Source organism: Pedobacter miscanthi (assembly GCF_003315595.1).
Classification (GTDB): Bacteria; Bacteroidota; Bacteroidia; order Sphingobacteriales; family Sphingobacteriaceae; genus Pedobacter; species Pedobacter miscanthi.
Window position 1 is genome coordinate 1 of sequence record NZ_QNQU01000004.1, and the last position, 57,671, is coordinate 57,671.

The 57,671-nt window shown below is 39.6% G+C and carries 40 protein-coding genes and 1 tRNA gene (1 of these 41 running past the window's edge); 32 read left to right on the plus strand and 9 right to left on the minus strand.

Annotated elements, in window-relative coordinates:
• Positions 1 to 261 precede the first annotated feature (261 nt).
• From DRW42_RS05385 to DRW42_RS05400, 4 genes are all read right to left on the minus strand, one after another.
• Entirely contained in the window at positions 262 to 888 is a 627-nt protein-coding gene (locus tag DRW42_RS05385) for a carbonic anhydrase (protein ID WP_113947813.1), read from the minus strand.
• 53 nt (positions 889 to 941) lie between these two features.
• Positions 942 to 1,451 (minus strand): flavodoxin family protein, encoded by a 510-nt coding sequence (locus tag DRW42_RS05390; protein WP_113947814.1) that lies wholly within the window; start codon positions 1,449 to 1,451, stop codon positions 942 to 944.
• A 258-nt stretch (positions 1,452 to 1,709) separates the two neighbouring features.
• Complete coding sequence (locus tag DRW42_RS05395; protein ID WP_113947815.1) at positions 1,710 to 2,318, minus strand: hypothetical protein; 609 nt, start codon at positions 2,316 to 2,318, stop codon at positions 1,710 to 1,712.
• A gap of 315 nt (positions 2,319 to 2,633) precedes the next feature.
• A complete protein-coding gene (locus DRW42_RS05400) occupies positions 2,634 to 3,278 on the minus strand; it encodes a Crp/Fnr family transcriptional regulator (RefSeq protein ID WP_113947816.1) in 645 nt (214 codons plus the stop codon).
• A gap of 79 nt (positions 3,279 to 3,357) precedes the next feature.
• On the opposite strand from DRW42_RS05400, the gene DRW42_RS05405 reads away from it, so the two are divergent.
• From DRW42_RS05405 to DRW42_RS05420, 4 genes are all read left to right on the plus strand, one after another.
• Positions 3,358 to 4,053 carry an HAD family hydrolase gene (locus DRW42_RS05405; protein ID WP_113947817.1) on the plus strand — a complete coding sequence of 232 codons (696 nt, stop codon included), beginning with the start codon at positions 3,358 to 3,360 and terminating at the stop codon, positions 4,051 to 4,053.
• The gene (locus tag DRW42_RS05410; protein WP_113947818.1) at positions 4,050 to 4,694 is read left to right on the plus strand and encodes a chloramphenicol acetyltransferase; all 645 of its coding nucleotides are present in this window, start codon (positions 4,050 to 4,052) and stop codon (positions 4,692 to 4,694) included. The genes DRW42_RS05405 and DRW42_RS05410 overlap by 4 nt, the downstream gene beginning before the upstream one ends.
• A gap of 69 nt (positions 4,695 to 4,763) precedes the next feature.
• On the plus strand, positions 4,764 to 4,970 hold the full coding sequence (locus tag DRW42_RS05415) for a hypothetical protein (RefSeq protein WP_113947819.1): 207 nt from the start codon (positions 4,764 to 4,766) through the stop codon (positions 4,968 to 4,970).
• Positions 4,971 to 5,094: 124 nt separating this feature from the next.
• Positions 5,095 to 5,171, plus strand: a tRNA-Ala gene (locus tag DRW42_RS05420).
• Between the two features lie 202 nt (positions 5,172 to 5,373).
• On the opposite strand, the gene DRW42_RS05425 is transcribed toward DRW42_RS05420, so the two are convergent.
• Positions 5,374 to 6,000, minus strand: a complete 627-nt coding sequence (locus tag DRW42_RS05425) for a DUF4240 domain-containing protein (RefSeq protein WP_113947820.1) — start codon at positions 5,998 to 6,000, stop codon at positions 5,374 to 5,376.
• 455 nt (positions 6,001 to 6,455) lie between these two features.
• On the opposite strand from DRW42_RS05425, the gene DRW42_RS05430 reads away from it, so the two are divergent.
• The 9 genes from DRW42_RS05430 (at position 6,456) to DRW42_RS05470 (ending at position 20,897) form a co-directional block, all read left to right on the plus strand.
• Entirely contained in the window at positions 6,456 to 7,220 is a 765-nt protein-coding gene (locus DRW42_RS05430) for a hypothetical protein (protein ID WP_158544281.1), read from the plus strand.
• Between the two features lie 350 nt (positions 7,221 to 7,570).
• A complete protein-coding gene (kaiC, locus tag DRW42_RS05435; protein WP_113947822.1) occupies positions 7,571 to 9,322 on the plus strand; it encodes a circadian clock protein KaiC in 1,752 nt (583 codons plus the stop codon).
• Positions 9,322 to 9,609: a circadian clock protein KaiB gene (gene kaiB / locus DRW42_RS05440; RefSeq protein WP_208643508.1), complete on the plus strand. Its 288-nt coding sequence runs from the start codon at positions 9,322 to 9,324 to the stop codon at positions 9,607 to 9,609. Before kaiC ends, kaiB begins: the two co-directional genes overlap by 1 nt.
• Positions 9,610 to 9,611: 2 nt before the next feature.
• The gene (locus DRW42_RS05445; RefSeq protein ID WP_113947824.1) at positions 9,612 to 9,923 is read left to right on the plus strand and encodes a circadian clock KaiB family protein; all 312 of its coding nucleotides are present in this window, start codon (positions 9,612 to 9,614) and stop codon (positions 9,921 to 9,923) included.
• Positions 9,924 to 11,636 (plus strand): ATP-binding protein, encoded by a 1,713-nt coding sequence (locus DRW42_RS05450; RefSeq protein WP_113947825.1) that lies wholly within the window; start codon positions 9,924 to 9,926, stop codon positions 11,634 to 11,636.
• Between the two features lie 184 nt (positions 11,637 to 11,820).
• On the plus strand, positions 11,821 to 14,088 hold the full coding sequence (katG, locus tag DRW42_RS05455) for a catalase/peroxidase HPI (RefSeq protein ID WP_113947826.1): 2,268 nt from the start codon (positions 11,821 to 11,823) through the stop codon (positions 14,086 to 14,088).
• 249 nt (positions 14,089 to 14,337) lie between these two features.
• Positions 14,338 to 15,261 carry a ketopantoate reductase family protein gene (locus DRW42_RS05460; protein WP_113947827.1) on the plus strand — a complete coding sequence of 308 codons (924 nt, stop codon included), beginning with the start codon at positions 14,338 to 14,340 and terminating at the stop codon, positions 15,259 to 15,261.
• Between the two features lie 853 nt (positions 15,262 to 16,114).
• On the plus strand, positions 16,115 to 19,315 hold the full coding sequence (locus DRW42_RS05465) for a SusC/RagA family TonB-linked outer membrane protein (RefSeq protein ID WP_113947828.1): 3,201 nt from the start codon (positions 16,115 to 16,117) through the stop codon (positions 19,313 to 19,315).
• 25 nt (positions 19,316 to 19,340) lie between these two features.
• A complete protein-coding gene (locus DRW42_RS05470) occupies positions 19,341 to 20,897 on the plus strand; it encodes a RagB/SusD family nutrient uptake outer membrane protein (RefSeq protein WP_113947829.1) in 1,557 nt (518 codons plus the stop codon).
• A gap of 293 nt (positions 20,898 to 21,190) precedes the next feature.
• On the opposite strand, the gene DRW42_RS05475 is transcribed toward DRW42_RS05470, so the two are convergent.
• Positions 21,191 to 22,174 carry an aldo/keto reductase gene (locus DRW42_RS05475; protein WP_113947830.1) on the minus strand — a complete coding sequence of 328 codons (984 nt, stop codon included), beginning with the start codon at positions 22,172 to 22,174 and terminating at the stop codon, positions 21,191 to 21,193.
• A gap of 511 nt (positions 22,175 to 22,685) precedes the next feature.
• Here DRW42_RS05475 and DRW42_RS05480 point away from each other — a divergent pair.
• The 4 genes from DRW42_RS05480 (at position 22,686) to DRW42_RS05495 (ending at position 30,044) form a co-directional block, all read left to right on the plus strand.
• A complete protein-coding gene (locus DRW42_RS05480; RefSeq protein WP_244215198.1) occupies positions 22,686 to 25,829 on the plus strand; it encodes a SusC/RagA family TonB-linked outer membrane protein in 3,144 nt (1,047 codons plus the stop codon).
• Positions 25,830 to 25,841: 12 nt separating this feature from the next.
• The gene (locus DRW42_RS05485) at positions 25,842 to 27,722 is read left to right on the plus strand and encodes a RagB/SusD family nutrient uptake outer membrane protein (protein WP_244215199.1); all 1,881 of its coding nucleotides are present in this window, start codon (positions 25,842 to 25,844) and stop codon (positions 27,720 to 27,722) included.
• Positions 27,723 to 27,879: 157 nt separating this feature from the next.
• Positions 27,880 to 28,893 carry a LacI family DNA-binding transcriptional regulator gene (locus DRW42_RS05490; protein WP_113947833.1) on the plus strand — a complete coding sequence of 338 codons (1,014 nt, stop codon included), beginning with the start codon at positions 27,880 to 27,882 and terminating at the stop codon, positions 28,891 to 28,893.
• Between the two features lie 278 nt (positions 28,894 to 29,171).
• Entirely contained in the window at positions 29,172 to 30,044 is an 873-nt protein-coding gene (locus DRW42_RS05495) for a polysaccharide lyase (RefSeq protein WP_113947834.1), read from the plus strand.
• Between the two features lie 226 nt (positions 30,045 to 30,270).
• Here DRW42_RS05495 and DRW42_RS05500 read toward each other — a convergent pair whose 3' ends face one another.
• On the minus strand, positions 30,271 to 31,437 hold the full coding sequence (locus tag DRW42_RS05500; RefSeq protein WP_113947835.1) for a chondroitinase-B domain-containing protein: 1,167 nt from the start codon (positions 31,435 to 31,437) through the stop codon (positions 30,271 to 30,273).
• Between the two features lie 269 nt (positions 31,438 to 31,706).
• Here DRW42_RS05500 and DRW42_RS05505 point away from each other — a divergent pair, with 269 nt between their 5' ends.
• The 13 genes from DRW42_RS05505 (at position 31,707) to DRW42_RS05565 (ending at position 50,392) form a co-directional block, all read left to right on the plus strand.
• Positions 31,707 to 32,204, plus strand: a complete 498-nt coding sequence (locus DRW42_RS05505; RefSeq protein WP_113947836.1) for a cupin domain-containing protein — start codon at positions 31,707 to 31,709, stop codon at positions 32,202 to 32,204.
• 138 nt (positions 32,205 to 32,342) lie between these two features.
• Positions 32,343 to 33,071 carry an acyl-CoA desaturase gene (locus DRW42_RS05510; RefSeq protein ID WP_113947837.1) on the plus strand — a complete coding sequence of 243 codons (729 nt, stop codon included), beginning with the start codon at positions 32,343 to 32,345 and terminating at the stop codon, positions 33,069 to 33,071.
• A 562-nt stretch (positions 33,072 to 33,633) separates the two neighbouring features.
• A complete protein-coding gene (locus DRW42_RS05515; protein WP_113947838.1) occupies positions 33,634 to 33,966 on the plus strand; it encodes a DUF1475 family protein in 333 nt (110 codons plus the stop codon).
• A 68-nt stretch (positions 33,967 to 34,034) separates the two neighbouring features.
• Entirely contained in the window at positions 34,035 to 34,829 is a 795-nt protein-coding gene (locus tag DRW42_RS05520; RefSeq protein WP_113947839.1) for a DUF1295 domain-containing protein, read from the plus strand.
• Positions 34,830 to 34,948: 119 nt separating this feature from the next.
• Complete coding sequence (locus DRW42_RS05525; protein ID WP_113947840.1) at positions 34,949 to 35,980, plus strand: SAM-dependent methyltransferase; 1,032 nt, start codon at positions 34,949 to 34,951, stop codon at positions 35,978 to 35,980.
• Positions 35,981 to 36,087: 107 nt separating this feature from the next.
• Entirely contained in the window at positions 36,088 to 37,332 is a 1,245-nt protein-coding gene (locus DRW42_RS05530; RefSeq protein ID WP_113947841.1) for an NAD(P)/FAD-dependent oxidoreductase, read from the plus strand.
• Between the two features lie 283 nt (positions 37,333 to 37,615).
• The gene (locus DRW42_RS05535; RefSeq protein WP_113948062.1) at positions 37,616 to 37,975 is read left to right on the plus strand and encodes a four helix bundle protein; all 360 of its coding nucleotides are present in this window, start codon (positions 37,616 to 37,618) and stop codon (positions 37,973 to 37,975) included.
• 53 nt (positions 37,976 to 38,028) lie between these two features.
• The gene (locus DRW42_RS05540) at positions 38,029 to 38,862 is read left to right on the plus strand and encodes a DUF1365 domain-containing protein (protein ID WP_113947842.1); all 834 of its coding nucleotides are present in this window, start codon (positions 38,029 to 38,031) and stop codon (positions 38,860 to 38,862) included.
• A 10-nt stretch (positions 38,863 to 38,872) separates the two neighbouring features.
• The gene (locus tag DRW42_RS05545) at positions 38,873 to 40,111 is read left to right on the plus strand and encodes an SAM-dependent methyltransferase (protein ID WP_113947843.1); all 1,239 of its coding nucleotides are present in this window, start codon (positions 38,873 to 38,875) and stop codon (positions 40,109 to 40,111) included.
• Between the two features lie 200 nt (positions 40,112 to 40,311).
• A complete protein-coding gene (locus tag DRW42_RS05550; protein WP_113947844.1) occupies positions 40,312 to 42,741 on the plus strand; it encodes an outer membrane beta-barrel family protein in 2,430 nt (809 codons plus the stop codon).
• An 863-nt stretch (positions 42,742 to 43,604) separates the two neighbouring features.
• A complete protein-coding gene (locus DRW42_RS05555) occupies positions 43,605 to 46,733 on the plus strand; it encodes a SusC/RagA family TonB-linked outer membrane protein (protein WP_113947845.1) in 3,129 nt (1,042 codons plus the stop codon).
• Positions 46,734 to 46,745: 12 nt separating this feature from the next.
• Positions 46,746 to 48,179, plus strand: a complete 1,434-nt coding sequence (locus tag DRW42_RS05560) for a SusD/RagB family nutrient-binding outer membrane lipoprotein (protein WP_113947846.1) — start codon at positions 46,746 to 46,748, stop codon at positions 48,177 to 48,179.
• A gap of 131 nt (positions 48,180 to 48,310) precedes the next feature.
• Positions 48,311 to 50,392 (plus strand): S9 family peptidase, encoded by a 2,082-nt coding sequence (locus DRW42_RS05565; protein WP_113947847.1) that lies wholly within the window; start codon positions 48,311 to 48,313, stop codon positions 50,390 to 50,392.
• A 540-nt stretch (positions 50,393 to 50,932) separates the two neighbouring features.
• Here DRW42_RS05565 and DRW42_RS05570 read toward each other — a convergent pair.
• Complete coding sequence (locus DRW42_RS05570) at positions 50,933 to 52,519, minus strand: ABC transporter substrate-binding protein (protein WP_341866226.1); 1,587 nt, start codon at positions 52,517 to 52,519, stop codon at positions 50,933 to 50,935.
• Positions 52,520 to 52,612: 93 nt separating this feature from the next.
• Here DRW42_RS05570 and DRW42_RS05575 point away from each other — a divergent pair, with 93 nt between their 5' ends.
• Complete coding sequence (locus DRW42_RS05575; protein ID WP_147243670.1) at positions 52,613 to 53,065, plus strand: substrate-binding domain-containing protein; 453 nt, start codon at positions 52,613 to 52,615, stop codon at positions 53,063 to 53,065.
• A gap of 830 nt (positions 53,066 to 53,895) precedes the next feature.
• On the opposite strand, the gene DRW42_RS05580 is transcribed toward DRW42_RS05575, so the two are convergent.
• A complete protein-coding gene (locus DRW42_RS05580) occupies positions 53,896 to 55,233 on the minus strand; it encodes a sigma-54-dependent transcriptional regulator (protein ID WP_113947850.1) in 1,338 nt (445 codons plus the stop codon).
• A 440-nt stretch (positions 55,234 to 55,673) separates the two neighbouring features.
• On the opposite strand from DRW42_RS05580, the gene DRW42_RS05585 reads away from it, so the two are divergent.
• A protein-coding gene (locus DRW42_RS05585; RefSeq protein ID WP_113947851.1) for a PIG-L family deacetylase crosses the window boundary here: on the plus strand, positions 55,674 to 57,671 show its 5' portion. The gene runs 471 nt beyond the window's last position; 1,998 of the gene's 2,469 nt are visible here — the first part of the coding sequence; its start codon is at positions 55,674 to 55,676; its stop codon lies beyond the right edge, outside the window.

Sequence of the window (57,671 nt, forward strand, 5' to 3'; positions counted from 1 at the left end):
GAGGCTGACCAAATTAGTAATCTACCTTTTTGGTCAGCCCCGAATAATTTTTCGTTTGTAAACGATAGAATCGTTCAGCTATTTATGCACTCGTTTGGAAACGAGCGCAAGCGTTTTTCTATTTTAAATCCATATAGTCTTCGTTTGTAACGAGGATTTTCGAGAGGTGCATTTATAATGCACAAATAGAGAAATATATGTAGCGATAAAATCGCTTTTCTCATTCATCCCCGTTACAAACGAGGACGATGATAGCCGGCCCTAATAAAGATTATAAATCTCCTTAATGTCTTTCAAAATCTTTTCGAAATCGATTTTAAGGTCAATTAATCTACCGGTGTGGATATCGAAAACCCAGCCATGTACTGTTATTCCACGGTTGGTAATGGCTTCCTGTACTGCTGCGGTTTTTAACAGGTTTACACATTGTTCCTGAACATTCAATTCTACCAGGCGGTTATAACGGGCACCTTCATCCTCAATGGCGTTTAACTCATCTTTATGAATGCGGTAAACATCACGGATGTTACGCAACCATGGATTCAGTATGCCCATGTCGGCCGGTTGCATCGCCGCTTTAACACCTCCGCAGTTGTAATGACCACAAACTACAATATGGTTCACTTTTAAGTGACGAACAGCGTAATTTAAAACCGTCATTACGTTTAAATCTACGTTGTTTACCAGGTTGGCCACGTTTCGATGCACAAAAGCCTGTCCGGGTTGTATGCCCATTAAATCTTCTGCCGTAACACGGCTATCCGAACATCCGATATACAAAAACTCCGGACTTTGTCCTTTTGATAATTCGGTAAAATAATCAGGATCGATGGCCAGTTTTTCGGCAATCCATTTTTCATTGTTCTTAAAAACGTCTTCTACATTCATATTTGGCTCTAAATAGCGTTTTTGGGTATATAAATTATAATTGGTATTGTTTGTTATGCAGGTATAAAACTAAAAAAAGATTTCCTGATTCCGGTAAGTTCTTCATCAGTTAGTGTTTCATCCGAATTAAAATAAACATGTCCTTTGTAATCCATTTCCATGTAATTTGCTGTCATATAAAAGGGTGTGGTAAAACCATCCGGCAGGTCGGCATCTGTACCTACGGCAATTAAATGTACCGTTTTGCCTTTCAGGTTTCTGCCCACTTCTTTATTCAGGGTTACCCAATCTGTTAAGCGGTCGAAAAGGTTTTTCATCCTTCCGCTCATGGCATACCAGTAAACAGGTGTGGCAAAAATAATGTGCTTGTGGTAGAGGATTTCCTTAGCAAAAAAATCAAAGCGATCTTCTCCAGGATATTGATTTTCGTAGTTGTAGGGAAGAAAATAATGCTCCAGTAAATTCAATTGATCGTGCGGTATTTCTTCGGTTAGCTTACCGATAAACTTTTGGGTATTTCCATTTAACCTTGCGCTTCCATTTATGATCAATATATCGGGCATGCCTGTATTTATTTGCTTAAATAACAAGTTACGCTCTTAAATGTTTAATCGTTTTACAGGTATTGGGGGAAAATATACGTAAGGCTCCGTGAGCTCAGACTGCACTCAGGTCTTATTTATGGATAGACAAAAAAAACGTCATTGCTAGGAACGAAACAATCTTACAACTATTGCTATAACCCATAGCAGTAAGATTGCTTCTTCGGCAGAAAAGCCTCATCGAAATGAGGACTTCTCACGAGAATATTCCAGTATTTTTTAGCTGGCAACAGCTACTGCATTTTTGTTGATGTGGTTAGGCAGTTCTTCTAAGGTGTATAGGTTAACCAATGTTTCCCTCAATACGTTTTTGGCATTATACCAGGTGTTTTCCTGAGTGAAATGACAAACACCATTGCTCAGTTCGGTAACAATTGCACCGATAAGTGTAGCGAAATGGTTTTCGAAAACGTCGCCCGAATGGTACTTTATAGAAAAAACTTTATTATAGTTTTGCAATTGTGCTTCAACTTCAGCGCTTAGTTTAACAGGTTTTGCAACCTTTCTTTTTTTCTTTTTAAATAAACCAAATATCTTCTGAACGAAGCTTTGTTTGATGATTTTATCTTTAAAAAGTTTTTTCTTGTATTCTTTAAGGTCGAATGATTTAAGCGAGACACTAAAATTAAGTTTTAGGTTATTCTCGTTAAATATTTCCAGGCTGGGTTTTTCCCATTTAAAAACAATCGGCAGGTTGCCATTAGGGTTTCTGAATGAAAATGATGAGTTTAAGTCCAGAACATTTTCGTGTTCGTTCAACCTTTTTAAAATGGTTGGAATAAGATCGTCTGTTAAGGAATTGGTGTAGATGTTAATGTAAGCACTCATGTTAAGGTTAAGATTAGAAATCAATGTAAATGGCTTATCGGCTATCGCCTTCGCCTTATTTAAATGATAATTAAGGATATCATTGTATAGCGGAGCTTTCAGTTTATGTTTGAATGTGCTCTCTATACCGATTAACTTGGAAATCTTAATTTGAATTGGCGGTTGTAGTTTTTCATTTGTATAATTATGGTTATTTGTGTGTCTGATTTTTAAAAGGCTGCAGATTAAATTTATTACCTAAACGTGTTAAAATGCCGAAACGTTACAGCCCTTTTTAGAAAATGTTGTAAGCAAAAATTATACCATAATACTATTTTATGGTTTTAACCGTTCAAGCAGTTTTTTCATGTTACCCAGCTGTAAAATATTTTTAAATTCGGGGGTATCAAAACCGCCCTTATCAATCAGCTGTTTTAAGCTTCTGTTAAAGCTTCTTACCGATATGCCCAGGTAGGCAGCCATGTCTTCTTTCGAGATAGAAATATGCTCATCGGCCTGGAGTTTTAGCAATTTTAAAAGTGCATATTCCAAAGTATATAGCTGCTGAAACGAGGCTCGTGTACTGGTTTGTATAATTCGGGTAGACAGTTCCTGGAGTAAGATTGTAGTAAATTCGCTACTCTTGCTGATCAGCGAATGAAAAAGATGATCCGGGATTACGTAGGCGGTAACTTCGCTTATCGCTTCTACACTACACAGGCAATCCATCTTTTTTATGGCCTCGAGCTCGCCCGCTACTTCGCCTTTGCCCAAAAATTCGATAATAAAATCCTTGCCGTTTTCTTCGGAGATAAAACACTTACTAATCCCGTCTTTTATGATGTAGATATTGCTGATTTTTTCGCCTTGCTCAATAAACCGGTATCCTGATTTAAAACTTTTCAGTATAATGTTGGCTTCCCTGTTTTCTGCAGAAAACCGTTCGATAAAGGATAAAAAGGTGAGATTGGTGCGTAGCATAATTTTATCAGTCGAGACAAATGTCCTTTTTTAGCCCTGCGGCTTGTGTTACTTTTGTGGCACTAAAGTAAGCATAACCATGAAAAATAAGATTACCGTAATTGCTTTTGATGCTGACGATACCCTTTGGATAAACGAACCTTACTTCCGCGAAACAGAGGAGCAGTTTGCAAATCTCTTAGAAGATTTTATGCCCCGCCACAGCATCATGGCCGAACTATATAAAACAGAAATGGCCAATTTGCCGCTATATGGTTATGGTATAAAAGGTTTTATGCTCAGTATGATCGAAACTTCACTAAAAATCACATTGGGGAAAATTGACCCCATAATTGTAGAAAAAGTACTCGACTTGGGGAAAGAAATGCTCAATAAGCCGGTTGAATTGCTCGAAGGCGTAGAGGAAGTACTGAAAGCCCTGCACGGAAAATACCGTTTAGTAGTGGCTACCAAAGGCGATCTACTGGATCAGCAGCGTAAACTTACCAAGTCAGGACTTGATCAGTATTTCCATCACATCGAAATCATGAGCGATAAACAGGAAAAGGATTACCAGAAACTGATCAGGCACCTGGATTGCAAACCGGAAGAATTTTTAATGCTGGGCAATTCCTTAAAGTCGGATGTGCTGCCTGTGCTCAACATTGGTGGACATGCGGTCCATATCCCTTTTCATACCACCTGGGTGCACGAAAGCATCGATCATACCATCGAACATGCCAACTTTTATGAAATGGAAAGTCTGGCGGAAGTTTTACCAAAATTAATAGAATGAAAGAAAAAATAGATATAAACACCTGGATCAGAAAAGATCATTTTAAATTTTTTAGCGCTTTCGAAGAACCTTTCTTCGGCGTAACGGTAGATGTAGACTGCACGGCTACCTACCAGGAAGCAAAAGAGAATAACGTTTCGTTCTTCCTGCTTTACCTCCACAAATCACTTGCTGCAGCCAACCAGATAGACGCTTTTAGTTACCGCATTATTGATGGCGAAGTTTGGAAATACGATGTTGTACATGCAGCGGCCACTATTAACCGCCCTAACGGTACCTTCGGCTTTGGTTATATGGATTATCATGAAGATTTTGAAGAATTTAAAATCGAAGCCAATAAGGAAATAGAAAAGGTACAGGCCACTACAGGTTTAATCCCTTCAGCATCGGGCGAAAATGTGATCCATTATTCGGCGCTGCCCTGGTTAAATTTTACTTCTATGTCACACGCCCGGAAGTTCTCTTTTGCCGATAGCTGTCCGAAAATATCTTTTGGTAAAGTACGCGATGAGAATGGTAAAAAAATAATGCCGGTGTCCATCCACGTAAACCATGCCCTGATGGACGGCTACCATGTTGCACAGTTTGTTGATGCTTATCAGGAATTATTGAACAGAAAAGAAGTTAACCATTACGTTTAACTAAAGCTTAAGGAATAAAACCTAAAAAATATTTAATACCCGGTTAATATTAGGAATTTACTTTCGGCGATGTTTATAGCTGCCGTTATTATTCCTTTTTATATTTTGGCCATAATAGCCATGTGTTACATGGATACTGTGTTTAAGGCCATTATGTTTTTTGTAATGCTGCTCATCACTACATTTGTGCTCTTTTTGTTTATTAATTATCCTCTGCAATCGGCCATTGCAGTGATCTGTTTTATGGCAATGTTTGCTTTTAAACTGAAAGATTGATTAAAAAGATAAATTATCATTTGCAATCGAGAAAGTATTTGCTATTTTTGCAGCACAGGCAGGAAGCTTGTTTTCAATAATCGGTTTGATTATTCTTAATTGATTTATTGAACATTCAAAAATTGGGGGATTAGCTCATTTGGCTAGAGCGCTTCGCTGGCAGTGAAGAGGTGATCGGTTCGAATCCGATATTCTCCACCATTAAAAGCCGATTTATTAATTTAGATCGGCTTTTTTGTTTCTAAAGATCCAAGCCTTTCAAAATGAGCTAGGGAAAAGTCTCATTAATACTATCTTTAATATCTTACGGTAAATTTATTCAATCCATATCAACCGATTGCTTCTGTAAAATCCTGGCTAGTTAAAAAATTAACCCGGAAAAGCTTGTCGCAGATGTGCTGTGTTATTCAAAATTGCCCAAAAACCTTTCAAATAATTTGGGGCAGATCTTCTGTAGGCTTTCAGGATCTTCCTCAGTCCAAGTAAAATCAAATTGTGGATAATTTCCCTCTTTGGTTTCGAAGTTTTCATTATCAATATGATTGTATAAATTCTCGCCTGTTTTATTCTTAAAAGCTTCAAGAGCGACGTACCAGAAAGTTTCGAATTCAAATTCATCGGTTTCATCATCAGCCTCGGTAATCAGGCTATCCGGATTTTCCTTAGCGGCGTAATATACATCCCTTCCCCTTGAAATTACCCAGTTCCTAAAATACTCAAACATATCATCTGAGCAGCCTCCGTTCATAATATATGCCGCACACCACATTTCGGAATTGTAGGTGTCATATAATAATTTGTCGGTTCTTAAGCGGAAGCCGATCATCTGTTGCTGGTTGAGCTTCTCGATTTCTCTGATCAAAACCTGTTCCTGGTCGTACTGGTTATCGGCTTGTTGCAGCGAGAATTCAATAATTTTCCAGTAAAGGTCTTCATCCAGCATTTCTGCTGTCGGGCTAATCGCTTCTTGAGTTGTTTCAAGCTGTGGTATGTTTTCTTTCTTTCCAAAAATTTTGTCAAATAATCCCATGTGGTTTGAGCGTTGTGTGGTTAATTTTTTATTGTCTAATCCGGTTATATCGTATTATCAAAATTGCATGCCTAATATCGTATTCCTTTTTGTAAAAATAGAATGCTATCAGGCGATTAAATATAAATTCTCTTTAAGTTCGTAGATGAGCTTCGAAAAGAAAGGTTAATTTTTGCAACAATTTTCAACTTGGATATATTTGTTAACCCAGAAAATGAGTGTAGTAAAAGGGAAAACATATAAAATAAACGTAAAACTTAATAGCGAGCCAGGTGATTCAGGAAGTCTGCATAATGCGTGGATTGGGCCTGAAATGAAGTTCAGTAGATCAGAATAATGAAAATTTCTTATCTTAGTTTTCTCACGCCCTCTCCGTTATGATCAGGATAACATTCCTTACTCTATTCATTTTCATTGCAATAAAATCTTACAGTCAAAAACAGCCTGTTTTGCCAGTGTTAAAATCAGCAAATGATACACTCGATATCCGGTTTGATAACTATCTGAGCGAAAAGTCTTGGATTTTATCTTCGAAGAAAAAAATCGATATTTTGCCCATTGAAATTGACGACCAGCCAACGAAAGTAACATTCATTTCTGCAGTTGATTCGATCTCATTTACCGTAAAACTTGGCGATAGGTATGATTTTATTATTTCAAGAGGTAAAAAAAATTACCATACCAGAGTTGAGGGCAGGCAGGCATTGATGACCAAAAAAGACGATTCTTTGGCCACGGTAAATTTACAGTGCCTGAAAACTAACCTGCTCTCAACAGAACAAAGGAATAAACAATATCCCTTCAACAAGGCAAAAAGAATCGAGCTGATTTCATTTACCGATACTGCCTCAGATTTCACAATTGCGCTCCCGGTTAAACATTACCGGCTGGAGCGTTCGAAGATCCGAGATCAAAAGGTACTGGACACTGCACAGGTTAATGCACTCACCGATATCTGGTTTAATATCGGCAGAACGCCCATTAATAATCTAAAATACATTTCTATAAGTAGATCCGGTTGTTACGAACCAAGAAACGGGATTGTTTTTATTGATGAAAAAAACAGGGTTTTTGAATATGTAGAAATCTGCTTTGCCTGCAAGGGAAATCGTTATAGTTCAAAACGAATCAAACCTTGGGACGATTGCGAACAAAAGTATATGATATTACGTGATTACTTTGCAAAACAGGGTGTTAAGTTTGGGGTAGAAGAACATTAACCCCAAGTAAATCAATGTTTTTAGCACTTTTATGAAATAATGTAAACATTATGTATACCAATAAAGAGTGATTAGGTTTCATAAAATTCCGGTTAGTTCAAGGAAAGAAGGTTCCCTTACATTGGGAGCAAATGCATGAATGAGAAGTAGTGCACCGGAAAGGGCTATGCAGAAATGTATAGCCTTTTTTATATCGGTACACTTTCTGAATTGCTAAGGCCTGATTTTCACTTTTCGCTATACCTGGTCAAAAATAACTTAAAAACCTTTTAAAGCATTCCGTGTTTGTTTAAAGTGCCGCTTGGAAACCAACAGAATTTTGATAGCTTTATTTTTTTAATATATTGTAAATGGCTAAAACAAAAAAACAGCCAGAGGTTCCAGCAATTGGGGCAATCTCTAAAACACTTACCGGAATTTCTGGGCTTGATGAAATTACGCTTGGCGGGTTACCGGCAGGCCGTCCTACATTAATTTGTGGCGAGGCAGGATCAGGAAAAACGCTTTTCTCAATAGAATTTATTGTTAAAGGTGCGCTCGACTATAACGAACCGGGTATATTTATGGCTTTTGAAGAAAAAGCCGAAGAACTTAAAACCAATGTGGCTTCTTTGGGTTTTGATCTTGATAAACTCGAAAGAGAAAAAAAAATACGCATTGATTATGTACACATAGATCGGGCAGAAATAGAAGAAACCGGCGAATATGATCTCGAAGGTCTTTTTATCCGTTTAGGCTACGCCATTGATAGTATCGGGGCAAAACGTGTGGTATTGGATACCATCGAAAATTTGTTTTCGGGCTTAAAAAATGAAGGTATTCTCCGGGCCGAAATCCGCAGGTTATTCCAGTTCCTGAAATCAAAAGGTGTTACAGCCGTTATAACAGGAGAGCGTGGCGAAAACAGCCTTACCCGGCAGGGTTTAGAAGAATATGTATCTGATTGTGTGATTTTATTAGACCATAGGATCATCAATCAAATCTCTACCCGCAGGTTAAGGATTGTAAAATACAGGGGCTCGGTTCATGGTACAAACGAATATCCTTTTTTAATTGACGACGAAGGTATTTCCGTTTTACCGGTAACCTCACTGGAGCTTAATAAAGATGTTTCTTCTCAAAGCATTTCTTCTGGAGTACCAGCTTTGGATAAAATGCTGGGTAACGCAGGTTTTTATAAAGGAAGCAGCATTCTTACATCCGGTACAGCCGGAACCGGCAAAACCAGTATTGCAGCCAGTTTTGCCAATGCAACCTGTTTAAGAAAAGAAAGGTGTTTGTTTTTTGCTTTCGAAGAATCTCCTAAACAGATTATCCGTAACATGCGCTCTATTGGTATGGACCTGCAAAAACATGTTGATAAAGGAAACCTCGAATTTTATGCTTCCCGGCCAACATTGTTTGGTCTCGAAATGCACCTGGTTGCCATCCACAAGGCCATACGCAAATTTAAACCCGATGTGGTAATTCTTGATCCCATTACCAATCTGATTACCATCGGATCGGTAAGTGAAGTAAAGACAATGCTGGTACGACTGATTGATTTTTTACAAACCGAGCAGATTACCGTGATGTTTACCGCATTAACCCTTAACAATATTGTTAATGAGCAAACTGATGAGGGCGTATCTTCGTTGGTTGATGCATGGCTTTTGATCCGCGATATCGAAAACAACGGCGAACGCAACAGGGGTTTGTATATCATGAAATCGAGGGGAATGAAACATTCGAACCAGATCAGGGAATTTATCATTACCGATAAAGGATTAGATCTTGTTGATGTATTCCTTACCGAAGAGGGCGTATTAACCGGATCCGCAAGAGAGGCAAGGTTATTGCTTGAGCAAACCGGCGAAATAATCCACGAGCAGGCCATCAGTAGAAAAGACAGGGAACTTTCCCGCAAACGTAAAGTGCTCGAATCAAAAATAGATAGTCTACGGTCAGAATATGAATCTGCAGAAGAAGAATTAAATAAAGTTTACGTGGAAGAAGCATTGAAAAAACAGATTATGGGTGATACGTTATCAAAAATAACCGATCTCCGTCGTGGCACTTTGTCAATGCAGGAAAAATCTACATCAAAAAAAGGGAAAAAATAGTGGGTAAGTTATACGAATTGCGGCTGTATGTTGCAGGAAGAACATCGAAATCCATAGTTGCTTTAGAAAACCTGAAAAAAATCTGCGAAGAACATTTAAAGGGTAAATACAGCATCGAGGTAATCGATCTTTTGGAAAAACCACAACTTGCCGAGGGCGATCAGATCCTGGCCATTCCTACATTGGTTAAAAAAGTGCCCGAGCCTGTGCGGAAAATAATCGGCGATCTTTCCAACGTGGAAAAGGTATTGGTAGGACTTGATATCCGCCCAAGAATTACGGACTAAACATGGAAGATAATGGTAGTTTAAATCCTGACAACGGTACAGCAGGTGAGCATTTTAATCTCCGGCTTTTTATAGCCGGCTCTTCGCCTGTTTCTGCAAGGGCAATTAAAAATATACGGGATATCTGTGAAGAATTTCTTAAAAACAGGTATACCTTAGAAATTATTGATGCACACCAGCAGCCATTATTGGTAAGGGATGAAAACGTTACTGCAATTCCGATGTTGATCAAAAAAACACCTTCGCCCAAAAAACGGTTAATTGGCGATTTTTCAAATCTGGAAAAGGTATTAATAGGGCTGGGAATAAGATAAATGGAGAAATCTATTGAACATATAGCACTCGAAGATGCCTATCGCAGCCTTAAAATTCAATTGGAGGAGGCTAACGATATCATCAATGCCATCCGGTCAGGAGAAGTGGATGCGCTCGTGGTTAATGGCAAGGACGGGCATCAGCTTTTTACACTTAAAAGTGCAGATCAATCTTACCGGATTTTTATTGAACAGATGACAGAGAGTGCCATCACCCTCGATATTGATAACAATATTTCCTATTGCAACTCTCAGTTCGCCGCGCTCTGCCAAACTCCGCTGGAGAAAGTTATGGGTTCAAATTTTCTGAATTTTGTTGATTTCGAATACCAGAATTTTGCAAAGGAAGTTATTGATGGTGCCTGGGAAGTAGAAACCAAGGCCGAACTCTATATTAAAAATGTTTCCGGCCAACGTATCGCAGTGCAGCTTTCGCTCAAAGTACTTAATCTTGATGAAGGATTGGCGTTAAGTATTATTGTTACTGATCTGAGCGGGATCAAAAAAACCGAAAAACTCCTGCAGGTTAAAAATGCCGAACTGGAAGAAGCGCGGATGCTTGCAGATGAGCTGAATCAAAACCTCGAAAAAATTGTTCATTCCAGAACACTCGAACTTGAGGCCAAAAATAATGAATTGATTATTGCTTTAAATAATCTTAAAGAAAGCGAAGATAACCTCCATTCGGCTTTCAATGCCGGCGAATTGGGCAGTTGCAGTCTTGATCTGAAAACAGGCAGGGCAGAAATGTCGCCTAAATTCCGTGAGCTGTATGGTCTGCCCATTTTTGGAGAGATTAACTGGGATATGGTGCTTAGTGCTGTAGACCCGGAATATATCCCCGAACTCAATGTTGTACTCGAAAAGTGCATTACAAAAGGTACGCCGGTTGACAGTACTTATCCAATCAAACACCTCATTACCGGTGAAAAAAGATGGATGCGGGTAGTGGGTAAATGTAAAACCGATCAGAACAACCAGGCCGTAGGTGTTTATGCAGTACTGATGGATGTAACCGACCAAAAGCAGGATGAGCAGCGTAAAAATGATTTCATCGCCATGGTAAGTCACGAACTTAAAACCCCATTAACCTCAATAAAGGGTTACGTTCAGGTACTTCAGTTAAAAGCCCGCAAAGAAAATCTCACCTTCTCAAATAAAGCACTTGAAGGGGCCGAGCGCCAGATCAGTAAAATGACCAACATGATTAATGGTTTTTTAAATGTTTCCCGTTTAGAATCAGGAAAAATTGCGATAGATTTCAAAAACATCGAACTAACCGATCTGGTAAAAGAAGTAATCGAAGAATATGCAACAACCATCACCAGTCATCATTTTAGTCACCAGTTTAGCGATAAACTGTTCATCAGGGCCGATTGGGATAAACTCGGGCAGGTGATCAATAACCTCATCAGCAATGCCATAAAATATTCGCCGGTAAACAGCGAGATATTTATCGATTGTTATCGCGATGGAGATGCAGCAGTATTTAAGATTAGCGATCAGGGAATGGGCATTAGTCCGGGCAACCTGCCGAGGTTATTCGAACGGTTTTACCGGGTAGAAAATGCAAATACTGCTACGGTAGCCGGTTTTGGGATCGGGCTATACCTTTCTGCAGAAATCATTAAGCGGCATGGCGGAAAAATCTGGGCCGAAAGTGAACTGGGCGAAAGTTCAACTTTTTACTTTAGTGTACCTCTTGCCGGTTAAAGTTTTTTTTTTGGTTCATCACCTATCAAATCTTCCCGAAAGTGCTGATCTATAACCCTCATAGATTCTAACTATTCTTATATAGAATTAAATGATTGTGATTAGTTAATCCGATTCTCTAAATTTATATTATTCCTGATTAGCAACAGGATAATTAGCTTGTTATTAACAAAACATTATTAATATGGAAAAAGAATCGAACGATATCAGTAAATGCCCGTTCCACAACGGCAGTATGAAGAGTAACATAGGTGGCAGTGGCACCAGAAATAACGATTGGTGGCCAAACCAGTTAAAATTGAATATTTTAAGGCAGCACTCTACTTTATCCAACCCAATGGATGGGGAATTTAACTATGCAGAAGCATTTAAAAGCCTTGATCTGGATGCATTAAAAGCAGACCTTCATGCACTGATGACCGATTCGCAGGATTGGTGGCCGGCAGATTTTGGTCACTATGGTGGTTTATTTATCCGTATGGCCTGGCACAGTGCCGGTACCTACCGCGTAGGCGATGGCCGCGGTGGGGCAGGTGCAGGCTTACAGCGTTTTGCTCCATTAAACAGCTGGCCTGATAACGTGAGTTTAGATAAAGCACGCCGTTTGCTCTGGCCGATTAAACAAAAATACGGGCGCAAAATTTCATGGGCTGATTTATTGATTCTGACCGGAAATATTGCTTTAGAATCAATGGGTTTTAAAACCTTTGGTTTTGCCGGTGGCAGGGAAGATGTATGGGAAGCAGATGAGTCGGTATACTGGGGTTCGGAAACTACCTGGTTAGGTGGCGATCTTCGTTATGCGCATGGATCAGACGGTGCACATAAAACACATGGTGTGGTAGTAACCGACGATGACGCAGATGGCGACGTGCACACGCGTAACCTCGAAAAACCACTTGCTGCGGTACAGATGGGATTAATTTATGTAAATCCTGAAGGACCGGATGGTAACCCCGATCCAATCCTGGCGGCGAAAGATATCCGCGATACCTTTGGCCGTATGGCGATGGATGATGAAGAAACTGTGGCTTTAATTGCAGGCGGACATACTTTTGGTAAAACCCATGGCGCAGCTTCGGCTGATCATGTAGGTAAAGAGCCTGAAGCAGCAGGTATCGAAAGCCAGGGATTAGGGTGGAATAACAGTTATGCTTCTGGTAAAGGTGCCGATGCCATTACCAGCGGTCTGGAGGTAATCTGGACTACCACACCAACTCAGTGGAGCAATAATTTCTTCGAAAACCTTTTCGCTTTCGAATGGGAATTAACCAAAAGTCCGGCAGGTGCACACCAATGGGTAGCTAAAAATGCTGATGCCATTATTCCGGATGCTTTTGATGGTTCGAAAAAACATTTACCAACCATGCTTACCACCGATCTTTCCTTAAGGTTCGATCCGGCTTACGAAAAAATATCACGCCGTTTCCTTGAAAATCCTGATCAGTTTGCCGATGCCTTTGCACGTGCCTGGTTTAAACTAACCCACCGCGATATGGGCCCAATTTCCCGTTATCTTGGTCCGGATGTTCCACAGGAAGAATTGCTTTGGCAAGACCCAATCCCTGCAATCAACCATGCGTTGATTAACGAGGTTGATGTAACTATATTAAAAGAAAAAGTGCTTTCGAGTGGTTTAAGCACTGCCGAACTCGTTTCTACCGCATGGGCTTCTGCTTCTACTTTCCGTGGTTCTGATAAACGCGGTGGTGCCAATGGTGCCAGAATCCGTTTAGCACCGCAAAAAGATTGGGAAGTGAATAATCCTGCGCAATTACAAAAAGTATTAACGGTGCTCGAAAAAATCCAGCAGGAATTTAACGGAACACAAGCAGATGGTAAAAAAGTATCATTAGCCGATTTAATTGTATTGGCCGGTGCTGCTGCGGTAGAAAAAGCTACAGGACATTCAGTTAATGTTCCTTTTACGCCTGGCAGGGCAGATGCTTCGCAGGCGCAAACCGACGTAGAATCTTTTAGCTATTTAGAGCCTCTTGCCGATGGTTTCCGTAATTACCGCAAATCAAAATCGAAGGTTTCTACAGAAGAATTTTTGATCGATAAAGCACAGTTACTTAATTTAACTGCTCCTGAATTAACAGTACTGGTTGGTGGTTTGCGTGCATTGGATACTAATTTTGATGGTTCAAAAAATGGTATCTTAACCGATAAACCTGGTCAGCTTACCAACGATTTCTTTGTAAACCTTTTGGATATGGAAACCCAGTGGAAAGCCATTGCCGAAGATAAAGAACTCTATATTGGAAGCAGCCGTGCAACTGGTCAGCCAAAATGGACCGCAACCCGTGCCGACCTTGTTTTTGGTTCCAATTCTGAATTAAGGGCTATTGCCGAAGTATATGCCAGTGCAGATGCGCAGCAAAAATTTGTAAAAGATTTTGTAGCTGCCTGGAATAAAATCATGAATGCAGATCGTTTTGATCTGAAGTAATAGAAAAATATAATTTGGTAAAGGCTTCCGTTTAAAATCGGGAGCCTTTTTTATTGGAAAAATTAACGTTTAAAGTACCTTTAATTAGAATACACCCCTTCAATAAGTGCGTTTTTAGACTACCAGATCAAAAAATAGGTTACGGAAGAAACTAAAATAAAGGAAATTATCTATTATTGATCTCGTATATTTGCCTAATGCGTAACTGGTTACGCAATTTATTTGTTCAACAATTAAATAAATCATATAATGGACGCAAATCAGCATATCTACATCATAGGTAATGGTGTAATTGCAAAAGGATTGGCTGTTGCACTTGCCTTAAATGGGAAAAAGGTAACCATTATCCGTGGAAGTGTGGATGGTGAAGATGATGATCAGGAAAACATTAACGTAAGCTCTGGAGATCAGGATGTTAGTGCAGCGATAACCATCAGTACTTTTGCCAATCATTCAACACTTAATGGGCTGATCCTGCTGGCCAATAAATCTTTCGGAAACGAAAAATTAGCCGAAAGCCTGATGCGCTATGGTAAAGACTTGCCAATAGTTTTCCTCCAAAACGGACTTGGCATAGAAGATGCTTTTATCAGCAAGGGTTTTACCCAACTGTACAGATGTGTGCTCATGACGACCAGTCAGGCGCTGGAGAACAAAAAAGATGTACGCTTAAAAGTAGTTGGGCCATCGCCTGTAGGAACGATAAAAGGTTCAAACGAAGAACTTAAGCAGATCATCGCGCAAATTAATACCGATCTTTTTCCCTTTAGAAGCGAAGAAAACATCCAACCTTTTGTATGGAAAAAGGTAATTACCAATTGTGTTTTCAATTCCATCTGTCCGTTGCTCGAAATAGATAATGGTGTTTTTCACCGGAATGAAGCAGCACTCGCTTTGGGTAAAAAAGTAATAACCGAATGTATTGCTGTTGCCAATGCAAACGGCATTGCGCTAACTGTTGATGAGCTGGTTCAAAATGTGTTTAACATCAGTAAAGCATCCGATGGACAAAAAATATCGACCTATCAGGATATACTCAACAAACGCGAAACAGAAATTGAAACCTTAAATTTTGCCATATCGAAGCTAGGTAACCTTTCTGGGCAGGATTTGTCTTTTACTTTAATGCTCGGCGAAATAACGAAGCTTAAATCTGAGCTTTTTAGGGAATAAGGCTAATTATTTGGCTAATCATATAACAGTGCCTGGAAATATTATAACTCATTTGCAAAATACGACCAGATTAAGAAATTGCCAAAGTATAGCACAAAAGAAGCTTATTATGAATTCGATATTTGATTAGAATTTTCAGTAGCGTGAGCTCTCCGTGTCGTCATTTCGAGCGGAGTGCAACGCAGTCGAGAAATCTATCTCAAGATAGATCTCTCCATTCCACTACGTTCCAGTCGAGATGACGCCACTTTTTATGAAGCTATTTAATTGGTAAAGGGATGCAATGTAGTAAAGATGATAACACCCTTTATTAAACTTTATTTTGGGTCAATATTTTAAAATTTTGACCCAGATCATAAAATTTATCAGATTTTTTGAACCAAAATTAAAATAAGTCTTAAAATGCCTATGACATAACCATGACGCTAGGTCTTGGTTTTTTTTACATCTGGAACTTATTCAAAATTTTTAATAACTGTAAAGTTAATACTACTGTAATTACATCTATACGTTAAAGTAAGCCTTTGGTAACAAAATTTTATTCTTGATTTTATACTAAAATGGTTAATATTGAGTAGATAAATCGTTTTATCCATAACCAAATATAATGAAGAGCCTAGGTACATTTAATCCCTTTTGTGCACTGTATAACTATATAGTTTACATTGATGTATGTTTATCCTTTTCTAAAGATGTAATTCCCGGTTACATTACCGTCTATTATCCAAAGCCTTCTGATTAATTTAATGATGATTACCGTCAATTATTGATGTTCTGAATAATTGATAAAACGTTTTACCCGATTAGGGTGAATGATAGATAATTAACTAAACATTAACTAAAGCTAAACTAAATGAAAATCAATCTACTCAAGATTTCAGGGCTTTCTGTGCTTTTTCTGCTCAACAGTCCTGCATTTTCAATGAATCCGGTTACAGCAAAATCAAGTGGATTTTCTGAGCCTGAAGCGCCTTTCGGGCATATTCAGAGCCGAAAAGTGATCACGGGAACCGTATTGGATGAAAAAAATATGCCTATCCCCGGTGTTGGCATAAAAAACATCACCTCGGGTAAAACGGCGGTAACAGATGAGTCCGGTAAATTTAGTATCGAAGCCAATCCAAAAGATGTACTGCGCTTTTCTTATGTAGGTTACGAGAACAAGGATGTTACCGTAGGAGAACAGAGCAGCCTAAGTATTAAACTGGCGGTGGCAGAGGCCAGTAAACTGGATGATGTGGTGGTAATTGGTTACGGTACGGTGAAAAAGAGCGATCTTACCGGTTCGGTAGGTGTGGTAAAGGCCAGCGAACTACAGGAACGTCCGGCACCATCATTAAACCAGGCTTTGGCCGGTCGTATTTCGGGTGTACAGGTAAATACCAACTCGGGTAGGCCAGGCGGACAAACAAACATTAAAATCAGGGGTTTTAGTTCCATTAATACCAGTAACAACCCGCTTTATGTGGTAGATGGAGTGGCTTTACCGGTAACTACCCAAACACAGAACAGTAACGCCATTGATTTTATCAACCCAAGCGATATTGCATCGGTAGAGGTATTAAAAGATGCATCGTCTACTGCAATTTATGGTGCAAGGGGTGCCAACGGTGTAATTTTAATCACCACCAAAAAAGGAACAGCCAATTCGCAGCGCATTACCTACGATGCTGATTTTGGTATCAACACTTTGGGGCCGCACCATGTTAAAATGCTCGATGCCTATGAATATGTAAAAGTTCAGGATCTGGCTTACGAAAACATCAAGGTGTACGATCCGGCAGGCTGGGCAGCAGGTAACTATGCTTCTACGCCGGTTCCAAAGGCAGCAAGGATAGCATTACCGCAGTTTTTTGATAGTAGTGGAAACCCGCTTTATAACACCGATTGGTTAAAAGAATCAACCCAGAACAAACTTTCGCAAAACCACCAGCTGGGTTTTACAGGCGGTAATGAGAACAATACCTATGGCGTTTTTGTAGGCTACCGCGATGATGAAGGTCTTTTATTAAATTCTTATTTAAAACGTTATTCCGGCAGGTTTAATTTCGAAAGTAAAATTAAAACCTGGTTAAAAGTTGGTGGTAATTTAAGCTATAACAATCAGGACGAAAATATTGTAGATCAGGGAACTGGCGGATTAAACTCGGTGCGTATGATTACCGAAGCATTCCCTTTCCTTCCGATAAAACTGGCCGATGGCAAATGGGGCGATAATAAACTGATCCCTTGGGCTGAGGGTGGCTCTAACCCGGTGCACATTTTAACCGATCAGCGTTATAATATGATTACGCAAACTTCGCTGGGAAGTGTTTACTCGACCATCAGTTTTTCTAAAGATCTCGAATTCCGTACCCAGTTGGGGGCCAATATTGTTAGCCGTAACATTAATGAGTACAATGCGAAACAATTATATGGTATTTCAGACGGACAGAACGGAACGGCGAACGTAACCAACGACAGGGAAACTTTCTGGTCGTTAGAGAATTACTTAACCTACAACAAACGTTTTGCCGAATCGCACGCTATCAATGCTTTATTGGGTATTTCGTGGCAGGCTACTAATTTCTTCAGCAACACCAGTCATGCAGAAAATTTTGTAACCGATTTTTATGGCAACAATAATATGGGTTCGGGCAGTAAATCCATCACAGTGGGTTCGAGCCGTAACCGATCGGCCTTTAACTCTTATTTTGGAAGGTTAAACTATGCCTTTAAAGATAAATACCTGGTTACTTTTACCGGTAGGGTAGATGGATCGTCGAAGTTTGGAGAGAACCATAAATTTGCCTTTTTCCCTTCTGCCGCCCTGGCCTGGAAAGCTTCAGACGAAGATTTTCTTAAAGGAAACAAAACCATTTCTAACTTAAAGCTGAGAACCAGTTATGGTTTAAGTGGTAACTCCGAGTTGCCTGCTTATCAATCGCTGGCTACTTTGGTTAACAATTCGGCCATTATTAACGATACCAGGGTAACCGGTATCGGTATCGGCAGGTTGGCCAATCCGGATCTGGTTTGGGAAAAAACTGCTCAGGTTGATGCCGGTTTAGAACTGGGTTTATTTAATAACCGCATCAATTTAGAAGCCGATTTGTATTACAGAAAAACAACAGATATGTTGCTGGATGCACCGGTACCACGCACTTCTGGTTTCTCGGTAATCAGGAAAAATGTTGGTTCGATGCAGAACAAAGGTTTAGATTTAGGTATCAACACCGTGAATATTCAAACCGATGATTTTACCTGGAAAACAGCTTTTAATATCTCACTTAACCGCAATAAAGTACTTTCATTGGCCACACCGGATGATATTTTTGGTGTAGGTAATCCCAATTTCACCAACCAAACCGGTATTATCAGGGTTGGCGAGCCGGTAGGTTCGTTCTGGGGATTGGTACGTTTAGGTACATGGAGTGAGGCCGAAAGGGCAGAGGCTGCAAAATATGTGAGTTACCGTGGTGGTAAACCCCTGCTTCCGGGCGATATTAAATACCTGGATGTAAACGGCGACCATGCCATTACCGATGCCGACCGTCAGATTATCGGTAACGGATCGCCAAAAGGATGGGGATCGTTCTCTAACTCTTTCCGTTACAAAAATTTCGATTTTATTGTTGAACTTCAATATTCTTATGGCAATGATGTACTCAACATGACCCACCACTCTGGTGAAGACAGACAGGTACAGGCCAATAGTTTTGCAAGTGTATTAGATGCATGGACGCCTCAAAACCAGAACACACCGATTGCCGCCATCAGGGATCAGGCTGCCGGTTATGTTACCAACGTAGATACACACTGGCTCGAAGATGGTTCTTTCATTCGCGGTAAAAACCTCTTGCTTGGTTATACCTTTAACAAAACGCTGGTAGAAAAACTGCGTTTAAACAGGTTACGTGTATATGCATCTGTTCAGAATTTCTTCCTGGCTACCAAATATACCGGTAACGATCCGGAGGTAACCACTTATGGGAATGTATTTGCGCAGGGACAAACATTTTTCGATTATCCAAAACCGACAACTTTCATGGTGGGCTTAAACATCGGATTATAATATTAACTAAAGAAAGGATATTAAAATGAAAATAAATATAAAAAATATCGCTGCACTGTTATTGCTTGGTGGTGCTGTTATCGGTAATTCGGGATGTAAGAAATTTTTGGATGAAACCGATCCGACCAATCTTTCGCCCAACAGTTTTTATACCCTGCCCGAACATGCTGAGGCAGGTATTGCCGCGGTTTATTCTGAAATCAGGTTTATAGGCGGTGGCGCCGGGATTTTCTCCAATAACTGGCAAATGCTCGATGCCCCAACAGGTATCCAGACGACAGAAACGGCGCAGAATTCAGATCTGAACAACTTATATTCACTGATTTACGATGGATCAAACCTGCATGTTAATCAGAACTGGAATGGTTTTTACAAAGTAATTGCCCAAACCAATCTGGTATTGGATAAAGTGCCGGGCATTAACCCGATGGATGCTGCACAGAAAAAAAGGATTTTAGGCGAAGCTTCTTTCATCAGGGCATGGGCCTATTTCTACCTTGTTCGTTTATGGGGCGATGTGCCGTTAATTACCAAACCGATTACAAGTCCTAATGATCCTAATTTTTCACCGGCAAGAACACCCCAGGAGCAGGTTTACAAGCAGATTGTTGACGATCTTGTTTCGGCAGAAGCTGCAGGTTTACCTTATATGGATGCCAGCGGACGGGTTTCTACGGCGGCCATTAAATCAGAACTGGCAAAAGTGTATTTAACAATGGCCGGTCAGCCTTTAAACAAAGGTGCCGCTTATTACAGGTTAGCTGCCGATAAAGCAAAAGAAGTGGTTGATTATGCCAGTGCAAACACCGGTAGTTTAGGCTTGTATACTACTTATGCAGCTATACGCGATGCCAAAAACGATAACAAGTTAGAGCACCTTTTCGGGATTCAGTATAATGATGCTGCCGGAGCAGGTAATCCTCTTCAATCTTCTTATCTGCCTTTGCACCAGCCATTGGTTTCTAAAATCGACGGAATTGGTACTTCTATTCCAACCCAGGATTTTTATGCTTCTTATGAAGCCGGCGATTTAAGGGCTAAAAACAGGGATGGCTATTTCTTTACCGATTATTATACTGATGGATTTAAATTGCCTTTAATCAATCGTGGCAAGCCTTATATTTTTAAACACTTTGATGTAATTGCAAACGGTACATTAGGTGTGGAAGGTACCAGCAGAAGTGATTTAAACATTCCACAGATTCGTTTTGCCGAAACCCTGTTAATTTATGCTGAGGCGCAAAACCGAGCCGATGGTGCACCAAATGCAGCTGCTTATACCGCTGTAAATGCCATCAGGAAAAGGGCTCAGCTGGCCGAACTTGCCGGTTTAAGCCAAACCCAGTTCGAAGAAGCGGTATGGAGAGAACGCTGGCACGAGCTATGTTACGAGGGTATTACCTGGTTTGATATGGTACGTTTGCGTAAAGTGTATAATGAGAGTACCAATGGTTTCGATAATTTTGTTGGTCACATTAATAAAAGTGTAAACCAGGCTTTGCAAACCAAACATTTGCTGTTCCCTATTCCTACTCCGGAAATCAAGAACAATCCTAATTTAACCCAAAATACGGGTTATTAATAGGTGATTTTTTGTTTTTGCGGTCGTCACCCTGAATTTATTTCAGGGTCTATTTTGCAAGATAGATGCTGATCCGAACTCGGGACAGCATGACAATACATTAAATTGATTTTAATAAAAAACGGGTAGTTGATCAGCTACCCGTTTTTTTGTGTTTTTTGCAGTCGGCACTTCCTCATAAAAAACGTCATCTCGAATGAAGCGCAGCGAAATGCCTGCCCGTACAGGCGGGGAGAGATCTATCTCGAGACAGATTCTTAACTGCCGTGCACTGCGTTCGAAATGACGACGCTTTACAATTTCTCCAGCTCCCCGTTAATAAAGGCCAGTTCTTCGTTACTAATTTCAAAATTCATGGCTGCAGCATTCGATATGGCCTGTTCTGCATTTCTGGCTCCTGCAAGCACAACAGTAATGCCTTCCTGCAAAGTTGTCCAGCGTAAAACCAGTTGCGCCACACTTGCATTTTTTGCTTCGGCAATCGGTGTTATATTTTCTAAAAATATTTTTACTTTTTCAAGATCAAACTGACTGAAATAGCCGTTACGGTGATCGTCGGCCTTTAACTTTTCATTACTGAAATATTTGCCGGATAAAAGCCCTCTTTCCATCGGACTATAAGCAATGATACCGATATTATTTTCTAAAGTATAAGGGATAAGGTCATTTTGGATGCTCCGGTTCAGCATGCTAAATGATACCTGGTTTGAAGCCGGCTGATGTACTTTTGCTGCATTTTCTAAAAGTGTTACGTCTGCGTTAGAAAGTCCTGCGGCGAGTATTTTGCCATCTTTAATTAACTGCGCTGCTGCTTCCATACTTTCTTCGATGGGCGTAGTCGGATCAGGCCAGTGCTGTTGTAATAGATCGATATAATCAGTTCCTAAGCGTTTAAGGCTATCTTCTACTTCCTTAATAATCGATGCCTTGCTTGAGTAGCGGTAAACCGGCACTGCTTTTCCATTGTTTTCTGCATCAAAAAAATGTTCTCCTTTGACATTATTGCTTCCGTCCCAAACCAGGCCAAATTTTGTTAATAACTGTATTTTCGATCTGTCGTAATCCTTAATGGCTTCGCCAATAATTTCCTCACTCAACCCAAAGCCATAAAAAGGTGCTGTATCAATGGTGGTAATCCCGTTATCTATTGATGCTTTAACGGCGTCGATTGAATCTTTTCTTTCATTTCCGCCCCACATGTTGCCACCAATGGCGAAAGCGCCATACGAAATGGCTGATAATTTGAGCGTTGTATTTCCTAATTTTCTATATTCCATGATCTATGTGTTTTTATGAACGCAAAATTTCATAAATCCGTAGTATTATCAAAATAAGTTAAATAGGATTTTGCTATCAGAAAAATGATAGTTTGTTTGCTTGTTTAGGGGTATAAAAGATCCTTCGCTACATCAGGAGATATTGTATTAGCACAATTTCTGTAGGTAACTTATCTAAACTTCCGAATTAATTACATCGTTGTAAATCGACGCTGACGCAGATTTTAGCTTTATTTGGGTTATAGTCTTTTACATCTCGCCCTGGTCGTTTTTATATTAGATTAATAAGTCTAACCGAATAACTATGTTTAAGAGTCAACTGATGCGCTGGTATCCTGGTGCAGTTCAAATTTTTTCTGGCTGATATTATCCTGTTTTCTGAAAGTCTTTTTAACTGATCATTTCGTGCTATATCCCATTTTATTGACGTGGTTTTATTGCGTGAGCTGATTGTACCCTTATCAGTTATGAGAAGGACCAACAATAAACTAACATTAACTATACAATAACTATGAGTAAAATTTACAATCAATGGGGCATGTTGCTTTGCCTCAAGCGCACCTGCACGGGCAAAGCAAAAATTTTGGCCGTCTCGCTACTCGCGCTATTGGGGAGTTTTAGCGCTTTTGCCCAAACCACTATTGTGGGTACCGTTAAAGATAATAAAGGTGTAACCCTTCCGGGGGTTAACGTAAGGGTAAAAAATACGCAGGTTGGAACCCTTACCGATGCTGCGGGAAAATATATCCTTAAAACAGAAAATGCCAATGCAACCCTGGTATTTACCTTTATCGGTTTTACCACCCAGGAAGTTCCTTTAAATGGGCGCAGCACCATTAATATTACTTTAGAAGATGCCTCGCAGGGATTAAATGATGTAGTGGTAATCGGTTATGGTACAGCACAGAAAAAAGATGTAACCGGAGCCGTATCAAGTATTAAAGCTGCACAGCTCGAAAATGAAAATCCAAATAGCGTTACCGACATCCTCAGGGGTAATATACCCGGTTTAAGTGTGGGTTTTAACAACAGCGCCAAAGGTGGCGGCGACCTGCTGGTACGTGGAAAAACTACCCTTACCGGTACTACTTCGCCATTGATCGTTTTGGATGGGGTTATTTATATCGGCCAGTTGTCTGATATCAATCCCAACGATATCGAATCGGTAGATGTATTAAAAGATGCGAGTTCGCTTGCCGTTTATGGTGCCAAGGCAGCTACAGGTGTTGTAGCTATTACCACTAAAAAAGGAAAAAGCGGTGCACCAACCATTAATGTAAATGTAAACTTTGGTATGGCTACTTTAGCCCATGATCAACCTGTATACGATGGTCCCGGTTTTTTAAACTGGCGTGCCGATGTGCAACGCAGTGGTGGTGTTAATCCTCCGTATATTTACAACGATCCCAATAATTTACCAGAAGGGGTAACTTTAACACAATGGCTAAACGGACAAACAACCACTAACCCAACCGATCTGTGGTTAAGTCGCCTGGGCTTATTGGCCAATGAGAAAGCTAATTATCTTGCCGGCAAAACAACCGATTGGTACGACATGCTTTTTGTAACCGGTCAACGCCAGGATCATACTTTAAGCCTTAGCGGAAAAAAAGAAGAAGTTTCTTACTACATGTCGTTAGGTTACCTTAAAAATGAAAGTATAATTGCTGGGGGCGGTTTCAGCACTTTCCGTACCAGGTTAAACCTGGAAGGAAAAGCAGCTAAATTTTTAACCCTGGGCATGAACCTGCAATTTGCCGACCGCGATGAAGGTGCAATTGAAGCGCAGTTTTCACAATTGCCTGATTTATCTCCATATGGCGATTTTTATAATGCCGATGGTTCTTTAAGAAGGATCCCGACTGATGACAACGGTTTAAATGCCCGTAACCCTTTTCTGGATCAAACATATAACTCGAGGCTTCAAAAACAAAGTACACTGTTTGGTAGTATTTATGCCAAGGTACAATTGCCTTTTGGTATTACCTATCAGTCAAATTTCAGCCCTGGTTTAGATCAGTACCGCACCTTTAACCACTTATCTTCAAAAAATCCAAATGTTGCTACTCCCGGTGGTTCGGCATCAAGGGCTCAGGAAACCAGGTATAACTGGCAACTGGATAACCTCTTAAAATGGAACAAAACCATTGCCACCGATCATAACGTGGATGTAACCTTATTGGTTAACAGTGAAAAATACTCTACCTGGTATACCATAGCCAGTAACGAAGGTTTCGCCCCAACAGATGTATTGGGTTATCATAACATACAAAGTGGTAACAAACCAACTGTAAGCAGCGATGATAAAGTATACACTGGCGATGCTTTACTGGCCAGGGTAAATTATTCGTATAAAGGTAGGTATGCCTTAACAGGTTCGATCCGTAGAGATGGTTATTCTGCATTTGGAGCTGCTAAAAAACGTGCCAATTTTCCGGCAGCAGCGGTAGCCTGGACGGTAAGTGAAGAAAGTTTCTTAAAATCGGCTAAATGGATCGACTTTTTAAAGCTCCGCCTTTCTTATGGTATTAATGGTAACCGCGAAATTCGCGATAATAATAACGTGATAGATCCTTATGTGGCATTGCAAACTCTGGATGGGGGCAAATACCAGGCAGTAAACAGTAGTGGTACGCCTATTGAAGTAAATACGGTAGTTAATAGCTCCAGGTTGGCAAATCCAAATTTGGAATGGGAAAAAACGAAATCTTTAAACCTGGGTTTGGATTTTGGATTTTTAAACAACCGCATCAGCGGATCGCTCGAACTATATGATAAGAAAACATCCGACCTTTTAATAAGCCAAACATTACCATCGGCAGGGGGCTATGTAAATGTTAATGCCAATCTCGGTCGTGTAAATAATAAGGGGTTTGAACTGGGGATCACCACTAAAAACTTTACAGGTGGTAACATCACCTGGAGCAGCACGGCAAACTTTTCGCTTAACCGCAATAAAATTGTGGCTTTGGCAACACCGAATGATGACCCGGGAAATGGCTGGTTTATAGGTAAAGATATCGACGTGATCTGGGAATATAAAATTTTAGGCGTGTGGCAGGAAAACGAAGTGGCCGAAGCCAATAAATTTAACAAAGGTATAAAACCAGGTGATTTTAAATTGCTTGATGTGGATGGCAATTATGTTTACAACGATCTGGACAAACAGTTTATCGGCTACCGCAGTCCAAGGTTTAACTGGTCGTTCCGTAACGATTTCAATATCTATAAAAACTTCGATTTTTCATTTCAGTTAATATCAAGCTGGGGGCAGCTCAGAACCGATAACCAGACCAAAAATCAGCCGGGCAGTGTTGGCTTTTTTCGTTCGAGCTCTTATGTGGTGCCTTACTGGACCCCGAGTAACCCAATTAATGATTATGCCCGCTTAAATTCCGGCCTAAGCGGTGTAAGTTTCAACTCTTATCGCAAAAGCTCATTTATCAGGTTAAATACCATTGCCCTTGCTTACAGTCTGCCAAAAGATTTACTGGGCAAATTGAAAATCCAGAATGCAAAAATATATGCCAATGTAAGTAATGCAGGCGTTTATGCGCCAAACTGGAACCAATGGGATCCGCAAACGGCAGATGGCAACGGAAATCCTGTACCAACCCCAAGAGTTTATACTTTCGGACTGAATGTTACCCTTTAAAAAATGACGAAAATGAATATTACATATAAAAAAATAATTCTGTTTGTAGCCCTGGCTGTGCTGTTATCAGCAAATGGATGTAAAAAAGCGGAGCTTGATTCTGAATTATTATCGAAGCTTGAACCACAAACAGCCCTAACAAGCGTTGCTGCCATGAAGGCTGCCATTGCAGGGATTGGAGCCAATGTACGTAAAGAATTTACCGGCGATATGGCACCTATTGTAACCGAATCTATTTTTTCGGAAGTTGCCGTTGATGGAACAACTGATAAAAGTACACAGGCACAGGATATGGATACCCGGGTAACACCAGATGCCAATCTGGATAACCCTGATTTTAACAGAATTGGTTTTTATTGGACAGAAGGCTTTAGGGGCGTAAGGATGGCAAATACCGTTATTACCTATATCGATAACGTAACCTTTAAAGATGAGGCAGAAAAAAATGCAATTTTGGGTGCCGCCTATTTTTACCGTGCATATTATTATTACCGTTTGGTACACCAGTTTGGTGATGTGCCCCTGAATTTAAAAGATATTACTGCGCCTAAACTGGATTATTACTCAACCAGGCGTGATGTAATATTGAAAAAAATGCAGGAAGATCTCCTGTTTGCCGAAAAATGGTTGAAAGATAATGTAGACCGTGGAGATGTAACCAAAGGTGCGTGCAGCCATTTACTTACTAAAGTGAACCTGGCACTTGGCGATTTCGATGCGGCCATTACCTCTGCCAATAATGTAATCAACAGCGGAACCTACAGTTTAATGAGAAACCGTTTCGGCAGTACTGCAGGCGATGCAACCAAAAATGTAATATGGGACCTGCACCGCATGGATAATAAAGCAATTGCTACCAACCGTGAAGCACTGTTTTTAACCATCGATAGGGAAACCTTACAGGGGGCAACCGATCTGGGATCGCAGGTAATGCGTAACTGTGTGCCTGCTTGGCATTTTGCCAATTTAAAAACGCCATCAGGTGCTACCCAGGCCATTGTTGATGGTGTAAATGTAGAAATACCTTTAACCTTGATGTACGGCAGGGGCATTGGCCGTTACCGTGGTACAGCTTATAGCACCAAAAACATCTGGACGGATAATACCGATTACCGTCACGCACCGGGCATGTGGATGAACATGACCGATCTGGTATACAACAACCCGGCACTTAAAACTTCTACCAATGCAACCGAAAAGGCCTTGTATGGTAAACCATTGGTTGATATGACGCCTGCCAATGTAAACAACATGTTTTTAAATAAAGGTTTGGATACCATCCGTCATTTCTTCGGCTGGCCGCACTACAAAACATTTATCAACTCAACCAATGCACTGGCTGTAGATAAATACTGGACGCCACCAAGAGGAACCAATACCGACTGGTACATTTTCCGCCTGGCCGAAACTTACCTTTTAAGGGCAGAAGCCTATTACTGGAAAGGTAATCTGGCGCTGGCCATGGCCGATATCAATCAGGTACGCTCCAGGGCAAATGCCGCATTATTAACCGACGCTTCGGCAATTAATATCGGAACCATATTGGATGAGCGCGCAAGAGAACTTTATTATGAAGAACCACGTAAAACCGAACTTACCCGTATAGCCTACATTTTTGCCATCACCGGAAAGCCTGCTTATAACGGGAAAACCTATAACCTGGCCTCTTTTTCAGACAATAATTTCTTTTACGACAGGATTATCGAGAAAAACGATTTTTACCGCAACAAAGTACCTACAGTAATGGGGGTAAACTTTAAAATTTCTCCATATCATGTGCTGTGGCCTGTTCCGGCAGCGGCCCAGCGTTTTAATACAGAAGGTCGTATTAACCAGAATAAAGGATATAGTGGTTACGAATCAAATGTGCCGGCGCTGGATAAAATTCCATAGCCAATAAACCAATTGTTAGTTGATTAATTCGTTAATGTGCCAGGATAGCAGCCTGCTGTCCTGGTCATTTTCAATTGATAAATACCTCATAAATGAATAACTAAGCTAAATGGTGGGAGTTTCCATCAATATATTGTAACGCCAAATATCTCTCCCTATGGAAAATAAACCTGTTACATTAAAACTGATCGCAAAAGAACTTAAACTATCCATATCAACCGTTTCCAAATCGTTAAAAGATTACCCCCGAATAAAAGAAAGTACCAAACTCCGCGTAAAAGAGCTTGCGGCACAATTAAATTTTACACCCGATATTTCGGCACTTAGACTTAGAGACCGTAAATCGCGGATTATTGGTATTATTTTGCCCGATTTATCCGACCATTTTTTTACCAGGAGTATTTATGGTATGGAGCAGCTGGCTACGGCAAACGGTTATAACATTATCATCAGTCAATCGCATGATAATTTTGAAATGGAAGTTAATGCTGCGGCCACATTACTGGGCTCAAGGGTAGACGGATTAATTGTAGCCATTTCTAAACAGACTTCAGATTTTAACCACCTGGATCAGTTCGAAAAAATCGGGATCCCTGTAGTTTATTATACCCGCAATCCAAGTTTTAACCTCAACTGCCATAAAGTTTTAGGAAATACCCATCAAGGCTGCTACATGGCAACCGAATACCTCATAAAAAGGGGGCACAAAAGGGTGGCTTATCTCGGCGGACCAAAAATGGTTAATTTTAGCCACGATCGCTTTTCGGGTTATATCAATGCGTTAAAAGATAATAACATTGCCTTTAATGCCGAGCATGTGGCCTATACCGATTTTGATGAGGCAAATACGCTCCAGGCCATTAAAAACTTGTTCAGCGATCCCGAAAACGGGCCTACAGCATTGGTTGCCTTTAAAGAAAAACTGCTTTTTGATACCATCAAATTTTTAAGATCCATTGAACACCCCGGTCATAAAAACCTGGAGTGCATCGGCTTTGGTAACGATCCCATTATTGCATACCTGAGTTCGCCTCCCATTGCCTCTATAGAAGAAAATCCCGAATCGCTGGGAGAACAGGCTGTAGATTTATTGGTTAAGCTCATCAGCGGCAATATTAGCACAAAAGATTATAAAAAAGTGATTGTTAACTGCAACTTAAAAATTCATTAAACGGCCAGTTTAGTTGTAATTGAATGTGGTTATGCTGCTTGTGCGATGAATTTGTTGTTATTATTTCAATCGTTGTAACAACAAACTGGCTGCGTTTTTTAGGTTTTCAGATTTGTTAAGTCTGTTTCAATTTACATTTTTATGTAAGTTAGTATATCAGATAACTACTAACTAAAAAGGTAAAAAATTTCTTATCAAAACCTGTAATGAACTATCAAGGATAGGGCATTACACTTCGCAAAAGACACTAACCAAATTAAAATCTAAACTAAATTACAATGAGCCAAAAAATGAATTTGATGCATTTTATTGCATCCCTATTGCTTGTACTTTCCCTAAGTATTTATGGTTGCCAGAAAAAAAATATTGAGGAACCAGTTCCTGAAAACAAGACTGAAGAACCAGCTAACACAAAAGCTACTACAGAAGCTTATCCAAGTAATATCAATACCGGTTTTACACATGCCGACGGATCTTTCTCATATTCTGAAGCCAGTGCCGATTTAGGCGGTGCAACTTTAACAGGCTGGAACGAAAGCAGGGCTTATATTTCAGGTAACTGGGCCAGAGCCACCCTTGCACCAAACTCGGTATCGAATGGTTTAATTGCCGGTGCCGATATCTCCGACGGTTCTGCTTACGAAGCTACCTTTAAAGTACGTTTCCATAGTGAATTTGATTGGAGCAGAGGCGGAAAAGTTGGCTTCGGCTTCCTGATCGGTGAAGGAAATACCGGATGTGATATTGCCAGTGACGGAAATGGCGGAAGCTTGCGTTTAATGTGGTACAACACCGGCAGCCGTGTATTTTTCCAGCCTTATGTATACCACAGGGATATGGCCGGACCATGCGGCGATACTTTCGGAAAATCTTATCCCTCATCGGGCAGTTTGGTTAAAGGCAATACCTATACGGTTCACCTTTATGCAAAAAGCAATACCGGATCGAGCAAAAACGGTTGGGTACAGGTGATCATTAATGGTACAACTGTATTGGATCAATCTATCCGCTGGACAACCAACGATGCACAACGTTTAATTAACAGGTTGTCGTTCCACAACTTTAGGGGCGGTAAGGATGTTGCGGTATGGGGCTCAAGCCAAACCAGCTACATCTATTTTGATGACCTTGTAGTAAACAAGATCAATTAATTATAAAAAGATCTGCTTAAAAATGAATAACCGTCATTTCGACTGGAACGCAGTGGAACGGAGAAATCTATCTCGAGATAGATTTCTCCACTACGGTCGAAATGACGTTATTTTTATTTTGCCGTCACCCTGAATTCATTTTAGGGTCTTTATTGCATGAAAGATGCTGAAATAAATTCAGCATGACGATCGGATTAAACAAGGACATGAAAAAAAAGGTGTTAAATTACTTCCTCACCACCTCTTCCTTAACATCCTTAAAAGCATTCCCCGCAATTGTATTATTAAAAGGTGCAATATTTTGCATTACCGGCGAAGGATATCTTTTCGTATCAAATTTGCCTGTCCAGTCCGCATCTTTACTATCGCCAATTAAGATGCCGGTTGTAGCATTCGAAATCTGATTGTTTTTAATTATACAATCGCTTGCAGCAATATAAAAACCAATTTCTTCCTTTCCTTTAGCCATGCCATACATTAACCTGATGGCCGTTTTTATACCGTCGATTTTATTATTAATGATCTGATGCCCGGTGCCATTAACACGGATTCCGCCTGTACCACCTTTAAAAGTATTATCGGCAATTACGCAATCGTGTCCGCCGCGCATTACCAGTTCGCCATCATTATCTTCGAAATAATTATTCAGGTATTGATTGCCACTGCTTTTATTGCTGATTACTTCATTTTCGGCATTGCAATGGATAAACCTGTTTTTACGGACGGTTGTCTCGGGTTTCTGGTTGCCCAACAATACCGGATCCTGACCAATCTGTACACACTCGCCACCATTGCCATTTGGCCAGCTCACTTTGTTTTTATCCCTGAAAATGTTATTTTCAATCAGCGTAAATTTTGGATAACTATCTTTGCTGATTTTAACCTGCACATCCTGATTATCTATATTGGAAGTGAAATTACAGCCCTCAACCACATTATTACTGCCATTACCGGAGATGATTACCAGCGGCGCAAATTGGGCTTTTGCCTGGTTAGTAGTGAAATTACAGTTCGATACACGGCAGTTATTGCTGGTACTAAGTTCAATCAGTACACCGGTTTTAGTTAGTATGCAATTTTTAAAGTCGATACCTTTAATCAATAGATAATCTCCCGAAAGGTTGAAGATCGGTTTGTTAACATTACCCGAAAAAATGACCATACCCGGTTTTTCTGCACGGATAACAATCGGTTTCGCCGCGGTGCCTTTTGCATTAATGCTTAGCGACCAGTCTGTATAATTTCCGTTTTTGATTTCTACCTCGTCGCCAGGTACTAATAAAGATTGAATGTTTTTAAATTCTTGTTCCGAGCTAATAGGGTAAACTTTAGCAGAAATTTTTTGTGAGAAGATTAAAAAGAATAAAGCGCAGATGGTTAGTTTCTGGATCATTTTTGACTGGGATATTTTATTTAATCAAACATACTAAAGCAAAGGCTCATATTGCGATTAATCAGCCCTTTTTATCATCAATTTTACAGGCTTAAACTGGTTTAAAAGGTGGTTTTTAGACATCAGGTTGCGATTAACCAAAAAAATAAAATCTCCTAAGGGTCTTTTTTAATTTATAAGGCTTATTTTTGCGGCAATTATAGAACCATACAGGCCATTGTTGATGTCTGTAAACCTCGACAATCATTAGAAAACAAAAATATTTATCAATGACAAACGACAAAAAAGAAATATTCGAAAGCGTAGCACAACGTTTAAAAATTGAAGGTTTTAACGTAGTAAACCGTGATGAAACCCGTCCTTGGGGTGGTTTCTTTGTAATAGACGAAGCACAGGCACAACAATTTGCCGATACTTATTTTGACGGATTAAATGTTGAAGACCTTAAAATCGGAGGTAAACTAAGTCCGAAAATTTTAATTGTTGCGCCAAATACACGTCTTTCGTGGCAATATCACCACCGCAGGGCCGAAATATGGCAAGTGGTAACCGGTACTGTTGGTATTAAAACCAGCGAAACCGATGAAGAAGGTGAAGTGAAAAAATATGCACCAAAAGATCAGATTAAATTGCAACAGGGCGAACGCCACCGTTTAATCGGTTTAGAAGACTGGGGCGTTGTTGCAGAAATCTGGCAACATACCGATGCTTCAAACCCATCAGATGAAAGCGATATCGTACGCGTTCAGGACGATTTCGGCAGATAGTAAATACCCAATATATGGAATCCTGTTCCGCAACGGAGCAGGATTCTTTTTATCTAAACGCTTAAACACAAAGTGTTTTTCTCCGCGCTAAAAAACTAAACGCCCTCAAAATCCGTTTATAAAGTATACACATCATACATGGTAATCTTCATTTTTTTTCTTTGTCATTGGTTTTTATCCCTTTTTAGTCAAACCTTTTTCCTTCACCGTTACTCATCGCACAAAATGTTTAAAATGGAGCTTTTTTGGGAACGGTTTTTCTATCTGGTACTGCTGATTTCGCAAGGATCATCATTTTTAAATCCAAGGGCTTATGCCATTCTGCACAGGATGCATCATGCTTACAGCGACACCGAAAAAGACCCGCACTCTCCACATTTTTTTAAGGATGTTTTTGGGATGATGATTGCCACAAAAAACATGTATATGAATTACCTTCAATTTAAAATACAGCCAGAGCCAGCTTTTCAGGGTAATTATCCTGAATGGCCAATTGTAGATAGAATCGGTAATTCATGGGCCTGGAGAATTGCCTGTGGTTTATTTTACATTGGGTTTTATATCGCTTTTGCCAACCACTGGTGGATGTATATTTTATTACCGATCCATTTTTTAATGGGACCTTTACACGGTGCAATCGTAAACTGGTGCGGACACAAATATGGTTACTCGAATCACGATAACGACGACCATAGTAAAAATTCATTACCCTGGGATTTCCTGTTAATGGGGGAACTTTTCCAGAACAACCACCACAAAAAACCGAACAGCCCGAACTTTGCAACCAAATGGTGGGAATTTGACCCAACCTACCCGGTAATGAAGGTTTTACACTGGATGCGCATCATCAAAATCAGGAAAGTTTAGGGTAAACGTTGAAAGGCTAAAGCTTAAAGACCAAAGGTTTCTTGGGCCAACCATGGTTTGTGGCCATGGTTTGTGTCTCCACAAACTATCAAGTTAGCGTTTAACGTATTGTTTTTTACCACAGATGCACTGAAAACACGGATAAATTCCTCGTTCCGTCATTTCTCCCTCCGTAAAGAAATCTATTTATTTCGTACTGTTTTGGGTTCTCTAAACCTGACAGCAGCGAAAATCCTTTTTGATTGCACTAACCATTAATACGCTCTCAATGCTGAGGTACGAAGCATCTGCAGCCATCAAACAGAGGCCTTAATCAGCCCACAACAGCACCACAAAAAGATTGAAGCGGATGGCAGGGCTTTCGTAACCGATAATAACCGGAACCTGCTTTTCAAAAAAACATATTTATTTTTAGCCACGATACACGGTAAACACAAAGTATAAAGCGCTTTGCTATCCCGAGCAGAATCGAAGGACGCTATGGGAGATTGGTGCTATAATAAATCCTTTTTGCTTATCTTACCGTATATATCGCAATTCGTTTTAAAATTAAACCTATCTGATGATCAACTTCCTTAAAATCGTTTTCTCCGCCTTGTTTGTTTTTATGTGTTATAAGGTGATTACTACTTCGCTGGAGAGCAACCTGTTTGAACAATGGGATTTTTTGGGCAGCATACCGTGGATGCGCGCTACACTATGGGATTTTTATGCTAACATCTTCATTATCACACTATGGATGTTTTATAAAGAAAAAAGCATTATTCTTAAAATCTCTATTACCATTTTGTTCGTATGTTTAGGTAGCATAGCAACACTGGCTTATGTTTTAGTGTATTTATTCAAACTAAAAGATGGCGAAGGTGTTAAAGAATTACTGGTTAATAAAAGTTAGTGGTTGATAGACGATGGTCTACTGGCCTTTAAGCCATTAACCATCAACCAAAAAACTATTAACCATTTATGGATTACAAGCATCTACTATTCATCGCCCTCATTTCGCTTATTGCCTGCTGTTTTATTATGGCCATGGTTTGGCTTTGGGCTAAGAAAATTAAAAACGCTGGTGTGGTTGATGTTTTCTGGGCACTGAACTTTCCTGTAATCACCATCATCACTTTCTTTTTGTCGGATGGTTACGAACCCCGTAAAATTTTAATATGTGCGATGTTTTTACTGGCTGAATTGCGACTGGGAATTCACCTTTGGCAGCGTGTTATTGGTCATTTGGATGAAGAAGAAGGCCGGTATGAACAACTCCGTAAAGAATGGGGCGACAAAGCTAGCCGGAATTTCTTTGTGTTTTTTCAGTTTCAGGCCATATCGAATGTAATTCTGGCGGTTCCGTTTTTTATCATTACGGCAAATCAATCGCAGGGAATTTCTATTTTAGAATTTATTGGTGCTGCGGTTTGGGTAATCGCCTTTTTCGGAGAGATGATTGCCGACAGGCAGCTTGCTGCATTTAAAAAAGACCGGAGCAATAAAGGTCAGGTTTGCGATACCGGTTTGTGGCATTATAGCCGTCATCCCAATTACTTTTTCGAGTGGTTAACGTGGATGGGCTATTTCATCTTTGCACTGGCATCACCATGGGGAATTCTGGCCATTATCAGTCCGGCAGTTATTTTATATTTATTAACCAGGGTTACCGGTGTGCCAAATAACGAAGAACAAAACCTGCGGAGCAAACCTGTAGCCTATAAAAAATACCAGGAAACTACAAGTGCCTTTTTCCCGTGGAAGAAGAAGAGGTAAGATGGAAAATGTAAGAGGGATAATGGAGCTAGAAAGTTGCAATCCATCATCCATTTTCCATATAACATCATACATTTTACATCAACCATAATACATTATTCCATTTTACATCTCCATATATGTGGTACGATAAACTTTTAGAAAACGACAAACTCCCCGATGCGGCTTTGCGGATCGGCATCAGAAAATTATGTAAACAACGCTTAGATGATGAAACATTGGGCGATGAAGAATTACAGCAGGAAAAATTTATGGATTTGGTTGCCGAATTAAAGCAATCGCCTATTGCCGTAAATACAGCTGATGCCAATGAGCAGCATTACGAACTGCCTACCGTATTTTTTCAGTACTGTTTGGGCAAAAACTTAAAATACAGCAGTGGTTACTGGAAACCGGGCGTTAAAGATATCGATACTTCTGAAGATGATATGCTGGCTTTAACCTGTAAAAGAGCTGATTTACAGAACGGGCAAAATGTTTTAGAACTGGGCTGTGGCTGGGGCTCGCTTTCTTTGTATATGGCGGCTAAATTTCCGGAAAGTACTTTTACCGTGGTTTCCAATTCTGCTACACAGAAGATTTTTATCGATGAAACGGCACAGCAGCGTGGAATTCAAAATTTAACGGTTTTAACTGCCGATATGAACACTTTTACCATTGCCGATACTTTTGATCGTGTGGTTTCGGTAGAGATGTTTGAGCACATGCGCAACTATAAATTTTTATTGAACAAGGTGGCTTCTTTTATGAAACCTGATGGCAAGCTGTTCGTGCACATATTTACCCATAAAACCCTGGCATACAAATTCGAGGTGATTGATGAAACCGATTGGATGAGCAAATACTTTTTTACCGGAGGCATTATGCCTTCAAACCATTTGTTTTTCTACTTTAATGATGATTTAAAAATCGATAAACACTGGGTAGTAAATGGTACTAATTATGGGAAAACATCCGAAGCCTGGTTAAGCAATATGGATAAACACAAAAAAGAAATTATGCCGATTTTAGAACGTACCTATGGCAAAGATCAGGCCGTAAAATGGTGGGTTTACTGGAGGTTGTTCTATCTATCGTGCGCCGAATTGTTTAATTATAACAAAGGAAACGAGTGGATGGTGTGCCATTATTTGTTCGAAAAGAACAAGTGATGTAGGATGTAACCATGTAAGATGGATGATGGGCATATCGTTGCTTCCATTTTCCATCATACATCATCCATATTACGTTTTCCATTTAACATTATCCATCTTACATCATGCAAACACTCGCCATTATCGGCTCCGGAATAGCAGGCATGGGCTGTGCCCATAAATTGCAGCATAAATACGATATTACCCTTTTCGAAGAGCTCGATTATATCGGTGGTCATACCAATACCATTACGCTCGAAGAAGACGGGCAACCCATTTATCTGGATAGCGGTTTTATGGTTTTTAACTATCAAACCTATCCCAACCTGACCGAAATGTTTGCCGAAATAGATGCGCCGGTAATTAAAACCGATATGTCGTTCAGTGTACAGTTTCTGCCTAAAAAATTAGAATATAGTGGTTCGAGTTTAAACCACCTTTTTGCACAGCGGAAAAACCTGTTTAATATTTCTTACTTAAAAATGTTGATGCAGATTAACCGTTTCAACAAACAGAGTGTAGAAATTTTGGATAAACCCGAATATCAGGATTACTCGATTGGGCAGTTTTTTAAAAAATTTGGTTATAGTAACGATATGCTGTGGCAATACCTCATTCCCATGAGCGCTGCCGTTTGGAGTGCCCCCATGGAACAAATTCTGGATTTCCCGGCCGTTACCCTTATCCGTTTCTTTAAAAATCATGGTTTTTTAGGTTTGGATACCCAGCATCAATGGTATACGCTGCAAAATGGAAGTCAGGCTTACCGCGAGAAACTGATTGCTCCATTCCGCGACAGGATAAAAATCAACAATAAAATTGTTTCCGTAAAGCGATTAGAAAACGGTAAAGTTGAAGTAGAAAATCAAAAAGGTGAGAAATTCGAATTCGATAAAGTAATTATGGCCAGTCATGCCGACCAGACTTTCGAAATCGTAAAAGACAAAACCGCTTTAGAAACCGAATTGCTTTCTAAATTCAAATACCAGTTAAATAAAGCTGTGGTACATACCGACGAAAAGCAGATGCCCGAAACCAGACTGGCCTGGAGCAGCTGGAACTACCGTGTAGAAAAACAGGGCGATAAGTTATTGCCAAGCACCATTTACTGGATGAATAGTTTGCAGGGTGTTTCTAAAAAGCAGAATTATTTTGTTTCCATTAACCCTACGGATACGTTAAATCCGGGAAAGATTATTAAAGAAATCGATTATCATCATCCTTTATTCGATGTTCCGGCCATGCAGGCACAGGAACAATTGTACAGGTTAAATGAAACCGGACCGATATATTATTGCGGCAGTTATTTTAAATACGGTTTCCATGAAGATGCTTATAAAAGTGCGGTAGATTTGTGCTTAAATATGTAAGATGTGAGATGTAAAATGGATGATGGAAGGAGTTAATGTAAAAGGTGAGATGTAAGATGGATGATGGAAGGAGTTAATGTAAAAGGTGAGATGTAAAATGGATAATGGAAGGTTAGCTTTAATAGTTGCTTTTTTCTCCATCATCCATCTTACATTTTTCCATCATCCGTTCTTTTCCCATCAACCCTCTTACATTTTCCGTTTTACATTTTTTCCATTATCCATATTTTTATTATCTTTAATCAAATCATCCTTAGAAATTTTACGGTTTAAACTTTTTAAGATGAACGAAAAAACAATTCATTTGCTAGAAAGAACATTTCGCTTTGGCGTAGATGTTTTAAAGTTTTTAAGCACACTACCTTATAATTTCATTTATAAGGTTCCGATGTTGCAATTAAGCAGGAGTGCAACTTCTATTGGAGCAAATTACGAGGAAGCCCAAGGGGCTGTAAGCAAAAAAGATTTCAGTCATAAAATAGGAATATCATATAGAGAAGCCAGAGAAAGTATTTATTGGTTGCGTACGCTGAACGAATTGTATCAGGATGAAAAATATCAGTTAGATTTTGAAAAATTTAAGGTGGAAGCTGTTGAACTTAAAAAAATATTTACTTCTATTAAGATTTCATCCAGCAAATAATCCGTATGTAATGTTATAATCGAAGTTATTGCATCTGCCATTTTACACCATACATGAAAAGTCCATCATCCATTTTACATTTTACATCTAACATATATACCGCTAAAGTGATGCACCATCGCCTGGCACCCAAAAAACATTCTTTTTGGTACAGGGTGTATATGTTCTACATTGATCTGGATGAGTTGGATCTCCTTACCCAAAAACTTCGCTGGTTTAGCCGGAATAAATTTAACCTTTTCTCCTTTCGTGATGCCGAACACCTGCAATTGCCAAAAGAAAATCCGGATAAAACGAAAAATACGCGCCAGCATCTGGAAGATTATTTAAAAGAAAATGGCGTTGATGGCAGTAATTTTAAAATCAAACTGCTTACCAATCTTAATGTTCTGGGCTATAATTTCAATCCGGTTTCCTTTTATTATTGCTTTAATCAGGAGGGTAATCCTGTTTGTTGTGTGGCCGAAATCAGTAATACCTACCGGGAAATGAAGCTTTTTTTCTTCGGGAAAGATGAACTGCATGGCGATGCCTTTAAAAAAATTACCACCAAATATTTTTATGTTTCTCCATTTATCGATCACGATGATTCTTTCGATTTTAAATTAAAAGTGCCTGGTGATAAACTTGATATCAAAATTGACGACATCGATAAGCATGGGAACAAATTTTTTATCAGTACCTTAATGGGAGAGAAAAAGCCTTTAACCAACAGCAGTTTGCTGCGGTATTTTTTCTCTATACCCTTAATTCCGTTGCAGGTAATGGGCATGATCCATTGGCAGGCCTTTAAACTTTGGATAAAAAAAATACCTTTTCATCCAAAAGCCGAAAACCCTGAGTTGCAACGCAACGTATATAAACCCTATAAACCACAAATAAAATAGATCAGAGATTATGAATACGCTTATCGCTACCAGAACATCAACGGGTTTTTTCGAAAGAGTTGTGCTTAATGCACTTTCTAAAATGACATTGGGAAAATTGGAACTTTCGCTGCCAAGTGGCGAAACGCTGGTTTTTGGTAACGGTGAACATAAAATTGAAGCACATATACAGGTTAACCATCCCGATTTTTTTAAATCTATCGCCCTTTATGGCGATATCGGTTTTGGCGAAGGTTATACTTCGGGCCTTTGGGATACCACAAATATTACCAACGTAATTAAATGGGTAATCCTGAATATCGAAAACGCACCTTCGGTTACCGGTAGTAAGGTGAAATCTATTGCTTTGGGCATTTTTAAATGGGTTAACAAAATTTATCACGTCCGCAGGGCAAACACTTTGGCCGGATCGCAAAAAAACATTTCGGAACATTACGACCTTAATAACGATTTCTTTGCTACTTTCCTGGATAAAACCATGACTTATTCCAGCGGTTATTTTAATCCTGAGGATATAAGTTTGGAAGAATCGCAGTATGCCAAGTATGACCGCCTTGCAAAACAGTTGAAAGTTAAAGCTACTGATCACGTTCTTGAAATCGGGAGCGGCTGGGGTGGAAACGCAATTTTCTTGGCTAAAAATTATGGTTGTAGAGTTACTTCGGTTACCATTTCTAAAGAACAACAGAAACTGGCTATGGAGCGCGTTCGTGAAGAAGGATTAGCCGATAAAGTTTCGGTCATCATTAAGGATTACCGTAAAATTGAAGGTACTTTTGATAAAATTGTTTCCATCGAAATGCTGGAGGCCGTTGGTCATCAGTATTTGGAAACCTATTTCGAAAAATGTCAGGAACTTCTAAAACCCGATGGCATTTTTGCTTTTCAGGTCATTACTTCACCCGATTGCAGGTACGATAAACTGCGTAATGGGGTCGACTGGATACAGAAACATATTTTTCCCGGTTCGCTACTACCTTCCGTAGCCGCCATGAACAAAGCAATAAATGAAACCGGCGATTTAACTTTGGTTGATTTAAAAGATATGGGACTTGATTATGCCCGCACCCTTCATTTATGGTTCATCGAATTCAATAAAAATCTTGATAAGGTAAAAGCATTGGGTTTTGATGACACCTTTATCCGTAAATGGAATTATTACCTGAACTATTGTGAAGCTGCTTTCGCCATGCGGAATATTAATGTAATGCAGATGGTGTATTCCAGACCGAATAATATATCACGATAGGGATGTAAGATGTTTTATGTAAGACGGATGATGGGGAATTTCCATTTTCCATTATCCATCTTCCATTTTACATGTCTCCTTTTACCGATAAAACCACATCATTCACCGAATAAAATATAGAGTTGGAATAAAAAGTATAGCGTATAATTGTAACAAATTGCATCTTGCGCAGACTAATTACAAAAAGACTAACTCTTAACATGAAAAAACTTTTACTATTAACGTTCATTCTTGGAATATTTTTTACCGCACATGCCCAGTTCCCTGGCGGTTTTGGTGGTGGGGCTAAAAAAGTTACAGTAACCGGACGCATAACAGCAACCATACTCGATTCATTAACAAAAAAACCAATTGATTACGCAACAGTGTCTTTAGTTACGGTTAAAGATAACAAATCAGTTAATGGCGGTGTAACCGATGAGAAAGGAAAATTATCCTTACAGAATATTGCTCCCGATTCTTATAAACTGATGATCGGTTTTATGGGTTACAAAACAAAAACGGTTTTGGTTACCACAACACCCTCTAAGCTGGATAACAATATCGGAACCATTTATATTTCAGGATCGGAAAATACACTGGCCGATGTTCAGGTACAGGGTACTAAAGCTGTTATCGAGAATAAAATTGACAGAATGGTTTACAATGCAGAAGCTGACGGAACAAACGCCGGTGGCGATGCAACAGATGTAATGCGTAAAGTACCCATGTTATCGGTTGATATCAATGGTAATGTACAATTACGTGGGGGTGCCGTTCGTGTTTTAATAAATGGTAAACCATCAGGTACAATGGCCACCAGTGTTGCTGATGCATTGAAAATGATCCCTGCAGAGCAAATTAAAAGTGTAGAAGTAATTACCAGCCCATCTGCAAAATACGATGCAGAAGGTTCCGGCGGTATTATTAACATCATCACTAAAAAATCAAATGCGCAGGGGGTAAGTGGTACGGTAAATGCATCAGCAGGTACCCGTCAGAATAATGGCGCCTTTAACTTAACTGCAAAAACTGGCCGATTGAGTGTGAATACAGCTTTGGGTGGAAACTTTGCCTACGCTCAGAATTCACGGGTTGTAATATCCAATATCACAAGGGTTGATAATGTTGTTGTAAACGATGTGCTCCAGGATGGTTATTCGAAATGGAGCAGGGAAGGCTTAAACGGAAGTTTAGGCGTAGATTATGATTTTAATGCCTACAACAATATCAGTTCAAACATAAAATTTAATAGCTTCTCTAATGGCGGTCCTGGCGAATCATCTTTCTTTACCAATGGTGTAAAACAAATAAACATCAGCGACATGGACATGACTTTCAGAAACATGGATTGGAATGTTGATTACAAAAAAACAACTAAAAAAGAGGGCGAAGAATTCTCAATTTCCGGCCAGTTATCTACAGGAAGAACTCCACAAAATTTTAGTAATACTTTTATTCCTGCGGGCGCTACATCGGGAAAGGCGATTGAAAGAAGTAATACGAGTAAAAACAATGAATACACCATCCAAACAGATTATACTTATCCGTTTACTAAAAATTCAATCTTAGAAGTTGGTGCTAAAGGTATTTTCCGGACTATTAAAAGCCAGTTCGATGTATCGGCCCAGGATTTTGATTACAGCCAAGATGTTGCCGCTGCTTATGGTGTAATGAGTTTCAACCTGACTAAAAAATTGAAATTTAAAGGTGGTTTAAGAGCAGAATATACGTCGATTAGCTTCAATACAAAGGCTAACGGTATTCAAAAAAATGATTATCTGAACTTGTTCCCAAGTGCAATTTTATCTGAAACCTTAAAGGGAAATGCAACGTTAAAATTAAGTTACAATCGCCGTTTACAAAGACCAGGTCAAAATTATTTAAACCCTTTCCTAAACGATAGTAATCCAATTAACCTCCAACAGGGAAATCCTTACCTTGATCCAGAGTTGAGCGATAACCTGGAATTAGGCTATAGTACTTATATTAAAGGTTCTATAATTAATGCATCGGTATTTTACCGTAGAACAGGCGGTGTAATTGAGAGCTCATTAACTGCAAATGAGGCTGGTACGCCATTAACTACCTTTATTAACGTTGGTAACAGCCAGACTTACGGTTTCAATTTATTCGGGTCTTACAATCCTAAACCTAAATGGACCTTAATGAGTAATATTGGCATAAACACCTACGAGGTGAATAATACAACAAACAATTTTAGCACCGGCACATTTTTAAACTACAATCTGTTTGCCCGTTCTGCTTACGGATTTGGAAAAGGTTACAATTTTGAATTATTTGGAGTGGTAAATTCGCCAAGAAGGACCTATCAGGGAAAAACTGATGCGATGATTTTTTACGGTGCCTCGTTTAAGAAAGATATCTTGAATAAAAAGGGATCAATTGGTGTAAATACTTTAAATCCTTTCACAAAAGATCTTCATATCCAAACGGTAAATAATTCTATTATGAATGCGGTAACTATTAACCAAAGCAGTAACATTTACTATCCGTTACGTTCTTTTGGTGTTAACTTTAGTTATTCTTTCGGTAAGCTGAAATTTACAGAAAAGAAAAAAATCAAAAACGACGATATTAAACAAGATCAGCAGCAAGGTGGCGGTATGGGCGGTGGCGTTCAGCAGTAAAACCCAATCTTAATATACATTTTAAAGTCTTTCCAATTATCTGGAAAGACTTTTTTGTTTTAGACATTATTTCTTAGATGAGCTCAAGTGACTTAAGTTGGTCACATAAAAGCAGGTTGTATTTATTCCTATAACACTCTCTTTTAACCTAAGTTTGATAATTATTTGTTAAAAATTGTGCTTTAAAAGCGACTAGTGCAGATCGATTCGTCATGCTGTCCCGATTCTTACATCGGGATCAGCATCTTTTTAGCATGAAAAACCCTGAGATAAATTCGATAGCTATCAGATTAGGGTAACGGCTCTGAATCGAAATACCTTATAGGCCTGTGAAACAGACATTGATACTCGAACTCAGGTTTTTAATTTTTTAGTAATGGAGCTTTGAATTAACTTGAGCAAGTTGCCTTAAGTTTTTACCACTCGAGTCACCTGAGAACACCTTAGCAGGTTTACGGGTTTGATACAAAGTAAGCTCACATATCATTTCTATCTTAGCTGAACGAATATCTTATGTTCACAAAAATCTAAACGCTTCTTGTTATTGCAATATTCTTTCTACTGTTTTATTGCTAAATCTCTTTTTATATGGTTATCAGCTTTGTTTTCTCTAATTTTTGCTTGTATAAATATGTTGTAAAGCTAAAATTGATCTAAAGAACAATTATAAAACTGTTTTTGTAAAGTAGGTGGCTTTTTTGCGGTTTTATGATCGTATATTTTGCATGTTTTTGCGGGATAGCCGATTCTTATGTAAAAAAATACTATATATTTAGCTCCATCTATCATGTTTTGTGCGCGTTTGTAACGCTAAAAGCTTATATTGCATTAACTAACAAATCCTTAACCTAAACAACTGAGATATGAGAAAAATCTTTACCTCACTTTTTTTTCTGTGTGTTTTTCTGGCCGGTGTTACCGCAATGGCACAGGTAAAAACTATAACAGGAAAAATCACTTCAACTGATGACGGCGGGCCATTACCCGGAGTAAGTATAAAAATTAAGGGAACCGCAACAGGTACCTCGACTGATAGTAATGGTGCTTTCACCATTCAGGCACCTTCGCCAAGCTCGGTACTCGTAATTAGTTTAATCGGGTATAAAACCCAGGAAATTACCGTTGGCAGTAAAACCACGGTTAATGCAGTGCTGGCTTCTGATGCGCAAGAGTTACAGGAAGTAACCATTTCGACCGCTTTAGGTATCACCCGGCAGGCAAAATCTTTAGGTTATGCGGCACAAACTGTTAATGATAAAGATCTCAATTTTAATCACCAGCCAAACTTGATCAATGCTTTACAGGGTAAAGTGGCAGGAGCAACCATCTCCAGTACGGGTGGTGGCCCTGGTCAGGGAGCAAGCATTAAAATCAGGGGAATTAACTCTATAGATCCTAATATTCCAAGTGATCCATTATATGTAATAGATGGAGTACAGATTGATAATACTACCTCAACATTGGGTGCCAATCCTGGAGGAACAGCTTATGGTGCGAGAGGTGTAAGCAATAGGGCTTCGGATGTGAATCCTGAAGATATCGAAACCATCAATATTCTAAAAGGTGGGGCGGCAACTGCATTATATGGTTTAAGGGGTGCTAATGGAGTGGTTGTAATTACCACAAAAAAAGGCAAGGCTGGCGGATTTAATATTAATCTCAATAGTACTTATGGCTTTGATAATGTGTTAATCAGCCCTGATGTTCAAACAGAATATACACAAGGTGTAAGAGGTGTTTATACTAATCCGCCTGCAGGTATCGGACCGGCATGGGGACCAACCATTGCCGAAGCAAAATTGATAGATCCTACACATCCCGACCAGCTGTACGATAATTATAAACAGGCATTTGAAACAGGGCAACAGATTAAAAATTCAGTTTCGGTTGCAGGTGGAAGCGAGGCAATTAAATTCTTTTCATCAGTTTCTCAACTCTACCAGAAAGGGATGATGCCTAACACTGATTATAAAAACTTTTCGGCAAGGTTGAATACCGATTTTACCATCAGCCCTAAACTTAAAGCCTCAGTAAATATGAATTTTAACAATTCTGGCGGATATACTTATAGTGCCGACAGATTTGGCGAAGGTTTAGCCTATTGGTCGCCACGCTATGATGTAGCTAATTCTGAGAATCCTGATGGTACACAGGTTTACCTGGGAACCAACAATCCAATTTGGGGAACTGCGAACAATAAACTGAAAGGTGATGTAAACCGCTTTATTGGTGGCGCGAGCGTAGTATATGAGCCAGTTAAATGGTTAAATTTTGCATACCGTTTTGGCGTAGATACTTATAACGATAACAGGATAAGAACCGCCAGAGGCCCCATGTTTACCGGTGAAAATGTATATGATAACGAATTTGGTTTTTATGGCGAATACAATACCAAATTCAGGACTTTGAACAGCACATTTGTGGCAACTTTCAGTTCGAAGATAGCAGAAGGATTAAACGGTACTTTAAGGGTTGGGCAGGAAGTTTACGATAAACGTGTTAAAGATGTTGGTGTGCTGGGCAGTCAGCTGAGTATTTATAATTTCTTTAACCTTGGGAATGCAAAAGTGTTAACACCATCTCAAACCATAACAGAGAAAAGATTGGTTGGTTACTTTGGGGAGGCCACTTTCGACTATAATAATTATCTTTTCTTAACCCTTACCGGTAGGAATGATATCACCTCAACTTTACCAAAAGATAACAGATCTTTCTTTTATCCTTCAGCAAGTTTGAGTTATGTATTTTCGGATCATTTTAAACTTCCAACAGCAATCAGCCAGGCGAAATTAAGATTATCCTATGCCCAGATCGGGAAAGATGCATCAGAATACGCCACCTCTTCTGGTTTTACAAATTATATCAATCTGCCAACAGGTACAACTGGCCTAACCATTTCTTCAAATCTTGGAAATCCGACGCTTAGACCTGAATTTACGAACTCCTTTGAGGCGGGTTTAGAAATGTCGTTCTTTAAAAATCGTTTAGGATTCGACTTCACTTATTATTATTCTTTAAGTAAAGATCAGATTGTACGCGCACAGGTTTCTTCTGCTACAGGTTATGTTTCATCTTTTATTAATGCAGGAGATATACGAAATAGAGGAGTAGAACTTGTAATTAATGGAAAACCGATTGTTAGTGACCAGTTTAGATGGGATGTGAACCTTAACTTATCAGCCAATAGAAACAAAGTATTAACCATGCCAAACGGTATAGCAGAACTGGTATATGGTGCTGCCAGAGGGTATGGGAATGCGGGTGTAACCATGAAATTGATTGAGGGTCAGCCATATGGAAATATATATGGAAGTTATTTTAACAGGTATTCTCCTCAGGCACAGGATCCGGTATTCTTAGATAAAAATCTTCCATTATTAATTGGGGCCAATGGCTTTCCTGTAATTTCTGGTGGGCAACAACGATTACTGGGTAACTCACAGCCAGATTATGTTATCGGTTTAGGCAATACTTTCAGGTATAAACAATTCAGTTTAAATGTGCTTTTTGATGCCCGTCTGGGTTTCGAAAAATATAACTGGCTAGAAGATTTTTATGCGGCTTTCGGATTACCGGATTATACTGCGGATAGAAGATCGTATAAAGTATTTGATGGTGTATTAGCGAATGGAACGCCAAATACAAAACCGGTTTGGTTGGGACAAAATACAGTAGACGGGGTAGATTATGGAGAAGGTTATTACCGTGTGTACTATAGAAACGTTTCTGAACCATTTGTTTCCGATGCTTCATGGGTACGTTTACGTTCTGCAAGTTTAAGTTATGCACTTCCGGCAAAATGGCTTCCGGCTAAAACAATAAAGTCGGCAAGTTTATCAGTAACAGGAAATAACCTTTGGCTTTGGACAAAATATTATGGTGTAGATCCAGAATCCAGTTCTTTTGATTCAGGAAGTAATAACGATGGCTCTGCCGGTTTCACTTACCCAAGTGCCAGAACTATTCTTTTCTCTATTAATGTTGGTTTTTAAAAAGGAAATAAGATGCAAAAAAATATAAAATACACAATATTTTCAGCTTTTATAGCAATACTAGGTTTGCAAAGCTGTAAAGATAGCTACTTTGATAAACTGGCTGCCAACCCCAATCAGGTTACCATACCCACATTACCATCGCTATTGGCTACCTCAACTGCAAAGGCGGGCATAAATAATTATAACGTTGCTAGCGTAATCGTACCTTATGTACAATATACTGCAAACCCCGCGGCAAGCGGAGCAGGTGATACTTATCAGTCTATTGATTTTAGTGCCACCTGGGATGCCCTTTATTTTGCGATGGCCGATGCCAATGAAATGAAAAAGCTGGCAGTATCACAAGGATCAAGTGAATATAAAGGTGTTGCTGATGTGCTTATTGCCTATAACCTGATTATGGTTAACGATCTGTGGGGAAATGCTCCCTTTTCTCAAGCATTTGACGTAACTAACTTTACACCTAAATACGACAGCGGGCAAGAGGTTTACAATCAAAGCATGGCCCTTGTAGATGAGGCTATTGTAGAACTTGCAAAAACAAATGCAACGGTTAAATTAACTCCTGCAAACGACCTTATTTATGGTACAACTGCCGCAAACGAACGCGCCAACTGGTTAAAATTTGCTTATGCGCTTAAAGCAAGGTTGTTAAATAAAGTAAGTAAAACATCAGCTTATAACCCAACTGCTGTACTTAATGCCGTAAGTAACTCTTTTGCCTCAAATGCCGATGATGCAGCGATGGGAAGTTTTGTGATCAGAAATTTTTGGGCAAGTGTAGCCATTGCTAATGCTTCGCAATCGCTTGGTGGTTGGCTTTCTGAACAATTGATTGATCAACTTAATGGAACTACATATGGTGTATTCGATCCCAGAATTGCTAAAATAACCGATAAAACCATTAACAATACTTATATCGGTACGGTAAATGGTGCAGGTAACAGGGGTACTGGAGGTAATACCACCAAGGATGAATGTTATATCTCAGTAAATTCGCCCTGGACGAGCGCAACATCCCCAATCTTTATTGCAACCTATGCCGAATTAAAGTTTATCGAGGCAGAGGCCGCTTTGGCAACTGATAAACCAAGGGCTTATACGGCTTATCTTGCTGCAATTGGAGCTAATATGGATAAATTTCAGGTGGCGGCTGCCGATAAGGCAATTTATCTTGCCGATCCGCGTGTGGCCGTTGGTGCGGCAGCCTTAACCAAAGATCTGATCTTAAAAGAAAAGTATGTGGCAACTTACTTAAATCCTGAAGCATGGAACGATGCCCGCAGATATGATTATAAGTACAAAGATTTTACGCTTCCGGTAAATGCGGTTTTAACCGATTTTATTCGCCGTTTAGATTATCCACAGGGTGAAAGAAGTAAAAATGGTGCAAATGTGCCTGCCGATGTACCCAGAACTTCCAAACTCTGGTGGGATCAGTAAAGCATTAAGCGTTTGGCGGGAAGCATTATCTAGCTTTCGCCAAACGCTATTTACTTACCGCCATGCGCCAAACGCGTATCGCCATTCACTGTACGCCATCCGCTTAGCGCCAATCGCCAAACCCCTAACCAATGAAAAAAATACTATTTTCCCTGATAGTTCTACTCTCCACCTCCAATATATTCGCGCAGTCTTTTAGCTTGAAATCTGTTTTATCTTATCCTTTTCCTACTCAGTTAGTGGCTTCACCAGTTGGTTCTAAAATTGCCTGGGCCGCAAACGAACAAGGAATAAGGAATATTTATACAGCAGAAGCACCTGATTATAAAGCAATAAAAATTACAGATTACGCCGAAGATGACGGGCAGGAATTAACCAGCTTGTCGATTTCTGCTGATGGTAAATGGATTGTATTTGTGCGTGGTGGAGATCATGGCGGGAGGGATGGAGGCCCTGTTAATGCCAATTCTTCGCCAATAGCACCGAAAGTGCAGGTACTTAGCGTTCCTTTTGTGGGAGGCAAAGTAGTAACCTTAGGCGAAGGCGATAATCCTGTAATTTCGCCCAGTAACGATCAGGTCATTTTTGCTAAAAGTGGTCAGGTGATGATAAGCCCGGTTGACGGAACATCGGCAGCTAAAAATTTATTTTATGCCAAAGGGATAAACGGAGCGTGTAAGTGGTCGCCGGATGGGAAAAAAGTCGCTTTTATTTCTAATCGCACAGATCATTCCTTTTTAGGGATTTATACCGATCAGCAAACGCCGGTTAAATGGCTATTGCCTTCTTTTTCTAAAGATAATACTCCGGTATGGTCGCCCGATGGAAATGATATAGCTTTTATAAGAACGCCTGGTATAGGAGGAGAGACCGATTCCATTTTAACAAAAAAACATCAGCCATGGGCCATTTGGACGGTTAATGTAAACACCGGAACCGGAAAACAGATCTGGAAAGCTCCCGAAACTTTCCGGGGTTCTTTTCCTTCCATCGATGGAGGTGCAAATTTGTTATGGGCCGAAGGAAAGATCATTTTTACCTCTTACGAAGATGGCTGGCCACATCTTTACGCCATTAATCCGGATGGATCAAAACGTTTATTGCTCACCCCTGGGAATTTTGCAATAGAGAATATAAAATTAAGTATCGATAAGAAAACATTGGTTTTTGCTGCCAATGCCGGAAATGATAAAGATGATCTTGATCGACGTCATATTTATAAAGTTTCGGTAGATAAAGCAGATATGCAGGCCTTAACCTTGGGAAATGGGATAGAAGCTTATCCGGTTATTGCAGGCGATAACCAGACTTTTTTCTGTTTGAGCTCCACTGCCGAAATGCCGCTTCTGCCTGCGTTAATTAATAAAAAAACGTTGAAACTAATTGGAAAATCACTTATTCCAGAAGATTTTCCATTAAAAGATATGGTTATCCCTAAACATGTAAGCTTTAAAGCTGCTGATGGAAATACCGTTTATGGTCAGTTGTTTTTACCAAAAAAAGTATTCAAAAACCAACCCGCGATTGTTTATGTGCACGGCGGACCGCAACGGCAGATGTTTTTAGGCTGGAATCCGATGGATTATTATTCAATGGATTATGCTTTAAACCAATATTTGGTTAAACTTGGCTTTACCGTTTTATCTGTAAATTACCGCCTGGGCATCGGTTATGGTTACGAATTTCATAAACCCATGCGTGCTGGAGCGCAGGGTGCATCAGAATATCAGGATATTAAAGCCGCCGGGCAGTGGCTGGCTGCACAACCCAATATCAACAAAGATAAAATCGGGATTTATGGTGGTTCTTATGGTGGTTATTTAACCGCATTGGCCCTGGGCAAAGATTCTAGACTGTTTGCTGCAGGGGTAGATATTCATGGTGTAAATAACCGGTTTACAAGTTTAGATCAGGAGGGCAGGAAACCTGCACCAGATGCATTGCTTGCTGCAAAAGTTGCCGAAGAATCATCACCTGTAAGTTATGTAAGTACCTGGACATCGCCTACGTTGATTATCCATGCCGACGACGACCGTAACGTAGCTTTTAACCAAAGTGTTGACCTGGTTAAACGTTTTGAAGATAAAAAATTCGATTTCGAGTTTCTGTCCATCCCGGATGATACCCATCACTGGATGAAATTCTCGAACGGTTTAAAAGTGAGCGAAGCAACAGCTGATTTTCTTAAAAGAAAGTTGATGGATAAAAAGTAGTTTGAAATAGTTTGTCATCCTGAGCCTGTCGAAGGACCATAATTATCTAATTGCTAAAAGGTCTTTAGCAAGCTCAGACTGATAGTAATCTTTAAGTTAATAAATTACTTTGCTCTATAACACGACCTATTCTAATTATTTTTTGCCTGCCCAAAATCTTGCCTCGGCTCGCCGCCGCCGAAGAGCTCCTTCTTTTTGGCGTCAAAAAGAACCAAAACCGAAGCTTGCCGAGCTCATTAATGCAAATAAAAAGATAAACAGCTTATTAATAAAACGCCGGCTGAAAATTTTTCTTTGAAAGCCAGTAAATTGGCTTGGTCAGTTCAGCCCGAAAAATTTGTTAGGCCGGAATTAAGTAGAACGGAGATGCTATGCTGTGGCCTAGCTGGGTGGAAATGTAAATACTTCTAAAATGTTTATTAATAAGTAATTACAAAATAACGTCAATGGTTGCCTGTCGAAGGACCATAATTATCTAATTGCTAAAAGGTCTTCTACAAGCTCAGACGGACAACGATGATTTTGAGTTGATGATTTTTCCTAACCCTTTCTAATCCTTTTTAAAACCATTAAACTCAACGGGTTAAAAGAATATCCCGAAATATTGTTCTGCAGCATCACAACAGATTGATCATAAAATAAAGGTACAACAGGCGAATAATCCATCACCATCTGATCCATTTTACGATAGAGTTCGAACCGTTTTTCGTTATTTGTTTCGTAATAACTTTGCTCAAAAAGCTGATCAAAGGCCTTATTGTAAAAAGCTGTGTAATTTGGCCCGTAAGGCACTTTGTTTTTGGAGTAAAACATCGATAGGAAATTTTCCCCGTCGCCATAATCTGCAAGCCACGAACCACGGAAAAAATTCACATGGTTTTTCGACATTAAATCCCTTAAACTGGCACTCGGACTCACATCTATCTTAACTTTAATGCCAATTGCCGTTAATTCGCCCTGTATAAATTCGATCAGATCTTTATAAGTAGTGGTGGTGTTTAAGGTTACCTCTGCCATGCCTTTTCCTTCAGGAAAACCAGCTTCTGCTAAAAGTTGTGCGGCCTTTTTTGGGTTGTAGGCATATCCGCGCACAGCCAGACTATCGAAACCAGGCATCCCCTTAGGTATAAAGCCAGAAGTTGCTGCAACACCTATCCCATTGCGCAGGTACTTTATCAATCTGTCGCGGTCAATAGCATAATTAATGGCCTGTCTGATTTTTTTCTGCCTTAACGGTGAATTTTTTACGATAGAAAGGTTCGTATCCACCAGTATCCCAACATATTCTGTACAAAGGTATGGGCTCTTCGCAAGCGTAAATTTCCCTTTATATTTTGAAGTCATTTTGCCGCTTTTCGTCAGGATATCATCGCGGTAGCTTCCATCCACATTGTAATAAAAATCCAGATCTTTTTTCAGAAAGCTCATAAAACCACTTTGTTTATCAGTAATAAATGTGGCTTTTACCGCATCAAGGTATGGAAGTGCCTTTCCTTTTGCATCCTTTTCAAAATAATGCGAATTTTTTAAAAGCACCAATATTTCGCCTTCTTTCCAGTACTTAAACGTGAAAGGGCCGGTACCTATCGGATGACTCCTGAAATCCTTGCCATAATGCTCAACCACTTCTTTGGGTACTACCGAACAATATTGTGTGGTAAGCAAACTCATAAATGGTGGAAAAGGGCGTACCAGTTTAATCTGGAAAGTAGAATCGTTTAAGGCAATGAAATTGTTTTTATCCTTTACTTTATCACTAAAAATCCACCCGCCGGACGAAGCCACTTTCGGATCAATCAACCTGTAAAAACTATACACGAAATCGCTGGCAATTACTTTTCGGCCCTTTCCGTTTTTAAAAATCGGATCGTCATGAAAGTAAACATCATTACGCAGGTTAAAAGTATAAGTTAGTGCATCATCCGAAACCTGCCAGCTTTTGGCAATACAGGGAATGGTTTGCAATGACGAATCGATCTGCACCAACCCGTTAAAAATCTGGTTGGTCATCCAGATGGCATTCTGGTTGCGCGCAAATGCCGGATCGATAGAGGTTAAACCCTGATCGAGGTTGATGTTGAATACTTTTTTGTCTTTATGATCGTCATTTTTACTGCATGAAAACAATAAGGTGACACAAAAAAACCAAAATATATATTTAAATGAACCTCGCATCGATCAGGAATGTTATTTTTGCACAAATTAATAAATTTAATGCAGATGTCTTTTTTAAACGATTTATTTATTGGCCTCGATGCTGCTAAACAGGAAGAATTACAGGAACGTTTAGATTTAGTAGAACATAAGATTAAATTTATGGATAAAATGCCTGTGGCTTGCCTCGATACGGGTAATAATCCGGGCTACCTTTTATCAGAAGAAATTGCATTGGCTGGCGGCATGCTGGAAACCGATATTTTAAGCGCTGTTTTCATCATTTATTATCAGCCCGGCAAAACCCTTACCGATTTGATGCGAGAAGTACCTTCTGTATTGGATACCGATTGGCCAGCCGTAAAAAACAACCGCATTATTTTATTAAACGACGACGTAGAACGTGAAAGAACAGCCGAAAATGCAGTTTCTTTAATAGAAGATATAGCCGAAATGCTGCACCCAGGCTCATTTATTTTTGGCCACGAAGGCGATAAGTGGATCAGGTTTGAAGTTTAGAGGATGATGTAAGATGGAAAATGTAAGAGGGATGATGGGATTGCAATATTCCAACATTTCAACCTTCCAACATTTGAACTTTTTAATATTCAGTGCTTGCGCTCGTTTCCAAACGAGTGCATAAGTAGCCATACGATTTTATCGTTAAAAATGGCATTAGTTGATTTATAATCCGCCAGGTGGGATTGCAACATTCCAACATTTCAACATTCCAACATTTGAACTTTCTAATATTCAGTGCTTACGCTCTTTTCCAAAAAAGTGCATAAATAGCCATACGATTTTATCGTTAAAAATAACATTAGTTGATTTATAATCCGCCAGGTGGGATTGCAACATTCCAACATTCCAACATTTACCCTCAACCTTCCTACCTTCAGTGCTTGCGCTCGTTTCCAAACGAGTGCATAAGTAGCCATACGATTTTATCGTTAAAAATGGCATTAGTTGATTTATAATCCGCTAGGTGGGATTGCAACATTCCAACATTTCAACATTCCAACATTTGAACTTTCTAATATTCAGTGCTTACGCTCTTTTCCAAAAAAGTGCATAAATAGCCATACGATTTTATCGTTAAAAATAACATTAGTTGATTTATAATCCGCCAGGTGGGATTGCAACATTCCAACATTCCAACATTTACCCTCAACCTTCCTACCTTCAGTGCTTGCGCTCGTTTCCAAACGAGTGCATAAGTAGCCATACGATTTTATCGTTAAAAATGGCATTAGTTGATTTATAATCCGCTAGGTGGGATTGCAACTTTCCAACATTTGAACATTATCCCCCTCAACCTTCCTGCCTTCCAACCCTCAACCTTCCTGCCTTCAAACCTCCCGAATCTGGTATTCCTCAATCTTCCGGTAAAGCGTGGTTAAACCAATGCCAAGCAACCTCGAAGTTTCAGTTTTATTTCCTTTGGTATGGATAAGTACTTTTTGAATGTGCTGTTTTTCGATCTGCTGCAGATTATAATCGTTTTCTATCGGTGCAAATTCAAAGAATTCGGGCGGAAGGGCAGTTGCGCTTAAAGTATCCCCATCTGATAAAATAACCAGACGTTCGATCACGTTTTTGAGCTCTCGGATGTTTCCTTTCCAGCTATGATCGCTCAGGATAGACAAAATCTTATCGTCCATTTTTGGGGTTGAGCGGTTTACTTTATCAGCAAATTCTTTTAAATAATATTTAGCTAAAGCAGGGATGTCGGCTTTACGCTCGCGGAGCGGTGGCAGCACAATAGTAAAAACCGAAAGCCGGTAATAAAGGTCCGACCTGAATTTCCCGGATGCGGCATCTGCTTTTAAATCTTTATTGGTGGCGGCTAAAATCCGTACGTTTACCTGCTGGGTTAAGGTATCGCCCACTTTTATAAAAGTCTGACTCTCCAGTACCCGTAATAATTTAGCTTGCAAATCTAGGTTCATTTCGCCTATTTCATCCAGCAATAATGTACCGCCATTGGCTTCTTCCAGTAAGCCTTTTTTATCTTTATTGGCACCGGTAAATGCACCAGCTTTGTAACCGAATAATTCGCTTTCCAACAAATCAGGACTAAAACCGCTGCAGTTCAAAGCTACAAAAGGCTTCGCAGCTCTTGGGCTTTCGTAATGGATCGATTGTGCAAACACTTCTTTTCCCGTTCCGGTTTCACCTAATAACAATACGGTTGTATCTGTTGCACTTACCTTTTTAGCCAGATCAATAGCTTCCTTTAAAGCCTTTGATTGGCCGATAATGGTTTCAAAACTGTGTTTTTTGGCGATTTTGCTTTCCAGGTCAGAAACCCTGCGCTGCAGGTTCGATTTATCCATGGCTTTATATAAAAGCGGAATAATTTTATCGTTATCATCACCTTTAACCAGATAATCAAAACCACCGTTTTTAATGGCTAAAACACCATCGGCAATGGTTCCGTAAGCAGTAAGGTTAATTACTTCTACGTAAGGTTTTATAGCTTTAATATCTTTAACCAAGGCAACCCCATTTACGTCCGGTAATTTTACATCGCTAATTACAATGCTTACATCATTGTTTTTGAGTAATTTAAGTCCTTCTTTTCCGGTTCCTGCCTGCAAGGTTTTAAAACCTTCAAGTTCTATAATCCTGGAAAGTAAACTGCTGATTTTCTTTTCATCATCGATGATGAGTACCATGCCATTCATAGGTAAAAATTATGCTGCAATATTAAGTATAAAAATGACGAAAGTTAACTGTACTGTTGTAATTGTTAACTGTTAACTGGCCACTGGTTCACTGGTCATTAGTTTATTGGTCATTGGTTTTGTTAACTGCCAATTGAAAACTGCAAATTAGGTTAACTGGTTAATTGTTTACCCTTCGACTACGCTCAGGGGGTTAGCTGCCAGAGGCTATACGCCAAACCCAAAGCGGCTTAGTTCCACCTATTGCTTAATCGATATTCCCGTTTGATTGTTGCAAATTGATTATTGGTTATTTGAGTTGAATAACTGTCTTTATAAGCTAAGTTGAACTATTGACTTGGGACTATAGACTCATGACTAAGGACTAATTTGTACCTTTTTCGTTTCTGTGGCATTAATTAAAAGCTTTTTGAGCATATTTGATGTGCAAAACAAATACTATGTTTAAAAGATTAACGGCGATATTCATATTATGCTTTCCTGCAATATTTTGCGCTGCCCAACAGGTACGTCCGGCAAAATCTGCGGAGATTTACAGAGAACTCAAAACCTTAAAACACCTGCCAAAGGTTTTATATTTAGCTGCCCACCCCGATGATGAAAATACCGGTTTATTATCATGGCTGATTAACGATCAAAATGTTGAAACAGCTTATTTATCGCTTACCAGGGGTGATGGCGGACAAAACCTTTTGGGTACCGAACAAGGTGCGGCTTTGGGATTGATCAGAACACACGAACTTTTAGAAGCCCGCAGGTTAGATGGCGCACAACAGTTTTTTACCCGGGCCATCGATTTCGGTTTCTCAAAAAACACCAATGATACCTTTAAGCAATGGGATGCCGATAGCATTACGGCGGATGTGGTTTGGGTGATCAGAAAATTCAGACCAGATGTGATTATCTGCCGTTTTCCACCTACTGCTGCAGCTGGTCATGGACAGCATGCTGCTTCTGCTGTTGTGGCAGAGAAAGCTTTTAAAGCTGCCGCCGATAAAAATATGTTCCCTAACCAACTTAAATATGTTTCGGTTTGGCAACCAAAAAGGTTATTGTGGAATACTTTTAGGTTTGGTTCGGTAAATACCACTTCCGAAAACCAATTGAAAGTTACCGTTGGCCAATACGATGCACAATTGGGCATGGGCTATGGCGAACTGGCCGGTTTAAGCCGGAGTTTGCACAAAAGTCAGGGTGCCGGAACGCAATCGGTAGCAGGTGTACGCTCCGAATATTTTACACCTGTTTTAGGCGATCCCGCTAAAAGAACATTATTTGATGGTTTAAGCCTCAATTGGTCGGATAAAGGCATTGGCGATATCGACGAACTGATTGATATTGTATTATTATCCTTCAATTACAACCAGCCCGATAAGAGTTTGCATGGACTGCTGATGTTAAGAAAGAAAATTGCCGAATTACAAGATCCTGCTTTAAGAAAGGATAAACTTGCCGCTATTGATAACATCATTTTAAGTTGTGCCGGTTTTATGGGCGAGGTGGTAACCAATCAGCCCGAAGCCATCGCTGGCAACGGGTATAATTTCCGTTTAAACTTAATTTCGAGATCGGCTACTCCGGTAACTCTAGAAAGTGTAAACTGGTTAAATCAAACCGATAATTTAAACAGAAATCTATCAAACGATTCGCTGATTACCATCGAACGTAAAATCCAGATCCCTGCTGAAGCCGCGCTTACCGAACCTTACTGGCTGGCCAAACCAGCAAAAGACGCTGCAACTTTCAGCGTAGCCAATGATACTTTAATCGGATTACCAGAAATGCAGTCGCCACTCAATGTGCTGTTATCATTAAAAATTGAAAGCGAAAAATTTGCCGTACGCTTACCCTTATCCTATAAAAAGTTAGATCCAGTTAAAGGGGATGTGGTAGAATCCCTGCGGATTATCCCACCACTCGATTTAAGTTTTGCTGAACCTGTGTATTTCGCCAGGGAAAAAGAAGCACTAAGTGTTACGCTGCGCTTAAAGGCGAACAAAAATATTAATTATGGCAAAGTGAGCTTTAAAATCGGTAGCCAGGTAATAAAAACATTCCAGGGAATCAATCTACCCGAAAATACCATTACCATCAAAGATTTTCTGATCTCGGTTGAAGATCTGGCCAAAATAAAAACAAGCCAGAATAAACTCGAAGCTGTTTTCTCGTCAGAGGCAAACGAATTTTCGAAAGGTCAGGTATTGATCCAGTATCCACATTTACCAACCTTGCAATATTTTGTTCCTGCTGCTACTTGGTTAATCAAAGGTGATGTAAAAGTATTGGCCAAAAAAATCGGGTATATTGAAGGTGCCGGCGATTTAATTCCCGAATTCTTAAGACAGGCAGGTTTACAGGTTGATGTATTAACCGAAGCTGATATTTTGAATACTTCAAAACTGGCCAGCTATGATGCCATAGTAACCGGAGTTAGGGTT

What these genes read in the sequence shown, in the direction of transcription:
- DRW42_RS05385 (WP_113947813.1), bottom strand. Translation starts at nt 888, where the DNA reads ATGAATGTAGAAGACGTTTTTAAGAACAATGAAAAATGGATTGCCGAA.
- DRW42_RS05390 (WP_113947814.1), bottom strand. Translation starts at nt 1,451, where the DNA reads ATGCCCGATATATTGATCATAAATGGAAGCGCAAGGTTAAATGGAAAT.
- DRW42_RS05395 (WP_113947815.1), bottom strand. Translation starts at nt 2,318, where the DNA reads ATGAGTGCTTACATTAACATCTACACCAATTCCTTAACAGACGATCTT.
- DRW42_RS05400 (WP_113947816.1), bottom strand. Translation starts at nt 3,278, where the DNA reads ATGCTACGCACCAATCTCACCTTTTTATCCTTTATCGAACGGTTTTCT.
- DRW42_RS05405 (WP_113947817.1), top strand. Translation starts at nt 3,358, where the DNA reads ATGAAAAATAAGATTACCGTAATTGCTTTTGATGCTGACGATACCCTT.
- DRW42_RS05410 (WP_113947818.1), top strand. Translation starts at nt 4,050, where the DNA reads ATGAAAGAAAAAATAGATATAAACACCTGGATCAGAAAAGATCATTTT.
- DRW42_RS05415 (WP_113947819.1), top strand. Translation starts at nt 4,764, where the DNA reads ATGTTTATAGCTGCCGTTATTATTCCTTTTTATATTTTGGCCATAATA.
- DRW42_RS05425 (WP_113947820.1), bottom strand. Translation starts at nt 6,000, where the DNA reads ATGGGATTATTTGACAAAATTTTTGGAAAGAAAGAAAACATACCACAG.
- kaiC (WP_113947822.1), top strand. Translation starts at nt 7,571, where the DNA reads ATGGCTAAAACAAAAAAACAGCCAGAGGTTCCAGCAATTGGGGCAATC.
- DRW42_RS05445 (WP_113947824.1), top strand. Translation starts at nt 9,612, where the DNA reads ATGGAAGATAATGGTAGTTTAAATCCTGACAACGGTACAGCAGGTGAG.
- DRW42_RS05450 (WP_113947825.1), top strand. Translation starts at nt 9,924, where the DNA reads ATGGAGAAATCTATTGAACATATAGCACTCGAAGATGCCTATCGCAGC.
- katG (WP_113947826.1), top strand. Translation starts at nt 11,821, where the DNA reads ATGGAAAAAGAATCGAACGATATCAGTAAATGCCCGTTCCACAACGGC.
- DRW42_RS05460 (WP_113947827.1), top strand. Translation starts at nt 14,338, where the DNA reads ATGGACGCAAATCAGCATATCTACATCATAGGTAATGGTGTAATTGCA.
- DRW42_RS05465 (WP_113947828.1), top strand. Translation starts at nt 16,115, where the DNA reads ATGAAAATCAATCTACTCAAGATTTCAGGGCTTTCTGTGCTTTTTCTG.
- DRW42_RS05470 (WP_113947829.1), top strand. Translation starts at nt 19,341, where the DNA reads ATGAAAATAAATATAAAAAATATCGCTGCACTGTTATTGCTTGGTGGT.
- DRW42_RS05475 (WP_113947830.1), bottom strand. Translation starts at nt 22,174, where the DNA reads ATGGAATATAGAAAATTAGGAAATACAACGCTCAAATTATCAGCCATT.
- DRW42_RS05480 (WP_244215198.1), top strand. Translation starts at nt 22,686, where the DNA reads ATGAGTAAAATTTACAATCAATGGGGCATGTTGCTTTGCCTCAAGCGC.
- DRW42_RS05485 (WP_244215199.1), top strand. Translation starts at nt 25,842, where the DNA reads ATGAATATTACATATAAAAAAATAATTCTGTTTGTAGCCCTGGCTGTG.
- DRW42_RS05490 (WP_113947833.1), top strand. Translation starts at nt 27,880, where the DNA reads ATGGAAAATAAACCTGTTACATTAAAACTGATCGCAAAAGAACTTAAA.
- DRW42_RS05495 (WP_113947834.1), top strand. Translation starts at nt 29,172, where the DNA reads ATGAGCCAAAAAATGAATTTGATGCATTTTATTGCATCCCTATTGCTT.
- DRW42_RS05500 (WP_113947835.1), bottom strand. Translation starts at nt 31,437, where the DNA reads ATGATCCAGAAACTAACCATCTGCGCTTTATTCTTTTTAATCTTCTCA.
- DRW42_RS05505 (WP_113947836.1), top strand. Translation starts at nt 31,707, where the DNA reads ATGACAAACGACAAAAAAGAAATATTCGAAAGCGTAGCACAACGTTTA.
- DRW42_RS05510 (WP_113947837.1), top strand. Translation starts at nt 32,343, where the DNA reads ATGGTAATCTTCATTTTTTTTCTTTGTCATTGGTTTTTATCCCTTTTT.
- DRW42_RS05515 (WP_113947838.1), top strand. Translation starts at nt 33,634, where the DNA reads ATGATCAACTTCCTTAAAATCGTTTTCTCCGCCTTGTTTGTTTTTATG.
- DRW42_RS05520 (WP_113947839.1), top strand. Translation starts at nt 34,035, where the DNA reads ATGGATTACAAGCATCTACTATTCATCGCCCTCATTTCGCTTATTGCC.
- DRW42_RS05525 (WP_113947840.1), top strand. Translation starts at nt 34,949, where the DNA reads ATGTGGTACGATAAACTTTTAGAAAACGACAAACTCCCCGATGCGGCT.
- DRW42_RS05530 (WP_113947841.1), top strand. Translation starts at nt 36,088, where the DNA reads ATGCAAACACTCGCCATTATCGGCTCCGGAATAGCAGGCATGGGCTGT.
- DRW42_RS05535 (WP_113948062.1), top strand. Translation starts at nt 37,616, where the DNA reads ATGAACGAAAAAACAATTCATTTGCTAGAAAGAACATTTCGCTTTGGC.
- DRW42_RS05540 (WP_113947842.1), top strand. Translation starts at nt 38,029, where the DNA reads ATGAAAAGTCCATCATCCATTTTACATTTTACATCTAACATATATACC.
- DRW42_RS05545 (WP_113947843.1), top strand. Translation starts at nt 38,873, where the DNA reads ATGAATACGCTTATCGCTACCAGAACATCAACGGGTTTTTTCGAAAGA.
- DRW42_RS05550 (WP_113947844.1), top strand. Translation starts at nt 40,312, where the DNA reads ATGAAAAAACTTTTACTATTAACGTTCATTCTTGGAATATTTTTTACC.
- DRW42_RS05555 (WP_113947845.1), top strand. Translation starts at nt 43,605, where the DNA reads ATGAGAAAAATCTTTACCTCACTTTTTTTTCTGTGTGTTTTTCTGGCC.
- DRW42_RS05560 (WP_113947846.1), top strand. Translation starts at nt 46,746, where the DNA reads ATGCAAAAAAATATAAAATACACAATATTTTCAGCTTTTATAGCAATA.
- DRW42_RS05565 (WP_113947847.1), top strand. Translation starts at nt 48,311, where the DNA reads ATGAAAAAAATACTATTTTCCCTGATAGTTCTACTCTCCACCTCCAAT.
- DRW42_RS05575 (WP_147243670.1), top strand. Translation starts at nt 52,613, where the DNA reads ATGTCTTTTTTAAACGATTTATTTATTGGCCTCGATGCTGCTAAACAG.
- DRW42_RS05580 (WP_113947850.1), bottom strand. Translation starts at nt 55,233, where the DNA reads ATGAATGGCATGGTACTCATCATCGATGATGAAAAGAAAATCAGCAGT.